This window comes from Paenibacillus sp. FSL R5-0749 (assembly GCF_038595085.1).
Taxonomy (GTDB): Bacteria; Bacillota; Bacilli; order Paenibacillales; family Paenibacillaceae; genus Paenibacillus.
Map to the genome: position 1 here is coordinate 3,803,029 of NZ_CP152005.1, position 57,671 is coordinate 3,860,699.

The window sequence follows — 57,671 nt, forward strand, 5'->3', positions numbered from 1 at the left end:
CTGCATGACCGCATCCTCGGTCAACGTGAATCCCAGCGCCATGACACTGCCGCCTTCAATCTGTCCAATATAGCCCATAGGGTTGATAACTGGACCTGCCGCTACAACATGACGTGTATCGAGCAGCTTGGTTTCTCCAGTCAACGTATTGACTTCCACCTCTGCCGCAACCGCCGCATACGTATACAAATAATGCCCGCCTACCACATTGTCCGGCGTAGTTGGATAATCAAACTTCGTATCAAAAATCCATTCATCGGCTTCGCCCTGTGTCGCGAGTTCAGCATACGAGATCACGAAGTCTGAACGCTCTCCTTCTTTCGCCTTCGCTTCAGTTCTTTCAGCCTTCTCTGCTTTTCCTGCTTCTTCAGACATTTGATTTACGTCTTCCTGTGCCAAGGTTACTTCCTTCTTGCTTTTTCCTGTCCCTTGCACATCTGTTTCTACTTCTGAACTTTCGGCAGGAAGCTGACCTTTGCGCCATATCCCCCCGGGTCCTGTTACCAGTTCATCCGCCGGAATGCCCGACGCCTCAGATGCAACAGCGAGGACATGGGAACGAAATGGAGACTGCAAACGTTGAAGAGCCATCCAGGCCATCGTTGTTGAACGTGAAGCCGTACTTGATCCGCTGTGTGGCACACGATCCGTATCTCCAATGATAATACTGAGATCCGATGTACTGCATTGGAATAGATCACATAACATAATTTCCAGCGTTGCAACGAGCCCCTGACCGAATTCCTCGTAGCTGAATGCCACCTCAATCTTGCCTTCATTATTCAGGGACAAGCGACCGCCCGCAGGATCTGGAATGCCATAACCGAGCCCTGCACCATGCATGGCAATTGCTGCTCCGACACCACGCTTGATCCATGGTGGCAAAATAGGATCTGTCGGGGGATGCTGATGTTTTTGCCACAGTTCGGAGCGATCCAATGCCTCCCATACTTGGGACAGTCCATCCGTGACCAAAATGCGTTGATTCAGCGGTCCGGGATCATTCTTTTCCCTCATATTGCGTCTGCGGAACTCCCAAGGGTCCATGTTCATGATTTCTGCAAGCCGATCCATCTGGCCTTCCATGGCAAAAATCGCCTGGTTCCCGCCAAATCCGCGAAACTCACCCGACAATCCATTATTCGTATACACAGACACACCTTCCACATCCACATGAGGGATGGCGTATGGTCCAAGGCAATGTTCGGTACAGAAGTTCAGCACGGGTGCACCCAGTGTGGCATACGCTCCCGTATCTGCTGTAATACGGACACGATGCGCTTGTATGATACCTTCTCGACTCATACCGGTCTGCATTTCAATCTTCATGGGGTGCCGTTTTAGCCCTGCACGCACGGATTCTTTACGTGAATTATGCATTTTCACAGGACGTCCGCATCTCAAGGCCAGCAGTGCACCATAAGGCTGTACGTTAAGTTCATCTTTTCCGCCAAATGAACCACCAATCGGTGAAGACACCACGCGAATATCTTCTTCAGGACAGCCAATAATGCGTGCAAGCTGCATCCGGTCTTTATAGCCATGTTGCGTTGCCGCGTATACATTCAGCCTTCCCTCTTCATCCGGGACAAACAAGCCACCTTCTGTCTCCATGTACGCATGCATCTGGCGTGGCGTATAATAGGTCTCTGTCACGATATGATCACATGTGGCAAAGGCTTGCTCGGCGTCTCCACGTTTGATCTCCGTCCGATGCAGCACATTACCTGGACCATGCTCATGCAGCTCTGGTGCGCCTGGAGCCAATGCAGCATCTGTACTATTCAACGGCGTGAGTTCCTCATACTCTACACGAATCGCATCCAGCGCAAGTGCCGCACGTTCCGGGGAATCCGCAGCAACCGCTGCAATGGCATCCCCAACATAACGAACGATATCCTCGCAGAATACAGGCTGATCCGGGGTCGCAATGCCAAAACGATTTAGACCAGGTACATCTTTGGAGGTCAGAACCGCATAGATACCTTCCAGCGCCTCAGCTTCCGAAGTATCTATAGACAATATGCGAGCATAAGGATATTCGCTTCGCAATACTCTGCCATGAATCATGTCAGGCAGCGTCATATCCGTCAGATATTGAAGCTGACCTGTTACTTTGGGTGCCCCATCTGGCCGCAGGTGCCAGCGTTTCCCGCTCTGTTTCCGATTCAGCAGCATAATCCTCTCCCCCTTTGCTTGATCCCTTTTATCTATACGTGAAGTGCCTCCCATAGCCCGGCACCAAGCAGGTTGCCTGCGGTCTTTTTACGATAATTTTCCGTTGCAAATGCATCGCCATAAGTCGTAAATTCGTCAACCACAGCAGTTGTAAGAGTCGCCGCTTGCATGACAGAAGCTTCGCTGTTAAGGAGCTGCTGTTCTGACTCCAGCAGTCTCATCGCCATGCCTGAGCCCCCGCCTGCAGCAATCGCAATCTTGGTCCAGCGATGATCCGAATCAATCTCACCGTATAACGCAACCGTCACCAGCGATGCACTGAACGTCTCCCGTCGACCCAGCTTGCGGTAAAAGGAAACCTCTCGTGCAGCAGGCTTGTTCCCACTGTCCACATCAAGCAGAGAGGACGGTCTCATCGGAATATGAATCGAGATTAATACGTCCCCTGGATTACGGCTGCCATCCGGTCCACCCTGAAGCCACGAAGACACACTTCGAATTTCAATTCCGTTGTCCGTTAACCAGTGCAACTTCGCATCATATACGAGCAAAGCAGTCAGGGTATCCCCGACTCCAGACACAATATTCCCGCCAATGGTTGCCACATTTCGAATGGAAGGAGCTGCAATTGCATTTACCGCTTCTTGCAGGATCGGCAGTTGATGCAGCAACACCTGTGAAGCACATTCCTTTAAACGAGTCATTGCGCCAATGACGATCTCATCTTCACGATTCGATATACCGCTCATTTCAGGAATACGAGCCAGGCTAATCATGTGTTCAGGTGCCGGAACCAAGCCGCCCTCCCACTGGGTTCGCAGTAATGTTCCACCTGCTGTGAAACAACATATTCCCTTGAATCTAGTTCTCAACGTTTGCAGTTCTTGCAAGTTCTCAGGCTGCCATACGGATGGCAATGCTCCAGAACCGTATGCCGGTGTCACCATCGCCGCATCCCCTTTCTCTCTCTTCCATGGGCAGGACATTCAACCGTCTGATCCAGATAATTCTTCAAATCATATGAGAGTTAAGCAGCAACGTCAATTACCTTCACATCGTTTTGGATAAATGTATAAAACCTGCGTTCTATTTGTGCTTGATGCATTATGATCTATCAAAATCTAACATAAAGTCTCTTTCGCCACACGTGAAAAGTAAGCAAAAAGGCCAACCAGACTGCCTGGCTGACCTCATCATGTTATAAATTTATACATGGTCATTGATCTTCTCCTGTTATATAGTCTGCCTGCCTCGATTCATATACATGATTCAAAATGCGTTCCAATTCCGGTTCTGTATCCGCGTCCCAGAAACTCGTCTCAGACATCGGTACATGCACACCTGAATAATTAGCGCTGCGCATAATCTTGCGTGCCCCCTCATCTCCATGCAGAGACAACAGAGGACCGAACATATTGGAGCGAAAAGCAACGGGCGGCTTGCCTCCCTTACCGTCGGTAGCTGCGACATAGTCACTCAGCTTGTGGGTAGCCAGAGCTATGGTCACCCGATTAATATCCTGCGCTTTTACTAAAGGCTGATCACCCAGTAACATGAGAATGCCCTCCGGTTGGTACTCCATGGCCGACAATACGCCAGAATGAAGAGAGTTGGCCATACCGCAAGCATAGTCAGCACAGGCTACAATCCGAAGTCGCGCTGTGGGATGATACGCATACGTGGCAGAATCAATCCATTTTACAGGCAACCAAGCCAATGAATCTTCCGGTTTGACCACACAGATCACCTGATCCAGATCTGAATCCAGCGCAGCTTCCAGTGACCATGCAGCCAGTGACCTCCCGTCTGGCATGACAACCGAGAGTTTATCCCGACCAAGGCGTGAACTCCTACCTGCTGCCAGAACGATGCCCGTCATTCGCATGTGCAACGCTTCCCTTCTGCCCTACCTCAGTACTCAAGGCAGAAACCTTATGTTTACATGCGATCAATTCCGCTGCAATGCTGATGGCGATCTGTTCGGGACCGTCTGCTCCGATGCTCAAACCTACGGGAGAATGTACATTTTTCAACGGTGGTAAACCATCCAGCAGACGGGCTGTTCGTGTTTTGGAACCCATAATGCCAAGATACGCATACTCACAGTCCACTAACATCTCCAACAGTTCACGTTCGCGGGGGAAATTGTGACTCATTATAATCAAATAATCCCCTTTATTTACGTTTAACAGAGGCATGATCTCACATGGGAAACCCAATACGAGTTCGGTTCCAGGGAACCGTTCCGAGGTGCATAAGGACTCTCGCCAATCGGCTACCACTACACGGAACCCTGCGGACCGGGCGAGTCTGGCAACAGGAATAACATCATTTCCGGCTCCGATGATAACCAGGCGAGGTTTAGGTGTGTACTGCGAAGTAAGTTGCTGCGGGAGATCCCAGGGATTCGTTGAAATCGCATCGTTAGTCGGTATATCAGCCTCAGAGATATGTTGTGAATCACCGGACGGAGGGGAAGAGTGAGATCCGTTTGACGTAGCAGGTATCATTTCAGGCACAAGCGTTAGGCGAGGTATATCGCGAGAATATTGTGTTAATGCGGTATGTTCATGCTCGATATTCTCTCTGCTGTGTTGTACATCAACCTGCAATGAAGTTAGATTATTGTTCGTCACGCGATCATGAGGAGGGACGAGCGAAGGACGCAAGACCGGATGCCCCTTTGCCGTAGGCTCAACTCGTTTCCAGTCATATTGAACCCTTGTGTAATCATCATGGAATGTTCGGATTAACGTTGTTGCAGCGCCGGATTGCAAACACTCATGCATCTTCTGCAACGTAGATCGGAGTTCACCACACACAGGTTCAAGAAGCACAACAACGAGCCCGCCGCAGCCAATGGTCTCCCCCCAGGACAGATCATCCTCGGGACGCATGTCGTACTCCACGAACTCCATCTGCTTGGTATCTAGCACATGGTTCACCCGGGCCTGAAGATCACTCTCCAGGCATCCCGGACTGATACTGCCATGCATTTGGCCTTCCTCGGTCAACAGCATAGAGACTCCCTGCTTACGGTAAGCATGACCCTCTACCTTAATCGCTGTTGCGAGCACACAGCGCATTTCACGGGCTGCGATTGTACACAGATCATGCATTTCCATATCGGTCTCCATCCTTTCTGAATTGCATACGTTTCCTTCGATCAGATGCGCTTCATCAATCTCGCAATGCTTTTATCCGACTCACGCAGCACAATACCACGATCAATTGTCTGAATCTTGCGATTCTTGAGCACAATGCTGCCATCGATAATTACGGTGTCCACACAACTGCGTGTTGCGGAATAGACCACGCGTGAATAGACATCCGTCTCATAGGAAGGGTACGTGTGGAAATCATCGAGATCCAGCAGCAGCATATCTGCCTTTTTGCCCACTTCGAGACTGCCGATTTCCTTCGACAAGCCGAGCACCTCTGCACCACCCATGGTAGCCATGCGCAATACAGTCCGGGCATCCATCACTGTAGGGCCATGAGGAATCTTCTGCATCAGCGCTGTGAGGCGCATCTCCTGAAACATATCCAGATTGTTGTTGCACGCGGCACCATCGGCCCCGATCCCAACCGCGATCTGACGATTCAGCAGATCCGGAATATCCGCTACTCCAGAGGAAAGCTTCATATTCGATCCAGGACAGTGAGTGACTTTGACTCCGCGCTTGCGGATGATCTCTTTCTCTTCCTCGCTCAACCATACACAGTGGGCCAGCACCAATCTTGGGGTCGCCAGACCAATATGATCGAGGTATACGATATTACGCATTCCACGTTCATGCTCTACCAGTTCAATCTCTCCGCGATTCTCGGAGGCATGGGTGTGGACTTTGACATGATATTTATTGGACAGGTCGCGGACCTCTATCAGCAACTCTTCGGTACACGATACAACAAAGCGTGGACAGAACGCATATTGAATGCGACCTCCGCCAAATCCGTTCCATTTCTCCAGCAGATCCACACTCTGTTGCAGCGAAGTTGCTGTATTCTCACGCAAAGGTTCCGGAACCTCGTCTCCATGATCCATCATCACCTTGCCGGAGATGACCCGGATGCCGCTCTGTGCCATCGCCTGAAACGCCGAGTCCGTGTGATGTACCGTCTCCATATCCAGAATGGTCGTGGTTCCGCTGGAGATCAATTCGCCAAGTCCGAGCATTGCTGAATAATACACGGACTCCTCATCATGCGCTGCTTCCAGCGGCCAGATCCGTTGACGGAGCCAATCCATCAGTTCCAGATCGTCCGCACGTCCACGGAACAAGGTTTGACACAGATGAATATGCGTCTGGATGAAGCCAGGCAGTAACACTTTTCCGCGAGCATCAATGACCTGATCAGCCTGAACATCGATGTGCGTTGCAATCTCCTTGATTTTGTTATCCTCGATCAACAGATCTCCAATGAACACTTCCTCTTCTGCATTCATCGTCACAAGCTGTGCGCCTTTCAGCAGGATCGTTCCCATGCCAATCTCCCCTATCTGTGTCTGTCTATATCGTTCAACTCATACATACTTACACTTGCACTCCGATGACAAATTAACCTTCCGATCGCTGTCTGTTACCATCCAATAGCTATACCATCACCCCTGGGGTCTGCCGCGCCGCTGATCATGCCGTCCTCACGAATGACAATGCCTTGCGACTGTCCCATAATACCGTCCCACGGTGCTCTGGCTTCAACGTTATGTCCCCACTGGGCGAGGGTTGCACATACGTCATCATGATATCGGTTCTCCACACGCATCGTATCGCCGTCTTCGCCCCATGTACGTCCGTACACCCAACGCGGCAAGCTGATTGCTTCCTGAATGTTCAGCCCGTAATCAAGCACGCCGGTAAGCACCGATAATTGGGTCTGCGGCTGGCCTTCTCCCCCCTGTGTACCCACGAGCATATAGGGTTTGCCATCTCGTGTAACAAGGCCCGGCATGAGCGTGTGGAATGAGCGTTTGTTGGGTTCCAGAACGTTAGCATCCCTCGGGTCCAAGGAGAAAAACGACCCCCGGTTCTGCATGATAACCCCCGTATCCCCTGGGACATAGGCTGCACCAAAGTCAAAATACAGGCTTTGAATGAAGGAAACGGCATTACCCTCGCTATCAACAACTGCTGCATACGCCGTGTCCTGACCTATTGTTTTGGACAAAAACGGCTGTGCCACAGGTGGAGCAGACTGAATCTCATTCCACAATTGGTCTCCGTAATCCTTGGATAACAGATGTTCCAGCGGGATGTCCCTGAAATCCGGATCCGTCAGATATTGGTCACGATCACGAAACGCCTTTTTTACCACTTCCGCCATCAGATGATAGAATTCCGGTGAGGTACGTGCAACCGAGGACAGATCAATATGCTCGAGCATATTTAACATCATTAGCATGGAGAAACCCTGCGAATTGGGCGGCATCTGATGAACCTCATACCCACGATACCCCGTACTGACGGGCTTCACCCATTCTCCCTGATGACCCGCAAAGTCCGCTGGTGCAAGCATGCCCCCATCCTCACGAATAGCCGAAGTCAGACGATCCGCGAGTTCTCCTGTATAAAAAGCATCTCGCCCTTCCGTCTGAATCAGACGAATCGAGGCAGCAAGTTCAGGCTGGATCAGCAGCTCACCTTCCTGCAAAAGTGTACCCCTAGGGGCAAATACCGCTCGCAGCGGTGTATGCCCCATAATGAAATCTTCATCCCTTTCCATCCACAGGCGGAGATTCCGGGATACAGGACATCCTTTTTCTGCATACTGCGCAGCAGGTTCAAGCAGTTGCCCCCAGCTTAACTTACCGTACCGGGACCAGACTTCCCACCAGGCATCGACCATTCCTGGAACCGTGATGGCACTGAGCACACCCCGCTGAGGGATCGCACTCATACCCATCGCTTTGAACGTATCCGCATGAATGCCTGCGGCTGAGCGGCCACTTCCGTTATAGGCGGTAATCTCACCGCTGGCTCCATCATGAATCAGGAAGAAGGCATCCCCGCCAAGTCCGGTCATATGCGGATATACCACGCCCAGTGCTGCACTGACCGCAACAGCAGCATCATAAGCATTCCCGCCCTGCTGGAGGATGGAGCTTCCCACTGCACTCGCCAGATAATGAGGAGTGGTAACCATGACCTCTCTGGAGATTGGCATCTGGTTTAACATAAGGCACCCTCCTTCCCTGCATACACATCCAAAGCAGCCTGCACTGCTTCACCGGCAGGTAATACGTGTCGATGACGCAATAGAACAGCTTCCAGCGCTCCGAGCACATGAAGTACGTTTTTGCGTTGGCAGCTGAATCCCATGGTACCGATCCGCCAGATTTGCCCTTTCAACGGTCCGAATGAACTGGCAATTTCAATGCTGAAGTCGTTCAGCAACATGCTGCGCACCGACTCACCATCAATTCCTTCCGGGATCGTAATACAGGTAACCACCGGAAGTTTACTGGACATATCCCCGTACAGTTGCAGTCCCATTCCCTGAATTCCGGCGACCAACGCACGTTCATTCATCAGATGTCTCTGGAACCTGGCTTCCAAGCCTTCTTGCAGTAGAATACGTAATCCTTCGTGAAGACCATAGAGCATGGAGGTGGCTTCTGTATGGTGGTTCAGCCGGGCCGAACTCCAGTAATCCTGCAATTGGCTCAGGTCAAAATAATTACTGGCAATGGTGCGGCCTTCTGCCCGCGCACTGGTTGCGTCTCGGAGTCCACGTTCAACAGTTTTGCGGCTCATCAGCTTCTGTTCCACACGACTGTTGTACGTGAGAGGTGCCATCCCTGAAGGAACGGACAGGCATTTCTGCGTTCCGCCCATCACCGCATCCAGATACCAGGCATCCGTCTCCACCGGTGTCCCGCCAATGGTTGCTACAGCATCGACGACGAATAGAATATCAAGGTCGCGACAGGCTTTGCCAATGTCGGCAAGGGGCTGCATCTGGCCAGTGGAAGTCTCACCATGAACCATCGCAACCAGACTCGGTTTATGGGCATGGATCGCCTTGATCACCTCTTCCGGATCAAATACCGTTCCCCATTCCGTTTCAAAAAAGACGACCTCTGCACCACAGCGTTCCGAGATTTCAACCAGCAGATGTCCGAATCGTCCATAGATCGGGACGAGAACTTTGTCACCGGGCTGGATCAGACTGACCAACACCGCTTCAATGCCTGAACGGGATGTGCCATCCACCGGATAACACCACTCGTTATCTGTCATATATAACTCACGCAGCATCGCCATCGTCTCGTTCATCAAGGCTGTGAACTCCGGGTCAAACTGCCCCAGGATCGGGAAAGATAATGCTCTGAGTACACGTGGATCAACTTCAACCGGTCCCGGGGTCATAATGGTCCGCAAGGACGGAGATAACTCTTTATAGCTGGACATCTGCATTCAACTCCCGTAACCGTATTTATAGAGTAGCCGAACCAGAACCCGAAAACCGTGCATCAGGTCTGCTTCAGCTGTATATTCAAGTGGATTATGACTGATACCGTCCTGACTCGGCACAAAAATCATGGCTGTCGGACAAGCCGGCTGAAAAATCTGCGAATCATGTCCCGCTCCGCTTGGCATTAGCCAATAGGACAACTGCTCCTGCTCACAGGTATCTTGGATGTCTGAGATCATCTCTGCATTCATAGGAATGGGCGTCACCGACAGATGTTCTTCCCAGTCCAGTCCGAGCTGCTGCTCGGCTGCGATCTTACTAAAAACCTGAAGCATATCCTGCCAGCAGCGATCAATGCTCTCCTGCCGGATATGGCGGATATCCAGTGAAAACACTGCTCGTGCTGCAACCACATTCCCCACACCCGGATCGGCTGTGATTCGCCCAACCGTGGCTACCAGCGGTTCTCCTGCTTGCAATGCAATATCCCTTACTGCAGTAATCATCTCAGCTGCTCCGGCTAATGCATCCTTGCGCCAGGACATCGGTGTCGTTCCCGCGTGATTCGCTTCTCCGCTGACGGTGATACTGAACCGCTTCTGACCTACAATATCGGATACAACGCCAATCGAATGTCCAAGACGTTCCAGAACCTGACCTTGCTCAATATGAAGCTCAATAAAGGCACCATATTTTTTTGCGGCCGGTCTATATGCACTATCGGGTCCAAAGCCCGCATCGCGGATCGCTTGTGCAAAGGTGACGCCGTCTTGATCCTTCAAATGCTCTACATCTTGCAGAGACGTTGTTCCTGTTATACTGCGTGAGCCCCAATATGCAAAAGGGAATCGACTCCCCTCTTCCTCACATAGGGATACCACTTGAAGTGTGCGCTTCGGTGCTCCGAAATGCTTCTGCAAATACTCCAAAGCAAGGACACCCGCCACCACACCGTAGGCACCATCATACTTTCCACCATACACCACGGTATCGATATGTGATCCGGTCACGATTGGTAATTCTTCAGTACCAGTCGCTGATCCCTTACCCTCGCCCTCCAGTGTGCCATACAGATTACCGGACTGGTCGAACTCGGGAGACAGCCCTTTTTCCTGCATTTTGGCAGCAAGGGCACCTTGTGCTTCACACCAAGCCGAGTCATACAACAGCCGTGTGACGCCGCCCTGTGCATCCGCACCATATGTCGACAGCCAGTCAAGCATGGCTTGCAGCTCCACCTGTTCCACATTTGGCAAAGGAAGCGGTGCTTTATTGGTACCGGATGACCGGTATACTCCAGACTCCGTCATGGCGTCTCCTCCGTTCCCGCTTCGATGGGACTAGAAGAATAAGCCGCAATGCGTTGCCCGATAGGAACAGGAGATAACCCGGATTCCGAGTTGTAGACGCGCTGCCCACGACAAAATACGTCTGCAATCTGACACTTAAAGGTACGTCCCACATAAGGGCTTTGTTTATGCGTGTAGAGCAGATCTTCCGTGTTCAGGGTCGTGCTCTTACCCCAGTCAATCAGAACCAGATCTGCATCCATGCCAATTGCAATCTCCCCTTTATTCTCCAGACCAAGCCTTCTGGCAGGCTGCAGAGAGAGCACTCTTCCGAGCAACGGAAGGTCGATATTTCGCTGAAGATGTCCTTCCTCCAGCATGATTAGCAGTGTGCTTTGTGCCCCGGATATGCCGCCCCAGATTTCAAAAAAGTTATCCGATTGTTTCATGGATGGTGGGCAAGGAGAATGGTCTGAGGCGATAACATCAATCAATCCTGAAGTCAGTGCATCCCATAACTGCTCCTGTTCGGAAGAGCTGCGAAGAGGTGGAGCGCATTTTGCTACAGCACCCAATCGAACCACATCCTTCTCGGTCAGCGTCAGATAATGAGGGCATGTCTCCGAAGTTACGTCTTGCCCACGCCGTTTGGCTGCTGCAATCAGATCCAGCGCTTCCCGGGTGCTGATATGCACAAAATGCAGCGCACACCCGGTCTGTTCGCCGTATTTCAACGCTCGGGCAACCGCGACGACTTCAGCTTCCACAGGACGAGACCGGATATAATCCATCGGTTCCGTCTTTCCCTCTGCGATGCTTCTCGTAGCAAGTTCGGCAACGATGCCTTCGTCCTCTGCATGAAGTGCCAGCACACGGTTTAATGTTGCAAGTTCTTTCATCCCGTCCAGCAGCGTATGGTCATCAGCTCTGGCAAAGATGTCTTCCCCATCTCCACCCGGCTCGGACATAAATGCCTTGAATCCCGCAGCCCCCAGCCGTGCCAGTGGAGCAAGTTCATCCCGGTTGCCGGGAACCAAACCTCCCCAGAAAGCATAATCAACATACGATTGGTTTGTAGCTGCTTTCATTTTCATGTCCCATGCTTCCGGCCTTGTGGTTGGTGGTACGCCGTTAAGCGGCATATCGACATAAGTCGTGATTCCCCCTGCGGCAAGGGCTGCCGAGCCAGACCGGAACCCCTCCCAACTGGCGAGTCCGGGTTCATTGAAGTGTACATGAATGTCCACGACACCTGGCATCACTGTCAGACCCTCAGCTTCTATGATGCAAGTCGCTTCACCAGCGGTCAGCCGCGTGGATAGTTCCGTAATTTTCTCACCCGTAATGCCAATATCCAGTTGCTCTACCCGATCTCTCAGCACCACCCGGGCCCCCCGGATGATGGTATCAAATGTTGTCATGTGGATGACCCTCCCCCTGAATCAGAACCGGATATGTGCATGTTCAGCTTCCCCGGTATGTACTGTAACCTCCTGGAGCAATCAATAATGGAATATGGTAATGGCTTGAGGCATCAGATACGGCAAACCGTATCGGAACAATCGTCCATAATGCCTGCCCCAGCTCCTCCAATGAACGATGTGCGTAATAACTCTCGACATGGAATTGAAGCTCATATATCGCTGGCTCCAACTTGCCTCCATCCAGCAGCGGTGCATCCAAACGCCCATCCGCATTGGTCACCGACTCAGCTACTTTTGTCTTGTTTTCTTGTTCTCCATCCCTCTTCAGGGTATACAGTTCGATCTGAACACCCGCAGCAGGGACACCTTTGGAGGTATCCAGCACATGTGTTGTAATTCGGCCATCAGACATCGACATTAGACGTCACCTTCTTTCCCGGCGTCACGGCCGCCTGTTCCCAGATCATCCCTTGTCATCGAGAAACCCTGGAATCCATAAGGTGGTCTCGGTTCGGTAAATACTTTGCCTTCTCCCTCTTTCACTTCCTCCAGCACTGTTTCCCAAGTCCGATTGTTGGATTCAAATGAAACCTCACTCAGTTGCTCAAATCGACTTAACAACCTTCGTCCAATCTGGTAGATCAGATGTTGAATGGAAGCAGATCGACACTCATGAAACACCGCAGCAGCCAAATCTCTGACCTGTTCCGCCGCTACATACCGTCCACGCTGATCATCCATGCCATCTCTCGGATCTTCATAACGCCAATTGATGTTCAGGAAAATAAATAACGGTCGATCCCATGTCTCTGGAAGAGTGGTATATTCATCCTGCATAAATCCGGCAAATTCACTGCCTTTGACCTTGATCAGTCTCAGATCGGCTACACCACTGAAATGGTTGCTTAATTCGATCGAGTCTCCTGTTCGTTCTGCTTCCACGGCAGCTGTCGCACGATCATTCTGTGAATAACGAAATACGAGCGTACTCGGTCGATAACTTCCTTCCAATCCAATGGGTATATCTTCAAAAGGAATCTGGTCCGCTGTCATCTGAACCTTGCTCATCTGCGGATACGTCTCCAGGAAACGACGGCTTACCAGCGCAAGAAATCCTTCCACCGTTGCCCCTGTATAATCCGCTGCATGTTTGAGGATAAAATTACTCATTGAATCGGTTGCGACCACCAGCGAATTGTCCCCTTCTGCAAAAGAAGGCAAGAATTCATCACCCTGCACAGCGACCTTAATGTTTAATCCAAACAGAATATTGCTGCGTCCCATAAAAGGAGATTCCGGAATGGACTGTATGCCCGTCAACGGTTTGGCGTAGGAACGGTACATCCACACATCCCCTTTGCCGTAATACATGGTCCGCTGCTGCACTGCGGCTGGCTTGCTCACGAACTCATGTTCATGACCGATCTGTACAAGCCATTGCTCCAAACGTATGCCTGCAATCTTGAATACTTCCTTCAATGCAGTCTCGAATTCCTCTTCCCTTCCTCGGCGATGACGTTGCTTCATGGATTCGAGGATGGAGCTTGCGGTATGGCCTTTTACAGCCAGTATGAATGGAAAGCCGAATTGGCTTGTATATGCTTTGTTTAATTGTTGAAGTTCGTTGTATTGCTCTTGTGAGAGTGAATCAAGGCCTGCACCAGCTTGTTCCTGAACGGAATTGCTGCTCATGCTGATTCGTGCTCCAAGATCCGGGTGATTTCGAAGCAATTGCAACTTCACCTGGTCATCCGATGCCTGAACCACGTTCTTCATCACGTTCATCATCTGTTCAAATGAATCAAAAGGTCGTAAAAGCCCGGAACGCTCAGCCACCCATGGTGATTCTTCAAATAAGCCGCCAAACGTATGCACGAACTGCGTGATAGACCAGTTGTTAACAAGTTTAATTAAGTCGCTCATGTTAGAACCTCCGGTCTGTTATGGATTATTGTTCTTCATTCTAAGTGTCGTTCAATGTCGCGACAACAATATTTACGCAATTTTGTAATATAACATAACATCAGAGTTTCGATTTGTTTGCTGTGCACGGGAAGTTCAGCTTTTATTGTCCTTAAACATGAAAAAACCGCACTCCATCAAGGGAATGCGGTTCATGGGTCTAAGACCCAGTAGCATTGTCATCTTGCACAATGCGCGGTTAGAGTTGCACATTATGCGGTCTTGCAGCTGCTTTGTCCCGCACAAACTTGCGGAAGGTGAATACCAGCTTTAATTTCAGCAGATCATTCGTCTTCTTAAAGTCCATTTGCAGCAAGCTGCCGACTTTCTCCATACGATAGGTGACCGTGTTGCGATGCACAAACAGCTGCTTGGCAGCTTCATTGATCAGTCCATCATTCTCAATAAAGGACTCCAATGTATTCATTAATACCTGATTGGGATCACCGTCTCTGGCAAGTAACGGTTCAAGTACTTTATTGCAGTAATTTTCCATGATGTTATCCGGTACATGTTGGAACACATAGGCAAATTCGAGCATTTCAAATTGCAACGCACGGTCTTTCATGCCGAATCGACGAGCCAGTTGTCGGGTATCCAGACATTCCTGATACGCTTCACGGAGCGATTTGGGTTCGTGTTTCATTTTGCTGATCCAGAAACGTGGAGCCGGTGCCCCTTTTGCTTCTTGTGCTGCCAGCACATCACCGAACCGGTTCAACAGAAAACCTGACAGTTCCTCTCCATAGTCTCTCCCTGTTGGACAGGTGTAGATGGACAGAATGCCATCCTCGATCTGAAAATGCTGTGAGGCCGTGAATTGCATCAGCGGATTGTATTGTAATTCACGATGAATCTGTTTAAGCAGCTTTCCCTCGGCGAAGAGAGTCGGCTCAAGCGTAATCAGTACGCACTGATACGTTCCCTGGAACAGATGTACACCTTTGTTTTCACTCAAGGTGGTCAATTCCTGAATGGTCATTTTGTTATCCAGATACTGTGAAAGTAGTGTACGCATCTCATCTTGAACGGTTGGATTAATATGCTCACGATAAGTCATATCCATATAAAATGCCAGTACATCAGCAGCCTGTTGGAACAGCTCCTCCTCTGCCCGAAGCGATAAGGCTGAATCGGTAAACACCAGCAACGATCCGTATTCTTCATCATTTTGCTTGATCGGTACGCGATGACAACTTCCCTGATTCCATTTCACTCGGTGCATGACGGATTTCCATGGCCAGCCCTGGGTTACAGCATCCCCTGCAATGCCTTCACTGCCATAGAGCACATGCCCACGTGAACCAATGACGGCAAGCGGATAGTTCAACACCGTAGCAAGTTCGGCAAACACATTCCGGTGTGGCTGTTGTTGCAGAGCAAACTGCATTAATTTCTTTTGCTTCTGCACAACCTCATGCAGCAATCGATTACTGCGTTCATGCTCAGCCTTGAACAAGGCATTCATCTGGTCCGAGAAGGTGAATTGAAAAGGAAGCTCCAGCAATGGTAACCGAAGTCGATCCGCTTCCTCGACAATGCCTTGGGGAATGGACTGCCAGAAGCGTCCCAGCTTGATGCCCAGACCTGCGCAGCCACGTTCATTCAAGCGCCGCATCAAACGCAGTGCATCTGTTTCACTGTCTTTCATAATAAAAGCGGTGGTGAACAACATTTCTCCGGATTTGATCCAATCCGCGATATCAGGAGCGTCCATGACATTAACGGATTTCATCATCCGTGAAGTCCCTTCTCCACCCGCAACCAGTTTGGCCTCGGACAACGGGTATACCTGTAAAGCCTCTTTAACCGTAAGTTGCATGGACACTACCTCCCATATATATAACACAAAATCATGTTATTTTCGTTTCCACAGAATTAATTCTGGATTACATTACTAATTACATCTATATTCATCCATTTAACTTTGTTTGTTGTTAAGTATTATAACATCAATTCATTCAATAAAGCTTACACGACAAAAAAATAAAACCTATGACCTAATTACAGCGCACTTTGCTGTAATCGGCATAGGTTTTCAGATCAGATTTCCATGGTTTCGTGATTCATCCATAATTTCATACGGGATAACACATCTTTGACATTCAGCGGTTTGCTGAGATAGTCTGAAGCACCTGCTGCAATACATTTCTCCCGATCCTCTTTCATGGCCTTGGCTGTGAGTGCAATAATCGGAAGCTGAGTCATGCCAAGCCGTTCACGGATCTGGCGAGTCGTCTCATAACCATCCAGTTCCGGCATCATAATGTCCATCATGATAATATCAGGCTTGACGCCTCCACGCTCCAACAATTCCAGACATTCGTAGCCATTCTGAGCTGAAATGACATTCATGCCGTACTGCTCAAGAGCGTTAGCTAGCGCATATACATTTCGAATATCATCATCAACAACAAGCACTTGACGACCGCTGAGCAAAGATTCTTCCAGAGGGGTCAATAAAACATCAGATGGTTCGGAAGTCATTGAAGGGAGCTTATTGATCTCAGGTGTAGTGCTTGCCACCTCATTCAGGAACAACCGCGATGCATTCATGGTCTCCGGTTCATCTCTTCGCAGTGGCAGGAACAACGTGAACACACTGCCATGTCCTTCACGACTTGTTGCCGAGATTGAACCCCCCAGCAAAGTTGCAAGCGATTGAGAGATCGACAGACCAAGTCCTGTCCCGCCATATTTACGTGCCGTAGCTCCATCCGCCTGTTTGAATGCATCAAAGATCTGCAAAAGTTTGTTTTCCGCAATGCCAATCCCTGTATCACTGACGGAGAAAGCAATCACTTCGGTCTCTTGGTCTTTCACTTCAGGATGAGCCAGACTCATTCTGGAGATGGTTAAGGCAACTTCACCCTCACTGGTGAACTTGAATGCGTTTGAGAGCAGATTTCGGAGAATCTGATGCATTCTCATCTCGTCAGTCACGATGGTTTCCGGTAAAGGACTCTGGAGCTGAATTCGGAAATCTATTTTTTTCTGCTCCGCTGTTTTCAGGAAATACTGATTCATGACTTCAGGCAGGCTGCTCAGATAGACATCATCAAAATCCACTTCCATCTGCCCGGCCTCTACCTTGGATAGATCAAGAATATCATTGATCAGATTTAGCAGGTCCTTGCCTGACTTGTGAATGACCGAAGCATAGTTCTGCTCTTCACTATTCAAGTGTTGGTTTTTATTCTCAGACAATATTTCGGACAGGATCAACATGCTGTTAAGCGGTGTCCTTAATTCATGGGACATGTTCGCCAGGAATTCGGATTTGTACCCCGAACTTGTTCGTAACTGATCTGCCACAACTGCAAGTTCATTGGCTGATGTCTCAGCAGCGCTCTTCTGTATTTCCAGACGTTCATTAAGCATATGAAGCTCTTCGGTCTGCATTTGCAGTTCCTCTGTCTGAGACAGCATTTCTTCGGTCTGAGACTGAAGTTTCTCCGATTGTGCCTGTAACTCTTCATTCAGAACTTGTGACTCATCATATAATTGCTGTAATTCCATGCGAGTGACGGTCGAGTGTAAAGAAACACCAAAAATGTCCGTCAGTTCTTGCATCAGCTTCATATTATTCTCTTGCAATGGCTTCATTGAAGCAAGCTCGATGACCGCAATCGTTCTGCCTTCGAAGAGGACCGGTACTACGGTAAGAGAGGTGGCAGATGTATATCCGAGACCCGAAGAGATTCGAATATAGTTCTGGGGCAGATCATTCATGCGCAAGACTCGCTTCTCCACGGCACTTTGACCTACCAGCCCCTCACCGGGGGCAAGCGACACTTTACCGAGCGAACGTTCTTTCTCACCATCCGCAGCATATGCAGCCACACGCAGCAGTCGATTGTCTTTCCAGTAATACAAGACGCTGTAGGGAACTTCAAACAACATGCCAAGCTCGCTCAGGAACAAGCGGGACAATCCCTCCAGATTGGTCGGATTCTGCAAGAGTGTCGCAATGCCTGTAATCTGGTCCTTGACCCGATTCTGTTCCTGTACTTCATCCAGTAATTTGTTGGTTTCGTGGCCCAGATCCCCCACTTCATCATGTGTCCGCACCTGAATTCGCTGCTTCAGGTTCCCACCTTTGGAGATATCACTGATGGTTTGCATAACATCTCGCAACGTTTTGACGATATTTCCGGATATCACAAGAGCCGCTGCAATTGATAACGCCGCGATAATCCCCCACAGCGTATACATAATCGTCAACAATGTGGAGCTCCGTGTGGCTAGATCGGTTACCCTTGCCTCAGTCAATGCGATCTCTGTGTTACGGAAGGTAGTAAGTTGGGAGCGTAGTAGATCCATTTCAGTTTTACCCGGATCAGTTTGAAAGAATGCAACAACTTTGGCTTGATCCTCTTGCTTTTTCAACTTTACCAACGGCTCCCCAGCAATCTCAATCCAGCGCGTAATATGAGTTTTGATGCTTTGCAGACTCTGCTGCTGCGAAGGATTGTCACTAATGAGAGCATTCAACTGATCATAGTTGGAACTCCACTGGGATAGACCTTGAGAATAAGGTTCCAAGTAACTCTCATTGCCTGTAATCATGAATCCACGCTGTCCTGTCTCCATGTTCAAGACATTTTTTTCAATCGCGTTGGTCAGATTATGTACTTCCAGATCATGATGAGAGATAAAATCATTTTCCTTCTGTAGTACATTAATTTGGGCCGTAAGCACTAGCAGAACAGCTCCAAACAAAAGCACAACCACAAGATAGCCCAATAAAATTTTGGAGCGTATCGTAAATCTTCTCGTTTTTGACAACGCGGAAACCTCCAAATATATACGAATCCCATTCTATTAAATGAAAACTGGTGCATATGTAGTTTATATGGATACGTATAGTCTGACAAGCTTTAAGTTCATCGGTAAGCATAAGAAAAACGACCTGCTTGTGCAGGTCGCCCTCTTCATTGATCTATATTGTTCATTTGGTCTGATTTTAGGCCTTTGGAGCGATCATTTTGGCTGGATCGACATATTGATCAAATTGCTCTTCGGTAAGCAGGCCTGTTTGTAACGTCGCCTGTTTCAAAGACAAGCCTTCTTTATGCGCAAGCTTCGCAATTTTGGCTGCATTCTCATATCCAATATGCGGGTTGAGGGCTGTAACCAGCATGAGCGAATTGTTCAGATTATGTTCAATCTGATCCAGGTTAGGCTCAATGCCTACGGCACACTTGTCATTAAACGCAATAATGGAGTCCGCCAGCAGTTGCACGGATTGCAAGAAGTTATAGATGATAACCGGTTTGAATACATTCAGTTCAAAATTACCCTGACTTGCCGCGAAACCAATCGCTGCATCATTACCCATGACCTGCGTAACCACCATAGTGATGGCCTCGCTTTGAGTTGGGTTGACTTTACCCGGCATAATGGAACTGCCTGGCTCATTCTCAGGAATACGGATCTCGCCCAATCCACTGCGGGGGCCACTGGCCAACCAGCGAACATCATTGGCAATTTTCATCAAATCAGCTGCAAGCGCTTTAACGGCACCGTGCGCATATACAACTTCATCATGACTTGTAAGGGCGTGGAATTTGTTTGGTGCAGATACAAAATCTTTCCCCGTATGTTTACCAATCTCCTTGGCAGTGAAGTCCCCAAAGTCCGGATGAGCATTGATGCCCGTTCCGACAGCTGTACCACCGATCGCAAGCTCCTTCAGGTACTGTACACTTTCACGGATCATACGCTCACTCTTGCCCAGCATGGCTTCCCAACCACTGATCTCCTGGCCAAGCGTAATTGGTGTTGCGTCCTGAAGGTGAGTACGTCCAATCTTGATAATATCCTTGAATGCCTCCGACTTGTCTGCAAAAGTCGCTTTTAATACCGCAATGGCCGGCAAGAGTTGATCCTCAACAGCCAGAACACCTGCGACATGCAGAGCCGTTGGGAATGTATCGTTGGAGCTCTGGGACATGTTCACGTCATCGTTTGGATGCAGACGCTCTTCTTTTCCCTTTTGCTCCAGCAGTTGGTTCCCCAGATTGGCAATCACTTCGTTCACGTTCATATTGGATTGCGTTCCGCTACCAGTCTGCCACACGACCAGTGGGAAATGGTCATCGATACGACCTGCAATAATCTCGTCTGCTGCATAAGCGATGGCATCGGACTTAGCGGCAGATAATTTACCTAATTTATGGTTACTGGCCGCAGCACTTTTTTTCAAAATGGCAAGGGCACGGATAACTTCCATCGGCATATGTTCGCTGCCAATCGGGAAATTCTCCTTGCTGCGCTGCGTCTGAGCTCCCCACAGCCTGTCGGCTGGTACTTTCATTTCGCCTAACGTATCTCTCTCAATGCGGTATTCCACTTGCTTGTCCTCCTCCAAAAAGATGGTTTGGGTCTCTACAAAGCGTGTGTATCTCGTCATATTATACATGATTTACGAGCAGGTTTTCACCTTTTCGACAAAATTGTAAGCGTAGCGCAAAACGAATATCAATTATTTTTGTGCCGCAATTGGATACAATCGGCTGCTCTGTTCGAATAGTTCACCTGGTTCCAGACCGACCAATCCGATTTCTTCTGCCGGGATGCCTTCAACATTAGGAGCGTTAACCAGGTTCATCTGTGGTTCAGGACAGAAGAATTCGCCACCCATGTTATTATTCCAGATCATCCAGTGCTTGTAGGAAGTACCTACATCATAGACCAGTTTGTCTCCAGTACGGTGGTCCGTGAGCTCCATATAGTTACGACCATTCTGCGGTTCTGCAGTGTAATGATTATCCATGGCAGCAAAGAACGGACTAACTCCGTCTTTCTTCAATTGTTCTTCCTCAGGTGTAAGCGGTTGAAATTGTCCTGTTGGCAGAGAACGCTCATTCAATTCACGTCGTTGTCCAATCGTAACTTTGGCCGTGTAATCCGAGGATTGACTATCCGGTGCAAAAGGAACAGCAATTGCCGTGTGGAATGCAAACAGATTAGGCATGTATTCTTGCCCGTTATTACGAACAATTAATTGTTGCTGAAGCCCTTGGCTGCTCAAAGAGTAACGAAGCGTCACGGTGAACGTAAACGGCAGGTACTGATAGAATGTATGTCCTTCTTTCACATCTTGGCTAAGCAACACATAGCTCTCCAGCTGATCAGAACCATATCCTTCGACCTTCCACTCCGCATCATGCAAAAATCCATGTAAATGGTTACCTGTAGCCGGTTCGTTCACAGGCAACTGATAGACTTGACCATTCCAAGGGAAACGTCCATCCTCATAACGATTCGGCGGAGATAGAATCGGAATTCCATAGACCGCTGGTGCAGCCATAAACTCATCCATCTGATCCTGATTCGGCTCTCTTAAGTAACGGAAACCCTTTTCTGTATCACGGAAAGCAACGAGGTTGGCACCCACGCTTGGAATAACAGCCGCTTCAAACTGATTAAAACGAAGCCAAATGGCCGGTATCCCTCCAAATTGTTCTTCAAATGCTGCATTTTGTTGTGTCATCGTTATATGTACCTCCTGCATACTAAGGTTATATTATACGGCTCGACTATATCATGCCCGAGCACAAAATACCAATCTATGAAAGAGAACAAATTCATGATAGAAAAACAAAAAAGACAGGAAAAAGACAGCTGCAATCCCCTGCGGCTGTCTCTGCATACTTTCATATGTTCGTTGAATTAATCCACATATTTGCCGTGATCCGGCACAGTGCTTTCTTCAAAGTCCATATCAAGCCTCTTCAGGGATTCTCTCAGCATATCTCCGCTCAAGGCATGCCCATGCCCGGTAATCGCAAGTTTCGGCTCCAGATGCCTTATATGCTGGACCGATTGATGAGCAGCCTGCCAATCGGTTGTAAAATAGGAAGGCGGGCCATGCAACTGTTTGTCCTGAAGCAACACACTCCACAGCGATTCCTGCTTCACTGTAATGATTGCGTCTCCCGCAATTAACAGACGGTCCGATTCACGAAACAGTGACACATGTCCAGGTGTATGACCTGGCGTGTGCACCCACTCCCATCCTGCTAAGCCTGGAACAGTGTGATCTTTGGGTAAACTGAATATCCGATCATCCAGATTGATTGCCTCATTGGGATACGCGAATGACAACCTGGACATTAAACCTCCACCTACAGAAGGGTCCGCTGGCGGGTAATCTTTCAATCCCGTTAAATACGGAATTTCAAGCGGATGAGCATACACGGGCACACCCCAGAATTGTTCCAGCTCAATAACGGTTCCTACATGGTCGAAGTGACCGTGTGTCAAAATGATCGCTGACGGCGGACCTTGAAATCGTTCTGTTGCAATCTGAACAATATGATCTGTGAACCTCGCCATTCCGGTGTCCACGAGGACCCAGTTCCTGCTTCCTGGCTCTCCGATGAACACGACATTAACGAATAGTGTACGTAAACTGAGAATATCGGGCGCGACTTCTTCAAGTCCCGTCAACCCTTCTGTAATCAGATTGTCAGATGCCATTCACGGTTACCTCCCATTTGGCGGATTATTTCTCTGGTTCCATTCATCTCGTAGACTTCCCTTTTATGGATCATCTATTCAACATTTCCAATAAAATAGACGGTATACACCCTGTTTCGGGCATACACCGTCTAGTATAGTCATCGACACGACACAATAGAACAAGAACATCTCGGCCAGTTAAGCCGGATATGCCTCCAAAGCAGCATCGAGCAATTGATTGTACAGATCATCATCATTCTCCAGTAACTCGTCCATACGCAATAGCTCTTCTTCATCACCGGATTGCTCCGTGAAATGCAAACTGTAGTCCCAATCTTTTCCGTTCTTGCTCATGAAGGTAATCTCATATACTGACTTTTCGCCTTCTGTACGGAAAACGGTATTCCCTACGAAACTTTTTTCATCTTCACGGCGCATTTCAGCACTTATAATTTCAATATTCACAATCATTCTCTCCTTTAATCTTTCATCTACAGCCGGTCTCCAACATTTCTGGTAAACCTAGTTTGGTAATTATTATTGGTTAATTGTACAATATATAACGTAGCAACGTATACCTTATTCAATGAAGGAACCATTTGAGTCCTTACATAGTTGTAATGAGGACTATAATACGTGTTTGACCAACATCTATAATCGCCAACAAGCTACGATATTATTATCACATTGGAGGAAAAAATAGCATGAATAATTTCGAAACGAATCTGCAGCAGTATGCTGAACTGGCTGTACAAGTCGGTGTCAATATCCATCCTGGACAGACACTTGTGGTTAACGCACCAATCTCGGCAGCACATTTTGTACGACTGATTGTCAAAGCAGCTTACGGTAAAGGTGCCAAATTGGTTAAAGTAAACTGGAGCGACGAAACGGTTACACGTCTACATTACGATCTTGCACCTGATGAAGCCTTCTCCATTGAACCGAAATGGTTTGCAGCTGAAATGACTGAACTCGTTGAAGAAGGAGCAGCTGTACTGCACGTCATTGCTGAGAACCCGGATCTGCTGAACGGTGTAGCTCAGGAACGCATTATTACGAGTCAAAAAGTGCGCGGTAAAGCGCTCGAAAAATATCGTTCGTATCAGATGGCTGACAAATTCAGCTGGTCTATTGTAGCCGTTCCTTCTCCGGAATGGGCAGCTAAAGTATTCCCGGACCTGCCGGAAGCACAGCAAGTGGACCGCTTGTGGGATGTTATTTTCAAAACCGTACGGATCGGTGAACAGGATGCTGTTGCCGAATGGAAAACCCATTTGCAAAATCTCGATTCCCGCGCTGACCTGCTGAACAACAAAAAATACAAGAAGCTTCACTATACAGCGCCAGGCACAGACTTGACCATTGAACTTCCAGAAGGTCATATCTGGGTATCCGGTGGAAGTGTGAATGAGCAAGGACATGTCTTTATTGCCAATATGCCTACCGAAGAAGTATTCACAGCTCCCCTGAAAACCGGTGTTAACGGTACCGTTCGCAGCACGAAACCACTGAGCTACGGCGGTAATCTGATTGACGGATTCTCCCTGACATTTGAGAATGGTCGAATTGTAGATTATACCGCTGAGCAGGGACTGGATGCACTGAAAAACCTGATCGAGATGGATGAAGGCGCACACTATCTGGGTGAAGTTGCTCTTGTTCCTCATCAGTCACCGATTTCGGATACGAATATTTTGTTCTACAATACTTTGTTTGATGAGAATGCGTCCAACCATTTGGCAATCGGTAATGCCTATGCCTTCTGTCTGGAAGGTGGTAAAACGATGTCCAAAGAAGAGTTGATTGAACGTGGCATGAACTCCAGTCTCACTCATGTGGACTTCATGATTGGATCTGGAGAAATGAACATCCACGGTGTAACCTCCGAAGGTGCGGAAGAGCCGATCTTCCTGCAAGGAAACTGGGCATTTTAATCCCGTTTGATGTGGAGAGAGGAGATTACTCCTCTCTTTTCCTGCGTCAACAGGTCGAAAAATTCAATAACTGGAGGGAATGCATATGTTAAGTTTTGAACAAAAACTGGATCGTTACGCTGAACTGGCTGTAAGAGTGGGCGCAAACGTGCAGCCAGGACAAGTATTTGTCATTAGTGCAATGATTGATACCGCTGAATTCGTACGCTTGCTTGTGCGTAAGGGATACGAGGCCGGTGCCAAGCAGGTTATTGTAAAATACGGAGATGAAACGGTGAATCGATTGCGGTTTGAGATGGCCCCAGAGGAATCCTTCCAAGAGCCGCCGAAGTGGCATGCAGCGGAGCTTGAAGAACTGGCGGCCAATAATGCAGCCTTCCTGACCGTATTGTCATCCAGCCCGGATCTGATGAAAGGTATTGATCCTGCGCGGATCTCGGCCCATCAGCGTACATTTGGTCAGGCGATGGCCAAGTACCGACAGTATCAACAAGCGGATAAAATGAGCTGGACGGGTGTGGCTTGTCCTTCTCCCGCTTGGGCAGCCAAAGTATTCCCGGATCTCCCGGCAACGGAGCAGGTTAACCAGCTGTGGGAAGCCATTTTTGCTGCGGTGAGAGCCGACCTGGAGGACCCTGTAGCGGCCTGGGAAGAGCATATTGAACGACTGGAAACCAAGGCTGTGGCACTCAATAACAAAAAGTATCAAGCACTTCATTTCCTCTCCCCCGGGACGGATCTTACAGTCGAGCTTCCAGAAGGCCATATTTGGGCGCAGGCGGGTAGCGTAAATGAGCAAGGCATCCCTTTTGTTGCCAATATCCCGACAGAGGAAGTATTCACCGCTCCATCCAAACATGGCGTTAATGGTAAGGTGTCCAGCACCAAACCACTCAGCTACGGTGGCAGTATCATTGATCGTTTTTCACTCACATTCGAGAACGGACGCATCGTTGATTTTCATGCTGAAGAAGGTCAGGACACACTGGAAAGACTCATTTCGATGGATGAAGGATCACATTACCTCGGCGAAGTCGCTTTGGTTCCCTTTCATTCACCGATCTCTGAGAGTGGCATCCTGTATTACACGACTTTGTATGATGAGAATGCGTCCTGCCACCTTGCGATTGGCAGTTCCTATGCATTCAATATCGAAGGTGGCAAAACGATGTCTCCTGAAGAGCTTGCAGCCCGTGGCATGAATTCCAGCATTACTCATGTGGACTTCATGATGGGCTCGCCCGAGACGGATATCTACGGTATTACGGCAAACGGTGAACGTGAGCCCATCTTCCTTAAAGGAGATTGGGCATTTTAACTGATTACGGAAAAGTGCTCTAAAGAAACATTCTCACTTTTCGGTCATAAGGCTGTCTTGCAACCATGTATTCATGGTTGCAAGACAGCCTTTTTATTAATTTTCAGCAAACTGTCCGGAGGCTGCACATGCTCTCTTCTTCTGGTTTTTCTCGGACCAACCTCCCATTGTATCGTTTCCATATTATGTTGTAAAATGTAATGATACCAATGTTTGTGGATTGTTCACCAGAAAGGAGAACATCATGGCCAATCGGCTCCAGTTACTACTTGCCTCAGATTTCCATAATTTAGGATCTGCACTTCAGGAAGAAGTGTATTATGAATATTATAATATGGTACATGGTCTTATCGTTTATATTATCAAGGAGCGTGCTGCAGCAGAAGATATTATTCAGGAAGCTTTTATTAAAATTATTAAAAACAAACCCATTTTCGAAGACGAGGTCAAACTGAAAGCCTGGCTCAAGGTCGTCACACGGAACACCGCTATTAATTATCTGAGAAAAAATAAAAATAACCGTAACCAATTGGATACGGATAGTGTTTTTATAGATATGGAGACGATGAATCAGACAGCAGCTTCCGTGGAAAGTATGGTAGAAACGCAGATGATGGAAGAGTCCATTGAATATTATCTCGGACAGCTCAAACCGGAATACCGTGTACTGGTGGAGTTACGATGGAAAAAAGGTCTCTCCTACCGAGAGATGGCCGAACTGCTGGATACCTCCGAAGAGATTGTGAAGCAACGCTTGTTCAGAGCCCGCGGCAGTATCAAGAAGAAATTACATAAGGAATGGGGTGGAAGCATTGAGCAAAGGCAAGTCCGATAAGCATGTGGAGCAATTCGATTCCGAGCTAGAAGACGAATATTTCGACGCTGCGTTTGAAATGGCTTTTGATGAGGCTTTCCATCAAGCTGTCTCTGCCCCTTCCGCCTCCCATACCGAATCCATGCAGCAATCCTGGCAGAAGGTACAACGGGAAATTAACAGAATCGGTTTACGTAAAAAAAGAATACGTACCTTGCGACTTTCAGTTGTCGTAGCTGCATCCGTGACCATCGGGGCAGTTATTTTCAGCCTGCCATCCGGTACGCAAGCGGTATCCCCATTCGTGCAATCCATCAAGGATTGGGGCAACGGCATGAAATCCATTATCATCGAAGATCGCACGACCCATCTGGGGGCTGATCCGTCAACCGCCAAAACGCCTCCACCACCGGAAACATCATTGGAAGATATTCTTAGAGTACAAGAAGAAGAGGCTCTTAATACACCTTCGTATGAGTTATCTCGCCACGTGCTTCGTCCAGTGCTTGTTACGGAAGAGATTGCACGTGAAGGGTTCATGGGTGACTTTCTGTTATCCAAGGCCATTCCGGAGCGATTCAATAAGGTCAAATTCGAACTTGTGCTTGATACAGAAAACCCTGTGAATCCAGACGATTATTATGAGTCCACCCAAATGAGAGTTCAATATACCAGTGAAGGCAAGAGCATAGAAGATGAGATTATCCAGTTTGATTATGTTTATGTCATGCCTGGGGAGAAAATTGAAGGGGCCATGCTTCGTGATATGAGCACCGTTAAGCTGGCAGACGGTACGGAAGCACTAATGTATATCGGCCCACCCTATAACTCCTTTCAGTGGATGATGGGCTCGAACAATATGAGTCTGTTTGGCACCCTTTCAGAAGAAGAAATGACTGCGATTGCCAACGATTTTCAAGAGCAGAAGTTTCCTGGCAGTACCCGCCGATAATATCAAAACAACACGGTGCCAGAGACATGTTTGCTTGTATCCGTAGTACTTCCATCATACGCTGTATGAATACTGGTAACGCGATAATAATATCCTGGCATAACGGTCCAATCCGATGAGGCATTGAGTAAGTTTGTATTCATTTCATTGTTGGAACCAGCTTTGAAAGTCACCCATGCTGTTCCTGTCCAACGCTCAAGCCGATAATCTACGGAAAGTGTCTTCATTGCTGTATAGGTCGTAGTCTTGGTATTCACGATGGCCGACAGTCCTCCACCAGGGATGACTGCACCGACCGCTTGATAGATATGTCCCCGTTCGCGAGTGTTAGCGAGCGAATGGATGGATGGTTCTGGCGGCGGTGGAGCTGTAAGTGCACCAGAGGACACCTTCATAATCGGGCTTGCAACGGCTGGTTCAGACGTAGGAATAACCAGAAGTGTTGGCACCATGAACAAGGCAACAAGGGTTATTTTTAGTATAGATACTGCACTCTTATTATTCATCTTCCGCATATTGATCCATCCTCCGCTTCTATACTTCATTTTGTGTAAGGGTATAAACGGACGAATCAGGTGACAGGTTTCAAAAAAATTAGACGCTCCGATTCTATGTCGGCAGCGTCTTTTGTTTTTTTATACATTTTCAAATATGGTGAAACCTAAATTATTCCATCCCGTATGTATTCAGTAATGTAAGTATTGTTGTTCACACCCCAGGAATCATGAGCATGCAAAGAAGCCGTACGATGACCATTCGTCACCATACAGCTTCATTTGTTCGAATTTCGATCTGGCTAAGCGCCTTCTTCTTCAACCAACAGTTCCAGCTTAATCACATTCACTCGGGAAATCCGCTTATGCTCTGTCTCTTGAATGACAAATACATAACCTCCATACTCAACCGATTGACCGACCTCAGGTGGAATGGCATCCACTCTGGAGTATAGCCAACCTCCGATGGTATCGTAATCGGCACGGTCCATCTCCAGTCCGAATCGTTCACTGACTTCTTCAATCAGCATCATGCCATCAATGGAGTATTCCATCTCATCCACTTGCTCAATGGCAGGACGCTCCTGGTCGAATTCATCCTGAATCTCGCCTACGATCTCTTCCATGATATCTTCAAGTGTGACAAGCCCGGAGGTTCCCCCGTATTCATCAATCAGAATCGCAATCTGCGTTTTGCTACGCTGCATACGCTTAAGCAGATCACTGATCAGGGTGGTATCTGGCACAGCCAGGATAGGCCGGATCACGGAGATGGTATCCGTAAGTTGGGATCGCATCAGATCCTTAATGTGAATAAAGCCGATAATATGATCCTTGTCTCCGTTATATACCGGATACCTTGTTCGCATACTCTCACTGGCAATCTCCAGATTTTCCAGCATGGACTGATTGGCATTCAGACAGATCATTTCCGTCCGCGGAATCATAATTTCACGGGCGGTTGTATCCGTAAAATCAAATATATTATCAACAAGTGCTAATTCAGTATTATCAATTAAACCGCTCTTATTGCTTTCTTTCATGAGAATACGTAATTCATCTTCACTATGCGCGTCGTCCATCTCGGAAGCGGGTGCCATTCGGAAAAGTCTCAACAAGCCATTAGCCATACCGTTCAGTGCCCATATGAATGGATACATTAACTTGTAGAAGAACGTTAGCAAGGCTGCAGACCACAGCGTGATCGTTTCAGACTTTCGAATCGCCATCGTCTTGGGAGCTAGTTCCCCCAGTACAATATGCAGGATTGTAATAATTACAAATGCAATGGCAATAGAGATTCCATGAACGTAGACGGGTCCTAGTCCAAATGCGGTAAACATGGGCTCTAACAAGTGTGCAATTGCGGGTTCTCCCAACCATCCAAGTCCCAGTGAAGCGAGCGTTATACCTAATTGGCAAGCTGATAGATATGCATCCATATTACGTATGATATTGGAAGCATATATTGCATTTTTGTTGCCTGTTTCCACCAAAGTCTCAATCCGGCTTCCACGAACTTTCACCATCGCGAATTCCGCCGACACAAAGAAACCATTCATCAATACAAGTAAACCAATTAATACTAAATTTAAAATACTCGGTAAGGGGTCACTCAAATTTTCATCCTATTCGCCGTCATTCTTCGGCAAATAGGTCCACCTCCTTCGAAAATGTAGGATATTAGCCATTCTGCCGTTCATATGCAATTTCAACTTCCCAATGCTTCCACCTCCACCTTGTTCTGTCGAATAACAAAGATATGCTTCTTTTATTATATAATTCTACACTACACAGTCAATCCGTGTCCTATGACAACGAAATGGCACAATCGCCTTTTTTCTTTAACAAAAGTAATGATTACGCTGTTTTTTTTAACATTTCACATACAATCATCTAACCAAACCAAAGAGAGCACCCTCGCTCATGCTTCCGCATGGCTGGATACTCTCTTTTACAATACTGTTCTTTCCCCAGATTCTATCCACTAATTACGATGTAGACTCAATCTCCACTACAGTCTCAGAGGCAGGATTCCAGCGCCAGCTGGGCTGTTTCCCACTTGCATTATGCAATCCACCGATCCAGAATTCATCCTGTTTCAGCAGTGCCCAATCGACTTCTCCATTCAAAACCTGAATTCCGAGTTCCGTTAGCGACAGGACTCCTTCACGGAATGTTTCATCATGTTGCTTGAAATTAGGGAAAGTTGTTGCTCCAATCATATGAAGCAGAGCATGAGGGCCTTCTGTCATCCGCCTCAGATGTGCCCAGTATTCAAGATCACCCATCCCAAGAATATGCAGCTTGTCCCCTACCTCGCGAAACAAAGGATATGGACGATCTACTCCCGCTCTAACGGTCTCCAGGGTCGTCTGTTCAATGACTCCAAGACCATTGGATACCGACGGTACACGGGACAAATGCGCCTTAAAGGCAGCTTTTGCGAAGGGTAGCGCAGAAGTATCTGCCTGTAAATAATCCAGATGATTCCGTATATCCGTTGACGTATAGGCTTCCCAGAACTGTGCACCTGCTTGTAGCTCCTTTTTCTCAATCAGATGCCAACTCCCGGACAACCGTTCGATCTGCGAGGAAGTAAGCTGACCCAATCCCCTAAAGTGCTCAATCTCTGGATACGAGTCAATACAGAGCAGGTTCAGCTTCGTATTCTGGAGCGCTTGTCCGTTGAAATAATGTAACAGGTAAGATAACATCGTCTGGTCATAGAGATCGTATTCAAACCATAAGACAATCTCCTTATATTGTTGAAACGAATGCAACTTGCGTTCAAGTTCCTCAATCTGCAAGTATTCCGTCTGTGGAATGCCCAATTGCCGTTCCAATACGGATGCCCGATTCTTCCGCTCTTCTGCGTCTCCCATATCTTGGACTACCGGTCCAAACGTATATAATTCTCTCCATACGAGGATATCCCCCTCGATTCCACTCTCTTTTAAACGATTGGCAGCGTGGTCCCCATTCATAATGTGTAACAATCCTTTTCCTCCTTCATATAAATCATTGAACATCGAGGCGAGATCTCTCACAGGCATAGAGCGCTTGAGTTTGGATCGGGCATCGAACAGTCTTTTCTTTAATGCAGGTACGTTGACCCCGAGGAAATCCGATATTTCCTTGAGCGAGTATCCTTCCAAATAAAACAGTTCAACAGCTATCCGCATCGATGATGGAAGTATTGCAATAGAATCACGCAGCGTACGATTCATTTCGTTTTGCACCGCTTGTTTTTCCGGATTATGCGCCTGATCCTCTTCCTGGAAAACATGCTCCAACTCCTGAACGGGAATCATGGTATGCTGCTTGCGTCGTAGCCAGCGATAACATTGCCTCTCTACGATTACCTTGAACCACCCCGGGAAGGCCTCTGGGTCCTCCAGTTTGGACAGATTGCCAAAGGCCTCCGTAAAGGCCTCCTGCACAACATCTTCTGCCCAGAATGGTTCCCCCAGCCGGTGATGGGCTACAGTAAGAGCCATTCCGCGATATTGCGCCATCAGTTGCGCATAAGCTTCGGGTTCGCCCTTCATTGCTCCTTCAATCCATGACTTCAATGCTATGGACTCCCTTCATATAGGCATGTTGCTTGTTCTGTTCATATATAAGTGCCATCTTTTTATCAAAAGGTTACGTCTGACTCAATTATTTTTGTAATGATTTCGCTTAAATGCTTATGTAAAAAGCCGTCCCGTCCGCGGATCATCTCCACATTCGGGACAGCATAATAAATCAGGATGTGTTAGACATATCCAATCAATTGAAACGAAGAACCACCAATTAGAATCTGCTCGGAGCTTGTGGGTAATTGCCTACCACGCCCGGATATTGATACAACAATGGCTCATCAAATGTAGCATAGTCGAAATTGACCATCAACAGCATGATCCGTCTTCCAGTCTTCGGGTCGCTGATAATAATATGGTCACGGCCCGCTGCCTCAATAATACCTTGGAATATGCGAGCATTCCATTCTTTGTTGCCTTCATATGTCATGTAGAACGTGCCGTACTTCCCGAGATTCAGACGCAGAATATTTTCAATGTACGATTGCTCAAATTGAGGAGCCGTTGTCGTAACCACAGCACCCGAGGGAGTCATTGGACTTCCGCTGGATACGAGTGGCGGTACACTTGTTGAGCTAGGGGATACCATTCCTGGCGTTGGTGACATGCTAGGCATGCCGTTACCAATTTTGTAAGATGTACCTTGAACCTGAGAGTTGGCTTGTTGACCCAACACAGAATTCGCTTGCTGGCCTAATACGGAATTCGCTTGCTGACCCATTGTTTGAGTCGTAGGTTGATACGGTTGATTAATCATAGTGATTCCTCCCCAAATTTAATAGACTTCCGGACAGTCGTCGCCTGTCGGACTGAAGAAACAATGTGCTTTGAAACGTCCTGTATTTTGCTGGTTATACCACGTATCCGGACAGTCGCCCACAGGTCGGAAAAACCACAACGAATTACTGGCTGGCCAAAACCGTTCTCCATTAATTACACGTTGTGCCAGACGAATCTCGGATTGTCTCGCCCGTTGGTAGAAGTAACCCTTCTGTGTTGACTCGAAGCCTCCGGGGTTCTGAAATACCATGCGGTTGATGTCACGAATATCTTTGAAGTCCAGACAATCCACCAGCACCCGGTTCACACCTACATTACCTACAAGCAGCATGCCTTGTTCGCCGTCACCTTCAGCCTCCGCCCTCAGCAGCCTAGCCAGCAGCTTGACGTCCTCTGAGTTGGCTTTAATAACAGCCATAGTCTGTTTCCTCCTTCGTTTCAGCTGTTCATCACCGTACATCGTATTGTGCAGGAGCCCATTCGGTGACACGATTCCATCTTTTTTCCATAAAAAAAAGCCCGGAACCCCACCCAAGGTGAAGTCCCGAAGCAATTCGTTTCTTATAATACTCGCCGGTTTAAGGCTTGGCTTCAATCCAATAATCATAGGCATGTACAATGTTGCCTTGGTAAGCCTGATGCTCAGCCAGCAGATCCGGAAGCTTGGCGAGCTGAAGTTCCATTTCCGCCGCCCCTTTCTCATAAAAAGAAATATGCTGACCTTCATGGTTCTGCTTCATTTCTACCGAAATCATTAACCTTTTGCCCAGACGATCTGCAATCTCCATCTCCTGACTCACAACAGCAGCAATGCCATTGGACCCTTCTGCCTGATTACGGAATGCCATCATCGACACATGATCAAGTGTATCAATCATAAACTCTGTCACAGACATGTCTTTTCCCGGCAACGGGAAGGTATCCAGCCATACAGCAAGGTCTGCACTTGTTTCGAGATCACTGTCCTTCTTCGTTTCTTCCTGGAAAAATGTAATGTTGGCTGCCCATTCGGTCAACAGGGTGTCCCGATTATTCTCCCATTCCGGCAAAGTGTAAGGTTCAATATCCAGATGGATACCTTCAAATCGTTCATCCGGCTCGGATTCCGCATTATAGTTTTTCACATAATCAATCAGGCGCTGAATGCGTGGACGGTTTTCCTTTTTGCCCCAGATCGGATGTCCGCCCATGGCATGGATTTCAATGCCCTGTGCATTGGCCCGTTTTACAAAACTGCGGTAACTCGAATACGGTTGATCCAGATCTAAACGAACATACAACCAGTTAATATTTTGCGCTCTGGCAAACTCTAGTATGTGCTCTCCCCCGTCATTCGTCACCTGAGAGGCCTCCCAGATATACGTCCCCCGAATCTCGGGCTGATTGGCTGGAATCTCCGGTAATGGCAGTTCTGAAGGCTCCAGTTGTCCCCAGTATACGATGTCATGTACAGCAGAACCGGCGTATGAAGTATGTTCACTGAATGCGGAGGCAACTTCTTCAATAACGCTTTCCAGCTGCGCTGCACCTTTACCGGCAAAAGTCGTGAATTCCTCGCCAGGCATTGGTTTGGTGTTCAACCCAACCGTGACACTCACATTGCTGGCGTCGGCCCAGTTCATTTCCTGTTCAATTAAACGTATGATACCGTTGTTTCCTTGTGCGTTATCACGGTAAGCGAGTAAAGTGACATGATCCACTTGTTCGATGAACCAACGTGACAATGGTTCGTTATCTGCATCCTCCGAAACTCTATTCCCTGTGATAGTATAGGAATCCAGCCAAAATGGGAGGTCCATATTCACGGCAACCGCGCCATTCTGTCTCACTTGCTCAAATAACAGATTCATATTGGCCACCCAGGATTGTACCAGTGGCTTGGCATCTTCTTGCCAAGCTGATAACACATAGGGCTTGATATCCAGATGTATGGCATCAAATTGCTCGTTGGGCTCAGCAGCCTGATTGTAGTCACTTACCCAGGACGCTAATCTGAGCATGGGGCCTTCACGGCCACTGACTGCCCAGGATGGATCGCCTCCTAGCGCTTCAACCGCGATACCTGCACGGCTGGCTTTGGCTATAAACGTCTGGTATACCTCCTTGGACAGCGTAATGTCTACATTTACGTATAGCCTGTTTATCTTATGTCTAGCTGCATTGGCCAACAGCTCATCTCCGTTGCTAACAGACTGTGCCTGCCATACCCAGGCTGCCCGTATATCCGCGCCGTCAGCTTCAGCAGGTGACTCATTCCCTATCATTATCATCCCTCCGATCAGCAGTAACAGCCAAAATACCTTCCGGGATTGTTTCCCGAACATATACTCCCTCCATTCCTCTACGGTTGTAAAATCACATTTATTATAGCAACCGAGTTATTAAAAACAAATAAGCCCAAGTGCTTAACTTGGGCTTATTACTCTTAAGTTGGTATAGTGGCGGGCTCGCCCGGATCGATCCCGGTTCTAGTCCTCATATATCATTTTTCGGGTCATGCCTCCATCAATAACGAGGTTGGTCCCTGTGACAAAGGTATTGCTTGGATCAGATAAATATAGACAAGCACGGGAGATATCCGAAGGAACACCCACTCGACCGGATGGATGCTGTTCATGATCCTCCTTCTTCAATTTCTCCACGTCACCCGTCTCAATCCATCCCGGACTGATACAATTGACCCGAATTTGGTCTTTACCCAGTGAGACCGCCAGCGCATGCGTGAGAGCTACTATTGCTCCTTTGGATGCGGCATAAGCTTCGGTATCCGGCTCAGACATCAGTGCACGTGTAGAAGCCATGTTGATAATGGCACCCCCGTGCTCATTGCTTTTCATATGTTTGGCTGCTTCCCGACTTGCCAAAAAGCAACTTCTCACATTCGTATTGAGTACATCGTCCCATTCTTCCAGCGTTAGCTCATAGGGGGACTTCCATTTGGCGAGTCCTGCATTATTCACCAACACATCAATTTGATTGAACTCTTCCACGGTTGTGCGAAAAAGGTTCGTAATGTCCCGCTCACTCCGAACATCACATTGGACAAAAATGGCTTCTCCACCTTCATTACGAATGGAAGCCGCAGCTGCCGCACCCTCCGCTTCCTGGTAGTCAGCAAGTACAACTTTGGCACCGGCGACCGCGTAAGCCTCAGCCACACTCCGTCCAATTCCCTGTGCCGCACCGGTTACAACAACAACCTGGTCTGTAAATGACATGTTCATTGCCTCCTCTATGGTAATGATCCTTTGATCATAATCTCAGTATGCCTCTTCTTATATAAATACACGTTAAAGCCATTAAGAAACGCTTGTCCAGCAAATAATCAAAAAAAGCTCACGCCATCCTGGCGCAAGCTGCTTAGTTTAACCCCGTAGGCGTTCGGAATACACACGATTATATCGCTCGAAGCCTACATAACGCGTTCCTTTGAACGAGAGCCGTCCTTCGTCTCCCTCAGCACACAAACCATACTCTTCGCCATTAACTTTGAATTCGAGTCGATCTCCACTCTCCACTTCAAAGGTGACGTAGTATAACGTTCGTGCTGTACTGCCTGGTTCAGATTGCGTCTGGCTCAACTTCATCCGTCTGCTGGTGATTCGTGAAGGCACGGTCAACAGCGGCTCCGAGTTGTTGCGTCCCCACCTCCATACCTCTTTTCCCATCGACAGAAGGACTATACCTATAATCAGAACAAATACAACCGGAAAGACGGTTCCAAACAAATCAAACATCCAGGATGATTCAATGCCCATGTCTCTCCCTCCGTTCATACAACTTAGGACAGCCGGAGTCTTGACCCGTCTCCTGTAATGTATATGCGGACGGACACGGAACTTGTTAACCCGATTAAATATTTGAACAATTAAATCAAAGAAGGAGTAAATGAATAGGTATGCTTCATTGAATAACTCTTGTCCTCTACCTGCTACCGAAACAGGGCTAATATTATTTTTTGGTCTTCAAATCTAATTAATATGTACAACATCAGCCCCAACGGAGATAACAGCCTGAGTAAAGCACTGAGATCTCCGTTCAAGCACACCAATGTTACATTGGGGATGCCTATTTAATAAAGCAAAGTACACTTAGCCAGGGCTGATAACGGACTCATGCTAATTGTGTGATCACAAGATGTGCCGATACAGGTCTTGTTCCGCCCGCAAGTGGCGTAATTGTTAACGCAGTAGAATTACCAGCCGGGTTTCGAACGGTCAGAATAGAATTAATCACGGTTGTCTGTACCAAGGCCATACCCACAATCTGAGACGTACCCGTAGCTCGCCCAACTACTGTAGGGGCCAAATCTGCCCCATTGAGGGTCAAGATTAATTGACCCGCTTCATTGATGCTCACTTGGAACAAAATCTGATACGTACCAATGGCTGCCAGATTGAATGAACTAGGCCCCGTGCGGGCGATAGTTGTTCCACTTGTTGGCCCATCCTGAGGAAAGCTTACATCCGTACCGGGAGCAACCGTTGCAGCATTATCAGGTGGCATCAGTGCGAAAAAGTCAGCGAATCCCAGCACGCTTCCGGCTGCTCCGGTCGCTCCTGTAGATCCTGTTGCCCCAGCGGGACCAGCTACTCCTGTCGCTCCTGTCGCGCCCACTGCTCCAGCAGGGCCTACCGCTCCTGTTGCACCAGCTGTGCCTGCAGCTCCAGCAGGGCCTGTTGCTCCTGTTGCACCGGCTGGTCCTGCCGGGCCTACTGCTCCAGCAGGGCCTGCCACTCCTGCTGCACCGGCTGTGCCTGCCGGGCCCGCTGCTCCTGTCGCACCCGTCGGCCCAACAGCTCCAGGGGGACCAGGAAAACCTTGAGCTCCAATTGCACCGGCAGGCCCAGGATTACCTTGCGGACCCTGTGGCCCTACAGCCCCTGCTTCTCCCGGAATGCCCTGGGCTCCCATGGGGCCAGCAGGTCCGACCGGACCTTGAGAGCCTACGGCTCCAGCAGGACCAGGCTGTCCCTGAGGTCCTTGTGGTCCAGGCGGCCCTCCCGCTGGTCCTTGAGCTCCAGGTGGCCCTTCTACCCCTTGTTTACCTGGAATACCCTGTACACCCTGCACGCCTTGTATCCCTTGCGGTCCTGTTGGACCAACGACAGTAGGGGTAGATATATTCACTTCTGGAGGCGGACATTTTACGTGAACGAACTTCTTAACCACTTTCAATCGGCGTTCTTTTCTTTTAAGTTTACACGGATGTAATGTTGCCTTTTTTCTCTTCATTCGTTTCTTCACTTCTGAATGACTCACCGTGTGGACACCTCCCTATGGACATAGTTTAACGTACGTATGTAGATAAATAGATGCGTGGACGAACAACCAATTAATTAAAAAGCTTAGCCTGATTTATAAGAAAAACTATAAATTCGGTAGCAACTGCCTATACGTTTTATCTATATTTCATAACCAGCGATTAAAGCGAACTTGTTTACGTGAGTAGATTTGTTCACAGAAAAACTCATGCCAATTGGGCATGAGTTTCATGTCTTAACCCTGCAGATTTTTCGAATAATGCCAATTCGTTCGTTCAAAGTAAATTCCTTTCCCTCGAGTGGGCCTTCTTAAGTCTTCTTCGGATGTACGACGATATATGAGTTCTGACAAAAGGGCAACCATGACCTCCATACCGTGTTGAGTTCATTGATGCTGATTTTTCGGTTGTAATACTCTTCATCACAATTAACCTTGTGATCTAACGATTCTGCCAAATAAAAATGCGTTTCATCATAACCAACAACGGGAACAAAATGCAAGTAACGTTGTTTGGCATGGACTTTAATAAATAAAATAACAGGCACCCCTTGGCTGATCTGTTGCTTCAACGTATTCACATTACCACGTAAGTACATTGCCTGGTATCCTAGCTTTCTGAAAAAAACAACAACCGCTTTCGGATATACGGTGCCATCCAGTAATTTGCGAGGATAGGATTCATAAAGCTTAGTTCCGTTGGACTCCAAACCGAAATGTCTCAAGACGAACGCACTGGAAAATGCAGCACATTCATTATTCTTTTGCATATCCAGTTGATTGGAAGATTGAATGTAATATGTACTTGGAACGTTGACGCTGTTCATGCGATCTTTCTTGGGAAAACTGAAATAGATAGATATCACCCAGAGGATGATCAACCAAAGTAATCCATTGAGAAACAATCCGTGCCCTCCTTCGCTTAGCAGACGATATACTCTACCGTTTAAGTATCCCATTCACCAGATAACAGACTATAAGTCAATATATTCTCGTAATGATCGTAAACCCATTGAGCTTCTCGCGATATACCCTCATTAGTAAATCCGATTTTCTCAGGTATGGCTCTGCTTTTAAAATTGTTTTCTGCACATTGAATGATTACACGATTTAACTTCAACTCGTTGAAGAGATATTGAAGCAATTGTTCTATCGATTTGGTAATAATTCCTTTACCTTGTGCTGACTCAGCTAAAAAATATCCAATGCTCGTTGCTCTATTGTTCCAATCAATATAGTGCAACCCTATCATCCCGACCAATTGTCCATTAAACCATATTCCGGAATCAAAACCGTTTCGCTCTTCATAATTACGTGTCCATAACTCTATTACAGAATCTAAATCTTGGGGCGATTGCCGTTTATCAACCCAGAGTAACCACGTTCTCAAGTGCTTTCTATTCTCATCTATTAATGCATACAACACATCTCGATCTTGAGATTCGATCAGCTTTAATACAATAGATTCATTTACTTGAAAAGGTAACATCTGTTCCTCCCACTCAATCTAACTATAAGGTTATTTTAGGTGTTCATTCCTCGCACCAGTTTTTTAGAACCCATTCTTTAATCTGTTCAGCTACTTCCTCTGCTGTAAGTTCTGCCGTTTCGATTTTTTGCATGGGCGGGTCAAATGCAGTTTCCGAATTCTGGAGTAGCCAATTTGCAAAATCCTTGTGATCTTCGATCGAGTTCTCATCCCACCCACGAGCTCTTAAACGCGTCTCGCGAGTAACGTCGTCACAATGCAAATTCATATATAGAATCTGATCGAATCGATCGATGTAGTCGGACGATGCAATGTTTTCCGGCACCATCGTTCCGCATAAAACGGTTCCTCGTCCACTTAGGGATATGCTATACGCAATCCTCAACCAATTCTCTTTGGCAATCTGCCAATCCACATTATTGATGATATCCATATCAAAGACGTCAATTTCGGGAAGCAGCTTGCGAACAAGCGAAGAGATCGTTGTTTTTCCTGTTCCACTTGCGCCTGTCACTATAAATAAAGGTATTTTGTTCATATAAGTTCCCCCGATAACTAAGTCCGCTTCTAAAGTTTCCTCGCTTTGATCACAAAAGTTACAGGTAACACCTTCACTCTTTTAAGGAGATTATCGCTATTATCATGTAATTGCATGATATCCTCATCGGATTCCTCGATCATGTGTTCAATGACAAATCCCGCTTTTGCCAACGAATTGATATAGGTTGATATTTGCCGATCCGCTAAAGTTAGTTCACCCTGAACAAAGTCAGGAGATACCGCATACCACGATTCATCAGAATATGGCTTATTGAAGACAAATCTATCGTTTTCTTCAACGACACATCTATGAATTGGATGAGACCAACTGAAAATAAAAATGCCATCTTTCTTTAAATAAGAAGCGATTCTGCTGAAAGTACCTTGAAGATCAGTAGTCCAACCGATGGCATAAATTGAATACACAGCGTCAAAATAATTCGTAGGAATTCCACATTCCTCTTCCATGGGTGAACATATCAATGTTGCCGAAATACCGTGTATCCTCAAGTGTTGTTGTGTCTTTTCTATCTGTTTCTGTGATATATCCATACCCCACAGTTCACCAGCATTGTGATCCCCATGATACTGCAAGGATTGGCCATCTCCACAGCCCACCTCTAACATTTTTAATCCTGAGACATCCCCAAATAGTTGGTATTTTTCTTCTGATATGAATGCTCCATAATGCGGAAGCACGATTGCTCTCAAATAGTCATTCCCTCTTGTATCCCAATAGAAGCTGTTTGTTTCATAAACACGGTTCTTGTTCATCTGTCAGCCTCCCATTTATACACTACATCCAGAACATCACTTGTTACCTTCGTTGAAATATGTAATCTCATGGCCATTAAGTAAGCTTTTAAAGCCGCTCTTGTAGTACGGCATGAGCTCATCTGCCTGTGTAATATCCAACCATGCCATCTCAGAGATTTCATCTGGTCTTGATATCCCTTCTCCCCCTCCGACAATTTCTGCTCTGAATGTGATAAAAATCGCATGTTCCTGTATTTCTTCAAATTTACACTCGTTGATTGCTACAATACCGTGCACGCTAACATCAAGTCCCGTTTCTTCTTGGGCTTCCCGGATTGCTGCTTGTTCCCATGATTCACCAGCTTCAACAGCTCCGCCAGGCAGCGACCAGCTTGAACGCCCTACATTCTTTACTGCAAGCACTTTAGACTTGGATGGATTGGTCAGTAGTGAGTAAACTACATCGACTCGTTTCATTGATTGACTTCCTTTCCGGAAACATTAAATATTACTCTTATCACTGAACTCAATGCAAAAAGGTTGCATCTCAGGGTTTAAACAAAACTCTATTCTTTCTCTGAAGTTTTTCCATTCGACTTTTAAAATGGCTTCTTCCATTGGAAAGAAACCAGAGTCTAAACTCTCCGATGATGTCGTTAATTCCCCACCTATTGGTTTGGCTAAAAATAATGTGTTACATATTGAATTTTCGATATTCTGAAAGATGCCGCAGAATTTGATGATTTCAATGTCGATGCCAGATTCTTCTTTCGTCTCTCTAATTGCAGCTTGACTAAGAGATTCTCCTTCCTCCACTTGACCACCCGGCATTTCCCATCCTCTTCGTGGGCCTCTAATAAGTAATAATTCATTTTTGTCGTTGATCACGATTGCAGCGGCAGATACGATATGTTTTGGAGGGCTCATTTGTTTTACTCCTTCTATAGAGATTGATATACGTTGGAATATAATAATATAAAACCAAACTAAAAGAAGTTATATATCCCGTCTTCAAAATAATTGTATTCTTCATCCGTTATTCTTAACTTTCCATACCCGTTATAAAATATTTCTTTATCTCTTTCATTATCAAACGCATTAGGTTTCGGTCTAATGGCTAATGCTACATCATATCTTGGATCGCCATATGCCGCTCCTGCCCAGTCAATAACTCCAACAATATTGCAATCATTAACTAGCACATTATCTATAGTAAAATCTCCATGAATAAAAGTATTATCTATTGGTCTTGGCCGTGCTTCTTTCAACTGTTGAAGTCGTTCTGCTGAGCCGTCTACCGCAAAATGAGTTAGATTATATTCTGCTTTGCTAAGCATTGTATCTAACCAAGGACTGTCATTACTCAATAATTCAACAGGACAAGAACATTCATGTATTTTCTTTAAACAACGCCCAAAGTTAAAAATCGCTTTTTCTTTACTTTCAAGGTCAGGCATTGTAGAGAGAAATTCTCTTAAACTTATTCCGTCAATATAATCCATCAGAAGCCATCTCGATGTCTCCTCCATATGAAACGAATATACCTTTGGAACAGGGAGTCCCGAATGATGAAGGTATTGAAGCACCTGATATTCATCGGATAACCATTCATTATAGAGATCGTTTTCTGTCTTCTTGATGATGTACTTCTGGTCGAACGTATGTAGAATAGCCACAGTAGAAGTATGACCTTGCTTAGGAAAAGTGATTTTCTGAACTTTCCCTATATGTTCTTTTATTTCAATGGGGAGATCCTGAATATTCATGGTTTCGTCCTTTCTGTTATTTCGTACCCTTTCTGATTGAGTGCACGTTGCATATCGCTCTAAAAGTACAAATCCCATCCCATAATAAAAGTAGCAAACAGGAAAGCAGATATGCCAGACATGATGTATACCGCCTTTTGCTTTTTGCTGTAACTTCTCTTCAGGAGTTTGTAGAACATCAGGACAAGGTACGCCGCTGCTAGAATCACATAAACCAGGTTTAAGATGAGATGTACGCGTAATGAAGAATAGGGGGCAAAGCCTAAGGCTCGCATGAACAATAGGGTCGTATTTAAAATCAATGCTAAACTGGAAATATTAATAGCAATATGATACTTATCAAAGCCTGTACCGGGTCTTTCCCAGTTTTTTAATTTGTATTTGGATAACCTAATAAAATAGCCAATTATCGCTCTCAAACTGAGCAGGATGGCTACTGCAAGCGCAATAAAAGATGCTTTGATCAAGTTTATCGTCAAGTTGGATACGGGCAAAAAGTCATTATAAGGAATGGAGACCTTCTCAATAGTCCCGTTACGCTCAACAACATTTGCAAAGTTACTAAGGTCAAATGTTGTATACTTCTGCAGACTTAACATTGAATATGCCTTCGTAAAACCGGAAACGACCCGTCGCGCAGGCAGATAATATCCTCCACTCTCAGATGTAACCGAATTTGTACTGAAGCTACTTCCAAACACTTTTTGGACAAGACCAACGCTATAAGCCATTTCATTGGACTGGTTTGTCATGACCACTAACCCAAATTTAGACTCCGGGTCAATAACAAATTTACTTGTAAATCCCGCCGTACTTCCAGCGTGTTCAAGTGCAGGCACCCAGTACTCCACTTCAAAGAAGCCATGTGCAATTCGAGGATTAGAAGTTCCATCATAATATAGACTTGGTGACAGCATCTCGTCTAACGTTTCCTTATTCGTGAATAATAAATTGCTATGATCCACCGGCATTAAAGCTGCGAGAAATTTAGCTGCATCCTCTGCTGTGCCAATGGCGGCCCCCGCAGGGTATAAGCTTATGTATGCTCTGTTCTTAGGGATGAGTTTCAGACTCGTAGTGTACCCTTGAATCTCATTTCTCTTTTTCAAGACGTTTAGATTATCATGCTGTGACGGGTGCATCGAAGTTTCTTTCATATTCAGCGGTTTAAATATATGTTCATTTACATATTTATAAAAGGGTTGTCCGCTTTGCACTTCAACGATGTAAGCAGCCATAGCCGTACCATAGTTCGAATAAGCAACGACACTCCCAGGTTGATCAATCTGCCTTGGCTCAAATTTTTGTAAAGCTTCACCTAACTCCACAATATCACTCTCGGATGAATACCATAAATCGATCAATCTATCCTCCCACCCTGCGTTATGATGCATTAGGTTCCTTAGGGTGATGGGAGCATCGTATTCAAGCTTCTTAAGAAACCCTTCTGGTAAATATTCCTGAATATCGGTATCCAAATCAAGCTTCCCCTGCTCTACATGTTGCATAACACTCGTCCAGACCAACAGTTTAGAGGTTGAACCCCATTCAAATACAGTAGAGGTGTCTGCCTGTCTCTTTTGCTCAAAATCTGCGTAACCATAGGCCTTATTCACAATCGTCTCACCGTTCTTGATAGCTACAACCGATACGGCAGCGGTTTTCTTTTGATTCGTGGCCACATATGAATCAATCGTTTCCTCTAGTGAAGACAACGCAATTCTGGAGGGTGTTGTCTCCACCTGCTCTACCTCAGCGCGCACAGATCCCGGACATGTCATTATGATGAATACAAGTACAAGAACAGAAGTGATTGCTTTATTAACATAGGAATATTTTTGATTAATCTTCATTCGCTACACCCTTATTATCTACTATAGTTTTCATGTCTTTATTTTGTAGTTGCATTAATTCATCATCAGATTCCTCAATCAATTGCTCAATGGCAAATCCAGCTTTGGCCAAAGTATTCACTTAGGTTGATAATTTACGGTCCGATAGTGGTGGCTTAAATCAATTCCACATTTTGAGAAAATTACCTTAATTATTTCTATAATAACCCATGCTGCAATATTTGCGAAGTACATTTAAAAGCGCATACATTTCACTCCAAATCAAAAAGAACCTCAGGAGCGTTCTCCGTGAATATAGCTAAGCGTTATATCAGACCCATCTTACTATCTTTTCGCTGACATAAGTTTGTAGTTATACAAGTTGATTTATTACTTCCCATCTGAGTTTTAGTTATTAAAAGTATCACTTATATATTGAATCATATTACGCATCCTCCCTGCTTTGGGCAGCGGAAAGAAAGCATCGAGCAGTTAGAGAGAGGTGTCCTATGGAATAATATATGGTTACATATCAATCCAGCAACATAATTTATTTTAAAATATAAAAATCCCTGCTAACTTTTAATGTCAGCAGGGATCCTTTTTCATTTTTAAACTTCCACAGCTTCCGGTCTTTTCACTTGAAGAGGCGGAGGAATAAGCCACCCTTTTTCTTTACTCATTTGGAGAATACGAAGGCCTAACGCGGTTTTGGTAACGTGATATTTCGCAAATAAGGCTCCGATATCTTCTCTAATGGATTGGCCCATAACTTGACTACAAGCAACCAATCCCATTGAAGTATCAGAAGCAATACTTGCTGCTATCTCAGGATCTGTAATCCTTGCACCAACAGGAATGTCTTCCAGTTTTACTGGAGGTCTTTCTGGTAAAACTGGTGTTGTAGCAATTCCGTTATCAATGAGGAGAGTATCACACTCCTTGATCTCAAGTTTAGCTTGATCAATTAGTGCCTCCAATATTTTTTTCAAATCTTTATCTCCTGCATGATTAGAAAATGCTTGGTAAAAGGAAAGTGCCCCCTTCGCAACCGTTGAACATTGCCATACGCTGAAGATTTCACCGTAATGCATAGGTTCATTTTTGGGATTACCACTTAATATTCCCATCAAAACAGCTCCTTCAAATTTTAATGACCACCAGAAGTATAGTTCCATGTTCATGAGATACATATTCGTAAGTAAAAAAATACCAATGGTATAATGGATTCATTTTTTGCACAGCGACATGCATGTAAAATGCGCTAGTTTTGTCCATTAATTGTTTGCTAATCCGCCTGCGGAAGGGTACGGAAATCGGATAATTCTAAACTTCTGGGTATACTACAGCAAGTCAATTTAACATCGATAAGGAGGATGAGCTAATGAAAGAAGAATTGAATTACGGTACAGATTACAAGTTTATTCCTGTAACTTCAGTGGGAAGTGGTGTGGGGACTGAAATACGACCTGATTTATTTTGCTACACGATTCAAATTGTAAATATCTGTTTAGTAGGTAACCCGAAATCTGACGATTTCGTTTTAGTAGATGCCGGAATGCCAAAGTCAGCAAATGAAATAATTTCTGTCATTGAGGAACGTTTCGGTGCAAACAGCCGGCCCAAAGCAGTAATTTTGACCCATGGACACTTTGATCATGTCGGAGGGGTGATCGAACTCGTAGAACACTGGGGAGTTCCGGTTTATGCACATCCATTGGAGATCCCCTTCCTCACAGGGGTTAAAAGCTACCCGGAACCAGACCCTACGGTTGAAGGTGGTTTGGTAGCAAAGATGTCCCCAGCTTTTCCTAACGAACCAATAAACCTTGGAAGTCATGTACAAACGTTACCTCCGAACGGAACTGTACCCCATATGCCAGGATTTAGGTGGATTCATACCCCAGGACATTCTCCCGGTCATGTTTCGTTGTTTAGGGAAAGTGACGGAGCATTAATCGCAGGTGACGCCTTTGCTACTGTAAAACAAGAGTATATGTATAAAGTATTAAATCAGGAATTGGAGATAAGTGGACCCCCTCGCTATTTAACAACAGATTGGGAAGCTGCAAAGCAATCTGTTGTTAAACTTGAGAGTTTAAAGCCATTGGTTGCTGTAACTGGCCATGGACTACCGATGTCTGGTGAATTACTAACAACAAGTCTGAGAAAACTGGTTAATGAATTTGACCGTATTGCCATACCGGATTATGGAAAGTACGTAAACTAATTTTTCCCTTCGAGCATAGTACTGTGAAGTGATATGAGTGCGCCTGTGGAAATGTGATTTTTTCAGTTGTTTTCAAAAAAAGAAAGCCCCCAGCAGGGGGCAAAACGTTGATATATCAGCTTTTTTTTGATCAGTTTTGATGACTAAGCGTACATCATATCCATAAACCCGCGAGTTACTTCTCCACCTTCGGCTGGTTCGGGCTGGTCTGCCTTTGCGTGTTCTGCCATGCAAGCCTTCACTGCTTCTTCTGTCGTACAACGATTGGCATCATCACATGTGTAGCATAATTGAAGCATATATCTGGTTAAATCATCCGCCTGCGTGAATTGAGTCTGACCGTTGGTTCTCATCTTCATCACTCCTTCTCTTGTTGAGTTAAATATATCACTTTCTAACAGCTTTATTTGTGATTTATTTCACAAACTAAACAAAAAAAGAAAAGGAACCTTTCGGCTCCTCACTTTCCCTATATTTAATCACATCGATAACACTCTACTTTTAAAGCACTTTCCAATGTACACCGCCGTCCATCGTTTGCAATAACAACGATCTTTTGGCATCTGTATTCTCAACCAATATCCAGCCAAGTTTGGAGGTAATCATCTGAATCTTCACGATCTCCGGATAGTCTTCAAGAATTTTCTCCAGTACACTGCTCGCAGGAAGAGCGCTCCATGTTTTGCCCGCATCCTTGGTGTGGTAGGTTATGCCCTTTTGCATCGCCCAACCTTCTAGAGCGTTCAGAAATACCGGTGAAAGGTTACGATTCGGACCCGTTTGTTTATTCAAAGTAAAATTGGATAGCTTCCAGCTCTTTCCACCATCTGTAGTGAAAAAACCATTAAATGTCGTGCTCTCCCCTTGAGAACAGGACATTGACATCCAGGCTGACTGTGCTTCACGTCCGAAAAATTGGGGTGAACTGACACTAAAATTACCACACCCGTTGAATTTGTTTCGATCAAAGAAAGATGGTCCTTTATCCCAGTTCTCTCCACCGTCTGACGTTACGTACAACTTCGGTGTGCCGAACTCAATCGCCGTCAGGAAACCATGCTTCGGATCGGAGAAGGTCATACCTGTTGTGTATCCACGTTGAGAAATCTCTTCTGCTTCCTTTTTGCCATCTTCATCACTGGAAGACATCCGATTCCAGGTGATTCCACCATCTTCGGTAAAGTACAGTTTCTTGTCCTGCTTACCAATAGCGGTATCCACCGTGGTGAGAATCCATCCTTTTTCAGGAGATACAAAGGAGATCGCAGTCACTTTATCCGTCTTGGAAAGCGATGATAGACTCCAACTTACCCCTCCATTATTGGTACGAAGCACCATGGTGTCTGTTCCACCCATGCCTTCGCGAACAATCCAACCGTGCGTACGATCTACAAAATAAATGCTTTGTCCATATTGAGGGTTAGCCGGAAACTGTACATTTTCCGAAGGTGAAATATTGGTCCAGGTCTTTCCTTGATCCTGTGTATAGTACAGACGCAGCGCATTACGCGTCACCCCCCATGCCAACCCTCCATTGTCATTAAGCAACTGGAAATCGGTCAAACGGGTCTGTATTTGATACTTGGCCATATCCGCAGATTCTGTACTGTTGACAGGGGGAACGACAGTTAATGTCTGCCCTGTATTCCCAGCATCCTCCTGCTGCTGCGGAGGTTCTGCTTCCGGAGGTTGATCTGAGTCGGTGCATGCAGCCAGTAAGGCTGCTATACCTATAGACAGAAATGCTGTCTGCGCGATTTTGATCCATTGCGAACGCAAGTGGGTTCCACCTCTCTCATCCAATATACAGGCGCGCATGCCTGTCCTATGGCGTTATATTTACGATTCATCAGAATCCACTGCTCCTATTCTACCACAAACCTTGCGTAAAAGGCTCATTGCCCCCTCTAGGGCTGCCCACTCCCTTTTTCCAACTGAAGATCTGGGCTAAGTGTTGCACATTAATTACCATTCATTTCATCCTAAACTGTTTTTCGACGGAATAATTGGTAAAAAGACATGTAATGTGAACTATTTTATAGACAACACTCGCTTTCTATTCTGTAATCCCTTAATATGGATGGGAGTATAACCCAAAAGGAGTGGATGTGAACATGACAAATAGTGCAGCATTGAAACCAAGTCGTGTCGTGATTGTAGGCATGGGTGCGGTGGGAACAACAACGGGATACACGCTAATGTTGAGACAGCGTTCGTCCGAGTTGGTATTTGTGGATGTGAATCATGATAAGGCAACCGGCGAAATGCTGGATATGAACCACGGTCTTCCGTTTACGGGAGGCGTGAAAGTATGGGCTGGCGATTATTCCGACTGCAAAGATGCAGATATCATTATTATTACAGCAGGTGCCTCCCAGAAACCAGGCGAAACCCGGATTGATCTGCTGAAGAAAAATGCAAGCATTTTCAAAGAAATTATTGAGCGTATTACTGAAGTGAATTCTCATGGTATTTTGTTGATTGCAACGAATCCTGTAGATATTTTGTCCTATACTTCATGGAAACAAAGCGGATGGCCTGCTTCCCGTGTCATCGGTTCAGGCACATTGCTCGATAGCGCACGTTTCCGTTACCTCATTGGTAAGAATAAAGGGATCGACCCACGTAGTATTCACGCCCACATTATTGGTGAGCATGGTGATTCCGAAGTACCGGTATGGAGCCTGGCTAACGTTGCAGGAACAGATCTGGAATTGGATGAAGAAACACAGCAGGATATCTTCGACCGTACCAAAAATGCAGCGTATGAGATTATTAATGCCAAAGGGGCCACTTCCTATGCGATCGCCCTTGCTCTGGACCGCATTGTAGCTGCAATTCTCGGCAACGAAGGCTCCGTTCTGAACGTGTCCACGTTGCTTGAAGATTACAATGGCGTATCGGATGTATATCTGGGCGTCCCATGTGTTGTTGATCGCAACGGTGTGCGCGAGATCCTTCCTCTTCCGTTGAATGAAACCGAGAAAGTGGCTTTCCAGGCTTCTGCTAACAAATTAAAAGAACAGATCGCTGGCTTGGAATAATCCGACTGCTTATCATTCATGTCGTGAACGATTAAGCACGTTAACCGTTGTGATTTAACATATCTGTCATACCCAAAGGGACCATTGGAGTCTTCCAGTGAGAAGCTTCAGATGGTCCCCTTTGGTTTGATTTTGATTATAACTATGATTGTGAATGTGATTATGATTATGATTATGATTATGATTATTTAAATTATAAGTTAACATAATATATATTATGTTATTATTTCTCCCCTTCACATGAAAACAAATAAAAGCCTGTCCCTAGGACAGACTTCTCTTCAGATTAAATAAGCGTTATTTATTTCTTAATATGTCGGAAGTTTAACGTCAAGCAGAGCCATAGCCTCTTCTTTTTCCCTACTGGTGACATGTGTATAGACAGTTGTCGTTTGAATCGATGCGTGACCGAGCAGCTCCTGCACCGTTCGCAAGTCGGCTCCGCGCCGTAACATCATGGTCGCGAAGGAGTGACGCAGCTTATGACTGGAGTAGTTTTGACGCTGATTGGCTGGTGATTCGTGCTGGAAGCGTTCAAAGGTTTCCGTAGATATGAGCTGAATGCTGCGAATCGACAGTCTCTTTCCTTTTTGCGAGACAAACAATGCTTCCTCTTTCGGTCGCCAAGGTTCCAAACGCTCTGCCATAGCTTGAGACAAGACGTTTGCCACGGTCTCCGGTACAGGTAGCGAGCGCCATTTACGACCTTTACCAAATACATCCAATGTACGCCGCTCCGCATTATAGTCTTTGCAATCCAAAGCATGCACTTCTCCAACCCGTAATCCCATATACCCCATCAGCAGAAAAACAGCCAGATTGCGTGTGCGATACTTGCCTTCTACCGACTCCAGAAAACGTGTCAGCCCACTTTCATCCAGGAAAACGGGCGCACGGTTTTTCTCGGTTTTGGATTTTTTAATCCCAAAAGCCGGATTATTCGTTAACAATTCGAGTTCAATGAGGGACTTGTAAAAGCAGTTCACCGCCGCATGTTTGCGATTTCTCGTGGCATCACTAACCCCACGCTCCCGCGCACGGGACAGAAAAGACAACACATGCAGCTTTTTGACCTGCTCCAGTGACTTTCCTTGAATGGAGACCAGGAATTCCACCACGTCACCCGTGTATGATTTTACCGTATGGCCTGTATAACCGGCGTCCTTCATCCATATGTGAAAAGCTTCTAGCTCGTCCGCATATTGCTCCTGGATCTCCTCAGTCATCATCTGTCTACGTCACCTCGATTCGGTTAAAATTGGCTCTGCTGAACACAAACCCTATGTTTCTTCCACTATAACAATGTCAATCAGCGGAAGGATCGCTTCGGGTTTGCCTTGACTGCGCGTAAGTACAAACGATGGCAATGGATTCTCATGCAGCCCATTCACGGATTCACAGATCTGAGTATACATATCCATATGCAAAGTCTCACCTTCACCTACCACATCGATAACAGGCCAATCGTTCTGAACACATGCAGGCCAGTAAGCCAGTTCATTCGCCGGCACGATACTTAATTGCTGAATGGACGGGTCCATACAGTAGATCCCTTGCCGTTCAGGTTCATCCCCCAGCTTGTCTACAGCTATCATTCGAGCGGACTGCTTGTCTGGTGCAGAATAGAGTGAATAACACCAGGGAGTCACGCCCCAAGCCATCGCCATCAGACCTTCTTCTAATAAAGTATCTGACAGATCCCCTTCCGCAAATTGTTCAATCAGATTATGGTTACCCGGTCCAATCAGTTCTTCTACACGCTTAGCGAGCCGAGGCAGGTCAGCAAGAATGAATCCTCCTCTACCGTAGGAGTCAAAAACATGATGGTTTCTGCTCCATACAGCTTGAGATGGTGAATTCAACGACGCTGCTTCTGCCGGGAAAAGCGATATATATACGGTAATCACCTGCGCGTACTTAACCATGGCAATCTGCTCAGGTTCGAGCGTGCCTTCAGCAATACGGGGTGTTTTCATATGCAGGGAGATTCGAAGTTCGTATTCCCCTTCTGTAAATGCTGACCAACCCAGATGAACAGGCTGTTCAACACCTTCAATTGAAGCAATCGAGATCGTGCTATCTGGTTTCAGGTTAACTGCATATTGTACGTATGCCAGCTCCTGACCATAGATGATATGGGCGTCTTGTCGATTGACGGGTGATTCCAACGGTTGTGCAATGACAGATACTTTACGTCCATCCTTCAAAAGGCGCTGTGGATCTATATCCAACTGTAAGGTTTGTGAAGCCTCTGAATCTGTAACAAGCAACTGAGCCTCCGCCAGTACGGTTGAGTCAGCCAAAGCAAATCCAAAGGCTGCATTTTGATGCTCTGAATTCGTATGTAATGGTGTGTTCATGATACATCCCCTCTCTTCTGTCTGATGGCATGTCACAACCCCAAATATATTTCATATTTGGCTTAGCCGCAACCCCGGCTCCCTAATTATGTTAATCATGCCCCTTAATACTTACCCATATATGAAGGAAATACCAACCTTCTCCGGCTGTTATCTCCCTTTGTCCTTCTATATAAAAAATCCCCATCCCGTTTCGCCTAAGCGATACAAAATGAGGAAACTAGAAGATATTTCTCGATTTAATCTGTTCTCGACTTTACTTTACTTATCCTTCGTTCTCATAGCACTGGAGATTCGGCGTGCCGGATTCAGATGACTATAATGACGTCCATACGCAAAGTAGATGATCAATCCGATGATTAACCAAGCAAAGAACGTAATCCATGTCAGAGCCGCAAGGCGTGTCATCAAATATACACAACCCAAGGCACTCAGAATTGGAATCAGCGGCACCAGCGGAACGCGGAAGCCTCGTTTGAGATTCGGGTTATTTTTACGCAACACGATAATACCCAGACTTACGACTGCAAAAGCAAACAACGTTCCGATGTTCGTAAGTTCTGCCAAGTGTCCCAGCGAGATGAACCCGGAGAACAGAGCCACGATAATGCCCGCAACCCATGTCCCAACAGCTGGTGTCTGACTCTTGCCACTAACTTTGGAGAAAACGGGAGACAGCAGTCCATCACGAGACATGGAATAGAGCAGTCGTGTCTGGCCATACATCATGACCAGCAATACCGTCGTAATGCCCGCAATCGCTCCAAGTGATACAATCCAGGACAATCCCTTCAGTTGAACAAATTCAAATGCAAACGCCACTGGATCACTTACATTCAACATGTTATACGGCACGATCCCTGTGAGAATCAATGATACAACGATGTAGAGCACGGTACAGATCGCCAGTGACGCAATAATTCCAATCGGCAAATCCCGTTGTGGCCGCTTAACCTCTTCTGCAGCTGTGGAGACCGCATCAAATCCGATATAAGCAAAGAATACGGTTGCTGCTCCCGCAGTTACGCCTGAGATACCAAAGGGCAAGAATGGCTGCCAGTTGGTTGGCTCTACATAGAAGACACCCACACCAATAAAGATTAACACCACGATAATTTTAATCGCAACCATGATGCCGTTCGCACGAGCCGCCTCCTTCACCCCTCGGGTTAGCAGGAAGGTAATAATTAACGTAATGACCGCAGCCGTAATGTCAAAATAAGTTCCCTTCTCCGGGCTGAACGCACTCGTCAGTGCATGTGGTAACTCCAATCCAAATCCGGACAATAACGTTTGGAAATATCCCGACCATCCGCTGGCTACCGCCGCACTCGCGAATCCATACTCCAATATCAGATCCCATCCCAGAATCCAGGCAATCACTTCACCAAAAGCCGTATAACTATACGTGTACGCACTACCCGATGCCGGTATGCTTGAGGCAAACTCCGAGTAACACAATGCAGCGAAGGCACATATGATACCTGCCAGCAAGAAGGACAGTACAAGACCCGGGCCAGCATACGTTGCGGCAGCTACACCGGTCAGCACAAAAATCCCGGTACCAATAATTGCACCCACCCCAAGTGTGGTTAAGTCCAAGGGGCCAAGTGCCCGTTTTAATGCACTGCTGTTATCGCCCTCCGAGGCAATAGGTTTTTTACGAAATAATGAAGATCGATGTTCGTTCTCACGCATAGTCATGTTCCTCTCGTCATGAATCTTGAATGTGCTATGGATGCAGCAGAGATTAAATGGTTTCCCATCTGTTCTATGAAAAAGTCATTTGTTCTATCTTATCGATCACCTATAAAAACCTATCGAATTCTACACGTTATCGCGTTGCTTGGTTAAATTTATTTTTAAGGATCTCTTATTTTGTTCTTTTTTCGCGAAAATTATCATGAACTGTTGCACGGGATTGAATATGAAAATTGATTTAAAACAAAACTGCGTATAATTTATATTATGCGCAGTTTTTATGAGTCTTATTTTCTAAGTAAATCATCTATAACCCTCTGTTATATGAAGCCGAGAGAATAAGAGCTTTTTTCGTCTTTTTCCGCTGTCCCTTCCTCCGTTATCCTGTCTAATTCGACGATATGCAAGCATGTAAAAGAGCCACATCGCATGATATGGCTCTTCCTTTCCTCTTTATACAGCTAGAGGTGTATATGAAAATACGAAGTAACTATTTCTTGGCTTTTATGAAAAAGCGAATCAGGAAAAAGCAATTCTCTCTGCGTCCGACATCCGGTATTGGGATAACAAATATTCTTGGCTCTGCATTGCGGTATGACGAATGGTGTCCAAATCAACATGGAGCAGCTTACCCTCTCGCTTCACGAGTTTACCTGCTACAAAGACCGTATCCACATTGGATGGATTAGCGAACTGAACGACAGCGCCGATTGGATCATGAACGGGGAACAGATTCAGATCCGTAGTACGAATCATGATCAGATCTGCTTCCTTTCCTGGGGTCAACGTACCGACCTTCTGCTCCAATCCCAATGCTTGTGCACCAGCCGAAGTTGCAAATCTCAGTACTTGGCTGGACTGCAAGTTCAATTCACCTGGCATCTCACCCTGCTGCAGAAGTTGTTCGTTGGCTCTGGATCGTTCTGCCTGAAGTGCAAACTTCATCTGCGAGAACATATCTCCGCCTGTGGACGTGACAACATCTACACCTAGTGTAGGGGTTCCCCCATGTTCAAGAAAATAGCCGGTGGCCGGGTATCCATGACCCATCATCATTTCAACCTCAGGTGTGACCGACAGGGAAGCACCGCTATCCGCCAACATTTTATATTCATCCATCCCCATGGTGTTACCATGAACAATATTTACTCGAGGACTTAACAACCCCGCTTCATACATGTGACTAACCGAGCGATCTACCGATCCCCAGCTGCCAAATCCAGCGTGCATGGAACAGATGGCATCCAGTTCTTGGGCCAGCTCGATCTCTTTTACCGTTGTATCCCAATGACTGAACTCTGGACCACGAATAGCAAGCCCATAAGTAAGCAATTGATCCCGTGATGAAAAATAACGTTCTTTGACTCTTCGCACATCGTTTGAATATGTCAGTTGACTATCCCGGTTCCAGTAGTTCGTCTCACCAGGAACTCCGTGAGCAAACACTGCCCGAATCCCCGCATCCTGAAGACCACGAATCAGTTCATCCGTATGGTCTGAGGAATACGGCATGCTCCAATCCAACACTGTCGTAACACCTGCATTAAGCGCTTCCAAGGAACCGAGCAGGTTAGCAATATAACTATCCTGTGGGCGGAGCTTGCTTCCCATCGCACCATAATAGAGATTCTGCAAATAAACAGGCAATGACCAATTGGTTCCCGCTGTTTTGACCAATGATTCCCACATATGCCGATGTGTATCCACCAGCCCAGGCATAATAATCATGGATGAAGCATCGATGACCTCCACATCCGGAATCTCCAGATCGGGTTGAATCGCCATAATTAATGAATCCTGAATCAGAACGTCCGCCCTTTTATACTGTCCAATCCGTGCATCCATCGACAACACGCAGCCATTTTTCAACAGATAACTAGTCTTCACAAGACACATCTCCCATCTATTTTGGTTTGAAAGACGATTACATCCTGCATACGAACCCGTACTGCTTCTGACTATTATTTCGCTAGTATATATACATTATATAGCTGTTGTTAATATTTTTCAATTTTGGGTTTTGCGTTTGGCTCGAAATCTTCTGACCTTCATCAGGTTGCCGCACATCTTATCATCACAGTACTTCTGAGTTCTGCTTCGGGTATCATCATAGAACATCCAGCGGCAATCCGAATTATCGCAGATCCGAATCCTGCCCCCTTCTCCCTCCACCAACGTTGTTGCAAAGTCAGCAGCTACCTCAGCCATAACCTGTTGCCAATGAGCTTCTACAGCTATTAGTTGGAGTTTCAGTCCCTGATCAATTGTAGTCAATGTTCTTTTTACATGCCCTGCTTCCATAACATCATTCAGCCATTGTTGTTCTTCATCCGTTAATGATGCTCCAGAAGACAAGCGGGCTCCAAGAGCCATCAATTCATTCCTGAAGTCTCTCATCAATAACTCATCTTCTGGAGAAGCAGGAACAGAAGCCTGAAGTTGCCATCGATCCAGAAATTCTTGCTGCCAGTTCGCCTTCCCGAGCCTGTCCTCCGATCGATCTCCCCCACGCCAATCGTGATAATCGCTGTTTACAAAATCAGTCCAAAGTCTGTCCATGTCTACCTCCGTTTAGTGTAACCATCTTAATTTAATAAAGGTGGTTACACTCTGTCTTTGATGTGTTATATTAAGTGTAACCTCATTAATCAGTTTTAGCTAGTTACGTCACACATCACAATAATACTCAAGGAGGAACGGCAATGACGAAAACAACAGCATTAGATGTGTTACTGATTCAAAAGGATGATACATGGGATCAATGCAATTGGATTGTACCTTTGTCGAAGTCTTTGGAAGGTCTTACAGCAGAGCAAGCAGCCTGGATTCCACCCTCAGGAGGATTAAGCATCTGGCAGTTGGTTAACCATATGTATTATTACAATCATCGCTTATTATGTCGCATGCAAGGTAAAGAACCTACCCTTCCTGCTGTAGACTCCAATGAATACACGTTTGGCAATCCTGGGGATGCAACGGATGAAGCCGGATGGAATACACTGATGAAGAGTACAACTCGATTAGCCCAACAGTTGCGAGATCAATTGGCTGCACTTGAAGAGTCAGACCTTGAAGCTGCTTATATGGACTCTGAAGAGAAATGGGCACACGAACTTGCCCGCTGGATACTTCACGATGCCTATCACGCAGGACAGATTGTGCTCGTTCGCAGACAGCAAGGAAGCTGGAAAATCGTTTTCTAAAAAAATGCTTGAACTGCTAGCGCTTACAGGAATAAGATGAACTTATTAATGTTACAGCTTGTTCAATACACTATATAATTGAATAGGATCTTCGGGGTAGGGTGCAATTCCCAACCGGCGGTGATGTTCTTCGGAACCAGCCCGCGACTCGCTATTTGTTCTTAACAAAGGACATTTAGCGACTGACTTGGTGTGAATCCAAGGCCGACGGTACAGTCCGGATGAGAGAAGATCAACACATTGACATGCCGTTCACGGGAAGGCCTCTTTCCTGACGCATGTCCTTGGATGAGCCCCCGTTTATTTGGTATATACCAAAACGAGGGCTTTTGTCGATTTTGCCAACTGAAGATTCCGTGTTCTGACGAAGGAGTCCTGAATATGGAAAAGACATCAGCAGCATCACCTGTTTACCGCAAGGAACGAAGTAATACCGGATTCTGGCTTGTAGTTCTCGGCGCCGCTTTATGGGGTGTCGACCCACTCTTCCGCATTATTTTGCTAAATACGATGACATCCACGCAGATTGTACTGGTGGAACATATCATCGTCAGTCTGATCGCCATTCCTGTGCTGTGGAAATTCCGGGCTGATCTGAAAAACCTGCGTGCTCGCCACTGGATTGCCGTGATCTTTATCTCATGGGGAGGTTCAGCTCTCGCAACGGTGTTGTTCACCATGGCACTTACGCATAATGATCCAAACACGGTTCTTTTATTGCAAAAAATGCAACCACTCTTCGCTATCGTGCTGGCTAAGCTGTTATTGAAAGAGACGTTACCACGTCGCTTCGGTGGATTGTTCTTCATCGCATTAGCAGGAACGTATCTGCTCACATTCGGCTTCACATTGCCATTAGGTAACTGGG

At 46.4% G+C, this 57,671-nt stretch carries 51 protein-coding genes and 1 riboswitch (2 of these 52 only partly in view); of the genes, 8 read left to right on the top strand and 43 right to left on the bottom strand.

Annotated elements, in window-relative coordinates; all coding sequences use genetic code 11:
* The 17 genes from MKY85_RS16730 to MKY85_RS16810 form a co-directional block, all read right to left on the bottom strand.
* Positions 1 to 2,178, bottom strand: the 5' portion of a protein-coding gene (locus MKY85_RS16730) for a molybdopterin cofactor-binding domain-containing protein (protein ID WP_342570222.1). Its footprint begins 279 nt before the window's first position; 2,178 of the gene's 2,457 nt are visible here — the first part of the coding sequence; its start codon is at positions 2,176 to 2,178; its stop codon lies off the left edge, out of view.
* 32 nt (positions 2,179 to 2,210) lie between these two features.
* Positions 2,211 to 3,125 (bottom strand): FAD binding domain-containing protein, encoded by a 915-nt coding sequence (locus tag MKY85_RS16735; protein ID WP_342570224.1) that lies wholly within the window; start codon positions 3,123 to 3,125, stop codon positions 2,211 to 2,213.
* A gap of 269 nt (positions 3,126 to 3,394) precedes the next feature.
* Positions 3,395 to 4,063 (bottom strand): nucleotidyltransferase family protein, encoded by a 669-nt coding sequence (locus MKY85_RS16740; protein ID WP_342570225.1) that lies wholly within the window; start codon positions 4,061 to 4,063, stop codon positions 3,395 to 3,397.
* The gene (locus tag MKY85_RS16745; protein WP_342570226.1) at positions 4,029 to 5,303 is read right to left on the bottom strand and encodes an XdhC family protein; all 1,275 of its coding nucleotides are present in this window, start codon (positions 5,301 to 5,303) and stop codon (positions 4,029 to 4,031) included. The genes MKY85_RS16740 and MKY85_RS16745 overlap by 35 nt, the downstream gene beginning before the upstream one ends.
* 41 nt (positions 5,304 to 5,344) lie before the next feature.
* Positions 5,345 to 6,667, bottom strand: a complete 1,323-nt coding sequence (locus MKY85_RS16750) for a 5'-deoxyadenosine deaminase (protein WP_091019519.1) — start codon at positions 6,665 to 6,667, stop codon at positions 5,345 to 5,347.
* A 95-nt stretch (positions 6,668 to 6,762) separates the two neighbouring features.
* On the bottom strand, positions 6,763 to 8,358 hold the full coding sequence (gene ggt / locus MKY85_RS16755) for a gamma-glutamyltransferase (RefSeq protein ID WP_342570227.1): 1,596 nt from the start codon (positions 8,356 to 8,358) through the stop codon (positions 6,763 to 6,765).
* On the bottom strand, positions 8,352 to 9,593 hold the full coding sequence (locus MKY85_RS16760) for an alanine--glyoxylate aminotransferase family protein (protein ID WP_342570228.1): 1,242 nt from the start codon (positions 9,591 to 9,593) through the stop codon (positions 8,352 to 8,354). Before MKY85_RS16760 ends, ggt begins: the two co-directional genes overlap by 7 nt.
* A gap of 6 nt (positions 9,594 to 9,599) precedes the next feature.
* Complete coding sequence (locus MKY85_RS16765; RefSeq protein ID WP_342570229.1) at positions 9,600 to 10,907, bottom strand: M20 family metallo-hydrolase; 1,308 nt, start codon at positions 10,905 to 10,907, stop codon at positions 9,600 to 9,602.
* Complete coding sequence (allB, locus tag MKY85_RS16770) at positions 10,904 to 12,307, bottom strand: allantoinase AllB (RefSeq protein ID WP_342570230.1); 1,404 nt, start codon at positions 12,305 to 12,307, stop codon at positions 10,904 to 10,906. The genes MKY85_RS16765 and allB overlap by 4 nt, the downstream gene beginning before the upstream one ends.
* 43 nt (positions 12,308 to 12,350) lie before the next feature.
* The gene (uraH, locus tag MKY85_RS16775) at positions 12,351 to 12,728 is read right to left on the bottom strand and encodes a hydroxyisourate hydrolase (RefSeq protein ID WP_342570231.1); all 378 of its coding nucleotides are present in this window, start codon (positions 12,726 to 12,728) and stop codon (positions 12,351 to 12,353) included.
* A complete protein-coding gene (pucL, locus tag MKY85_RS16780; protein WP_342570232.1) occupies positions 12,728 to 14,233 on the bottom strand; it encodes a factor-independent urate hydroxylase in 1,506 nt (501 codons plus the stop codon). Before pucL ends, uraH begins: the two co-directional genes overlap by 1 nt.
* A gap of 238 nt (positions 14,234 to 14,471) precedes the next feature.
* Positions 14,472 to 16,094 carry a PucR family transcriptional regulator gene (locus tag MKY85_RS16785; RefSeq protein ID WP_091019529.1) on the bottom strand — a complete coding sequence of 541 codons (1,623 nt, stop codon included), beginning with the start codon at positions 16,092 to 16,094 and terminating at the stop codon, positions 14,472 to 14,474.
* A 221-nt stretch (positions 16,095 to 16,315) separates the two neighbouring features.
* Positions 16,316 to 19,060 (bottom strand): CHASE3 domain-containing protein, encoded by a 2,745-nt coding sequence (locus tag MKY85_RS16790; RefSeq protein ID WP_342570233.1) that lies wholly within the window; start codon positions 19,058 to 19,060, stop codon positions 16,316 to 16,318.
* Between the two features lie 178 nt (positions 19,061 to 19,238).
* The gene (gene fumC, locus MKY85_RS16795) at positions 19,239 to 20,627 is read right to left on the bottom strand and encodes a class II fumarate hydratase (RefSeq protein ID WP_074095411.1); all 1,389 of its coding nucleotides are present in this window, start codon (positions 20,625 to 20,627) and stop codon (positions 19,239 to 19,241) included.
* 132 nt (positions 20,628 to 20,759) lie between these two features.
* Complete coding sequence (locus MKY85_RS16800; protein WP_339255748.1) at positions 20,760 to 21,770, bottom strand: aldose 1-epimerase; 1,011 nt, start codon at positions 21,768 to 21,770, stop codon at positions 20,760 to 20,762.
* A 179-nt stretch (positions 21,771 to 21,949) separates the two neighbouring features.
* Entirely contained in the window at positions 21,950 to 22,759 is an 810-nt protein-coding gene (locus MKY85_RS16805; protein ID WP_342570234.1) for an MBL fold metallo-hydrolase, read from the bottom strand.
* A 180-nt stretch (positions 22,760 to 22,939) separates the two neighbouring features.
* Positions 22,940 to 23,206, bottom strand: a complete 267-nt coding sequence (locus tag MKY85_RS16810; RefSeq protein WP_339234326.1) for a hypothetical protein — start codon at positions 23,204 to 23,206, stop codon at positions 22,940 to 22,942.
* Between the two features lie 239 nt (positions 23,207 to 23,445).
* On the opposite strand from MKY85_RS16810, the gene MKY85_RS16815 reads away from it, so the two are divergent.
* The 4 genes from MKY85_RS16815 to MKY85_RS16830 all read left to right on the top strand — a co-directional run bounded on the left by MKY85_RS16815 (position 23,446) and on the right by MKY85_RS16830 (position 27,762).
* On the top strand, positions 23,446 to 24,678 hold the full coding sequence (locus MKY85_RS16815; RefSeq protein ID WP_342570235.1) for an aminopeptidase: 1,233 nt from the start codon (positions 23,446 to 23,448) through the stop codon (positions 24,676 to 24,678).
* An 85-nt stretch (positions 24,679 to 24,763) separates the two neighbouring features.
* Positions 24,764 to 25,996 (top strand): aminopeptidase, encoded by a 1,233-nt coding sequence (locus MKY85_RS16820; RefSeq protein ID WP_342570236.1) that lies wholly within the window; start codon positions 24,764 to 24,766, stop codon positions 25,994 to 25,996.
* A 244-nt stretch (positions 25,997 to 26,240) separates the two neighbouring features.
* On the top strand, positions 26,241 to 26,831 hold the full coding sequence (locus MKY85_RS16825) for a sigma-70 family RNA polymerase sigma factor (protein WP_339234332.1): 591 nt from the start codon (positions 26,241 to 26,243) through the stop codon (positions 26,829 to 26,831).
* Positions 26,809 to 27,762, top strand: coding sequence for a hypothetical protein (locus MKY85_RS16830; RefSeq protein ID WP_339255760.1), 954 nt, complete (start codon positions 26,809 to 26,811; stop codon positions 27,760 to 27,762). The genes MKY85_RS16825 and MKY85_RS16830 overlap by 23 nt, the downstream gene beginning before the upstream one ends.
* 2 nt (positions 27,763 to 27,764) lie before the next feature.
* Here the strand turns inward: MKY85_RS16830 and MKY85_RS16835 are convergent, their stop codons facing one another.
* The 19 genes from MKY85_RS16835 to MKY85_RS16925 all read right to left on the bottom strand — a co-directional run bounded on the left by MKY85_RS16835 (position 27,765) and on the right by MKY85_RS16925 (position 45,395).
* Positions 27,765 to 28,277 carry a hypothetical protein gene (locus MKY85_RS16835; RefSeq protein WP_339234334.1) on the bottom strand — a complete coding sequence of 171 codons (513 nt, stop codon included), beginning with the start codon at positions 28,275 to 28,277 and terminating at the stop codon, positions 27,765 to 27,767.
* Between the two features lie 281 nt (positions 28,278 to 28,558).
* Positions 28,559 to 29,875 (bottom strand): hemolysin family protein, encoded by a 1,317-nt coding sequence (locus tag MKY85_RS16840; protein WP_339234336.1) that lies wholly within the window; start codon positions 29,873 to 29,875, stop codon positions 28,559 to 28,561.
* A 372-nt stretch (positions 29,876 to 30,247) separates the two neighbouring features.
* Positions 30,248 to 31,831: a sigma-70 family RNA polymerase sigma factor gene (locus tag MKY85_RS16845; RefSeq protein WP_342570237.1), complete on the bottom strand. Its 1,584-nt coding sequence runs from the start codon at positions 31,829 to 31,831 to the stop codon at positions 30,248 to 30,250.
* 223 nt (positions 31,832 to 32,054) lie between these two features.
* The gene (gerQ, locus tag MKY85_RS16850) at positions 32,055 to 32,456 is read right to left on the bottom strand and encodes a spore coat protein GerQ (protein WP_339243111.1); all 402 of its coding nucleotides are present in this window, start codon (positions 32,454 to 32,456) and stop codon (positions 32,055 to 32,057) included.
* Between the two features lie 159 nt (positions 32,457 to 32,615).
* Positions 32,616 to 33,038, bottom strand: a complete 423-nt coding sequence (locus MKY85_RS16855) for a cell wall hydrolase (protein WP_278294688.1) — start codon at positions 33,036 to 33,038, stop codon at positions 32,616 to 32,618.
* 160 nt (positions 33,039 to 33,198) lie between these two features.
* The gene (locus MKY85_RS16860; protein WP_342570238.1) at positions 33,199 to 34,884 is read right to left on the bottom strand and encodes a hypothetical protein; all 1,686 of its coding nucleotides are present in this window, start codon (positions 34,882 to 34,884) and stop codon (positions 33,199 to 33,201) included.
* Between the two features lie 204 nt (positions 34,885 to 35,088).
* A complete protein-coding gene (locus tag MKY85_RS16865; protein WP_342570239.1) occupies positions 35,089 to 35,838 on the bottom strand; it encodes a glucose 1-dehydrogenase in 750 nt (249 codons plus the stop codon).
* 147 nt (positions 35,839 to 35,985) lie between these two features.
* The gene (locus MKY85_RS16870; protein WP_339234346.1) at positions 35,986 to 36,378 is read right to left on the bottom strand and encodes a DUF2500 domain-containing protein; all 393 of its coding nucleotides are present in this window, start codon (positions 36,376 to 36,378) and stop codon (positions 35,986 to 35,988) included.
* Between the two features lie 355 nt (positions 36,379 to 36,733).
* Positions 36,734 to 37,882, bottom strand: a complete 1,149-nt coding sequence (locus MKY85_RS16875; RefSeq protein ID WP_342570240.1) for a collagen-like protein — start codon at positions 37,880 to 37,882, stop codon at positions 36,734 to 36,736.
* Positions 37,883 to 38,193: 311 nt separating this feature from the next.
* Positions 38,194 to 38,787: a C39 family peptidase gene (locus MKY85_RS16880; RefSeq protein WP_342570241.1), complete on the bottom strand. Its 594-nt coding sequence runs from the start codon at positions 38,785 to 38,787 to the stop codon at positions 38,194 to 38,196.
* 41 nt (positions 38,788 to 38,828) lie between these two features.
* Positions 38,829 to 39,371, bottom strand: a complete 543-nt coding sequence (locus tag MKY85_RS16885) for a GNAT family protein (protein WP_339255775.1) — start codon at positions 39,369 to 39,371, stop codon at positions 38,829 to 38,831.
* 43 nt (positions 39,372 to 39,414) lie between these two features.
* Entirely contained in the window at positions 39,415 to 39,909 is a 495-nt protein-coding gene (locus tag MKY85_RS16890) for an AAA family ATPase (protein WP_339255776.1), read from the bottom strand.
* Positions 39,910 to 39,938: 29 nt separating this feature from the next.
* The gene (locus MKY85_RS16895) at positions 39,939 to 40,685 is read right to left on the bottom strand and encodes a class I SAM-dependent methyltransferase (RefSeq protein ID WP_342570242.1); all 747 of its coding nucleotides are present in this window, start codon (positions 40,683 to 40,685) and stop codon (positions 39,939 to 39,941) included.
* 36 nt (positions 40,686 to 40,721) lie between these two features.
* Positions 40,722 to 41,144 (bottom strand): NUDIX hydrolase, encoded by a 423-nt coding sequence (locus tag MKY85_RS16900; protein WP_339255779.1) that lies wholly within the window; start codon positions 41,142 to 41,144, stop codon positions 40,722 to 40,724.
* A 24-nt stretch (positions 41,145 to 41,168) separates the two neighbouring features.
* On the bottom strand, positions 41,169 to 41,594 hold the full coding sequence (locus tag MKY85_RS16905) for an NUDIX hydrolase (protein WP_342570243.1): 426 nt from the start codon (positions 41,592 to 41,594) through the stop codon (positions 41,169 to 41,171).
* Between the two features lie 59 nt (positions 41,595 to 41,653).
* The gene (locus tag MKY85_RS16910) at positions 41,654 to 42,433 is read right to left on the bottom strand and encodes a phosphotransferase (RefSeq protein ID WP_342570244.1); all 780 of its coding nucleotides are present in this window, start codon (positions 42,431 to 42,433) and stop codon (positions 41,654 to 41,656) included.
* 59 nt (positions 42,434 to 42,492) lie between these two features.
* Entirely contained in the window at positions 42,493 to 44,286 is a 1,794-nt protein-coding gene (locus MKY85_RS16915; protein ID WP_342570245.1) for a serine hydrolase domain-containing protein, read from the bottom strand.
* Complete coding sequence (locus MKY85_RS16920) at positions 44,276 to 44,398, bottom strand: hypothetical protein (protein WP_342570246.1); 123 nt, start codon at positions 44,396 to 44,398, stop codon at positions 44,276 to 44,278. Before MKY85_RS16920 ends, MKY85_RS16915 begins: the two co-directional genes overlap by 11 nt.
* Before the next feature lie 478 nt (positions 44,399 to 44,876).
* On the bottom strand, positions 44,877 to 45,395 hold the full coding sequence (locus tag MKY85_RS16925; protein WP_342570247.1) for a DUF3231 family protein: 519 nt from the start codon (positions 45,393 to 45,395) through the stop codon (positions 44,877 to 44,879).
* A 254-nt stretch (positions 45,396 to 45,649) separates the two neighbouring features.
* Between MKY85_RS16925 and MKY85_RS16930 the strand changes: the two genes are divergently transcribed.
* Complete coding sequence (locus MKY85_RS16930) at positions 45,650 to 46,495, top strand: MBL fold metallo-hydrolase (RefSeq protein ID WP_339255787.1); 846 nt, start codon at positions 45,650 to 45,652, stop codon at positions 46,493 to 46,495.
* 143 nt (positions 46,496 to 46,638) lie between these two features.
* On the opposite strand, the gene MKY85_RS16935 is transcribed toward MKY85_RS16930, so the two are convergent.
* Complete coding sequence (locus MKY85_RS16935) at positions 46,639 to 46,848, bottom strand: hypothetical protein (RefSeq protein ID WP_339234377.1); 210 nt, start codon at positions 46,846 to 46,848, stop codon at positions 46,639 to 46,641.
* 148 nt (positions 46,849 to 46,996) lie between these two features.
* Positions 46,997 to 48,274, bottom strand: coding sequence for a YCF48-related protein (locus MKY85_RS16940; protein ID WP_342570248.1), 1,278 nt, complete (start codon positions 48,272 to 48,274; stop codon positions 46,997 to 46,999).
* Positions 48,275 to 48,609: 335 nt separating this feature from the next.
* Here MKY85_RS16940 and MKY85_RS16945 point away from each other — a divergent pair, with 335 nt between their 5' ends.
* Positions 48,610 to 49,539 (top strand): L-lactate dehydrogenase, encoded by a 930-nt coding sequence (locus MKY85_RS16945; RefSeq protein ID WP_253437053.1) that lies wholly within the window; start codon positions 48,610 to 48,612, stop codon positions 49,537 to 49,539.
* A 308-nt stretch (positions 49,540 to 49,847) separates the two neighbouring features.
* Here the strand turns inward: MKY85_RS16945 and MKY85_RS16950 are convergent, their stop codons facing one another.
* The 5 genes from MKY85_RS16950 to MKY85_RS16970 all read right to left on the bottom strand — a co-directional run bounded on the left by MKY85_RS16950 (position 49,848) and on the right by MKY85_RS16970 (position 56,159).
* A complete protein-coding gene (locus MKY85_RS16950) occupies positions 49,848 to 50,768 on the bottom strand; it encodes a tyrosine-type recombinase/integrase (RefSeq protein ID WP_342570249.1) in 921 nt (306 codons plus the stop codon).
* 51 nt (positions 50,769 to 50,819) lie between these two features.
* Positions 50,820 to 51,899, bottom strand: coding sequence for a hypothetical protein (locus tag MKY85_RS16955; RefSeq protein ID WP_342570250.1), 1,080 nt, complete (start codon positions 51,897 to 51,899; stop codon positions 50,820 to 50,822).
* 261 nt (positions 51,900 to 52,160) lie between these two features.
* Positions 52,161 to 53,597: an amino acid permease gene (locus MKY85_RS16960; protein ID WP_342570251.1), complete on the bottom strand. Its 1,437-nt coding sequence runs from the start codon at positions 53,595 to 53,597 to the stop codon at positions 52,161 to 52,163.
* A 522-nt stretch (positions 53,598 to 54,119) separates the two neighbouring features.
* Positions 54,120 to 55,496: an amidohydrolase family protein gene (locus MKY85_RS16965; protein ID WP_342570252.1), complete on the bottom strand. Its 1,377-nt coding sequence runs from the start codon at positions 55,494 to 55,496 to the stop codon at positions 54,120 to 54,122.
* A 111-nt stretch (positions 55,497 to 55,607) separates the two neighbouring features.
* Positions 55,608 to 56,159 carry a CGNR zinc finger domain-containing protein gene (locus MKY85_RS16970; protein WP_342570253.1) on the bottom strand — a complete coding sequence of 184 codons (552 nt, stop codon included), beginning with the start codon at positions 56,157 to 56,159 and terminating at the stop codon, positions 55,608 to 55,610.
* A gap of 143 nt (positions 56,160 to 56,302) precedes the next feature.
* Between MKY85_RS16970 and MKY85_RS16975 the strand changes: the two genes are divergently transcribed.
* Positions 56,303 to 56,803: a DinB family protein gene (locus MKY85_RS16975; protein WP_342570254.1), complete on the top strand. Its 501-nt coding sequence runs from the start codon at positions 56,303 to 56,305 to the stop codon at positions 56,801 to 56,803.
* Between the two features lie 83 nt (positions 56,804 to 56,886).
* Positions 56,887 to 57,040, top strand: a riboswitch (FMN riboswitch).
* 144 nt (positions 57,041 to 57,184) lie between these two features.
* Positions 57,185 to 57,671, top strand: the 5' end (the start) of a protein-coding gene (locus MKY85_RS16980) for a DMT family transporter (RefSeq protein ID WP_339307844.1). 494 nt of this gene lie beyond the right edge of the window; the window shows 487 of its 981 coding nt (coding positions 1-487); the start codon lies at positions 57,185 to 57,187; its stop codon lies beyond the right edge, outside the window.

What these genes read in the sequence shown, in the direction of transcription:
- MKY85_RS16745 (WP_342570226.1), bottom strand. Translation starts at nt 5,303, where the DNA reads ATGGAAATGCATGATCTGTGTACAATCGCAGCCCGTGAAATGCGCTGT.
- MKY85_RS16915 (WP_342570245.1), bottom strand. Translation starts at nt 44,286, where the DNA reads ATGAAGATTAATCAAAAATATTCCTATGTTAATAAAGCAATCACTTCT.
- MKY85_RS16885 (WP_339255775.1), bottom strand. Translation starts at nt 39,371, where the DNA reads ATGTTACCTTTTCAAGTAAATGAATCTATTGTATTAAAGCTGATCGAA.
- uraH (WP_342570231.1), bottom strand. Translation starts at nt 12,728, where the DNA reads ATGTCGATGTCTGATGGCCGAATTACAACACATGTGCTGGATACCTCC.
- MKY85_RS16750 (WP_091019519.1), bottom strand. Translation starts at nt 6,667, where the DNA reads ATGGGAACGATCCTGCTGAAAGGCGCACAGCTTGTGACGATGAATGCA.
- MKY85_RS16895 (WP_342570242.1), bottom strand. Translation starts at nt 40,685, where the DNA reads ATGAACAAGAACCGTGTTTATGAAACAAACAGCTTCTATTGGGATACA.
- MKY85_RS16800 (WP_339255748.1), bottom strand. Translation starts at nt 21,770, where the DNA reads ATGACACAACAAAATGCAGCATTTGAAGAACAATTTGGAGGGATACCG.
- MKY85_RS16735 (WP_342570224.1), bottom strand. Translation starts at nt 3,125, where the DNA reads ATGGTGACACCGGCATACGGTTCTGGAGCATTGCCATCCGTATGGCAG.
- MKY85_RS16740 (WP_342570225.1), bottom strand. Translation starts at nt 4,063, where the DNA reads ATGCGAATGACGGGCATCGTTCTGGCAGCAGGTAGGAGTTCACGCCTT.
- MKY85_RS16950 (WP_342570249.1), bottom strand. Translation starts at nt 50,768, where the DNA reads ATGATGACTGAGGAGATCCAGGAGCAATATGCGGACGAGCTAGAAGCT.
- MKY85_RS16945 (WP_253437053.1), top strand. Translation starts at nt 48,610, where the DNA reads ATGACAAATAGTGCAGCATTGAAACCAAGTCGTGTCGTGATTGTAGGC.
- MKY85_RS16785 (WP_091019529.1), bottom strand. Translation starts at nt 16,094, where the DNA reads ATGCAACTTACGGTTAAAGAGGCTTTACAGGTATACCCGTTGTCCGAG.
- pucL (WP_342570232.1), bottom strand. Translation starts at nt 14,233, where the DNA reads ATGAGCGACTTAATTAAACTTGTTAACAACTGGTCTATCACGCAGTTC.
- MKY85_RS16825 (WP_339234332.1), top strand. Translation starts at nt 26,241, where the DNA reads ATGGCCAATCGGCTCCAGTTACTACTTGCCTCAGATTTCCATAATTTA.
- MKY85_RS16955 (WP_342570250.1), bottom strand. Translation starts at nt 51,899, where the DNA reads ATGAACACACCATTACATACGAATTCAGAGCATCAAAATGCAGCCTTT.
- MKY85_RS16890 (WP_339255776.1), bottom strand. Translation starts at nt 39,909, where the DNA reads ATGAACAAAATACCTTTATTTATAGTGACAGGCGCAAGTGGAACAGGA.
- gerQ (WP_339243111.1), bottom strand. Translation starts at nt 32,456, where the DNA reads ATGCCTAGCATGTCACCAACGCCAGGAATGGTATCCCCTAGCTCAACA.
- MKY85_RS16835 (WP_339234334.1), bottom strand. Translation starts at nt 28,277, where the DNA reads ATGCGGAAGATGAATAATAAGAGTGCAGTATCTATACTAAAAATAACC.
- MKY85_RS16820 (WP_342570236.1), top strand. Translation starts at nt 24,764, where the DNA reads ATGTTAAGTTTTGAACAAAAACTGGATCGTTACGCTGAACTGGCTGTA.
- MKY85_RS16805 (WP_342570234.1), bottom strand. Translation starts at nt 22,759, where the DNA reads ATGGCATCTGACAATCTGATTACAGAAGGGTTGACGGGACTTGAAGAA.
- MKY85_RS16975 (WP_342570254.1), top strand. Translation starts at nt 56,303, where the DNA reads ATGACGAAAACAACAGCATTAGATGTGTTACTGATTCAAAAGGATGAT.
- MKY85_RS16970 (WP_342570253.1), bottom strand. Translation starts at nt 56,159, where the DNA reads ATGGACAGACTTTGGACTGATTTTGTAAACAGCGATTATCACGATTGG.
- MKY85_RS16910 (WP_342570244.1), bottom strand. Translation starts at nt 42,433, where the DNA reads ATGAATATTCAGGATCTCCCCATTGAAATAAAAGAACATATAGGGAAA.
- MKY85_RS16815 (WP_342570235.1), top strand. Translation starts at nt 23,446, where the DNA reads ATGAATAATTTCGAAACGAATCTGCAGCAGTATGCTGAACTGGCTGTA.
- MKY85_RS16925 (WP_342570247.1), bottom strand. Translation starts at nt 45,395, where the DNA reads ATGGGAATATTAAGTGGTAATCCCAAAAATGAACCTATGCATTACGGT.
- MKY85_RS16965 (WP_342570252.1), bottom strand. Translation starts at nt 55,496, where the DNA reads ATGTGTCTTGTGAAGACTAGTTATCTGTTGAAAAATGGCTGCGTGTTG.
- MKY85_RS16765 (WP_342570229.1), bottom strand. Translation starts at nt 10,907, where the DNA reads ATGACGGAGTCTGGAGTATACCGGTCATCCGGTACCAATAAAGCACCG.
- MKY85_RS16760 (WP_342570228.1), bottom strand. Translation starts at nt 9,593, where the DNA reads ATGTCCAGCTATAAAGAGTTATCTCCGTCCTTGCGGACCATTATGACC.
- MKY85_RS16930 (WP_339255787.1), top strand. Translation starts at nt 45,650, where the DNA reads ATGAAAGAAGAATTGAATTACGGTACAGATTACAAGTTTATTCCTGTA.
- MKY85_RS16935 (WP_339234377.1), bottom strand. Translation starts at nt 46,848, where the DNA reads ATGAGAACCAACGGTCAGACTCAATTCACGCAGGCGGATGATTTAACC.
- MKY85_RS16900 (WP_339255779.1), bottom strand. Translation starts at nt 41,144, where the DNA reads ATGAAACGAGTCGATGTAGTTTACTCACTACTGACCAATCCATCCAAG.
- ggt (WP_342570227.1), bottom strand. Translation starts at nt 8,358, where the DNA reads ATGTTAAACCAGATGCCAATCTCCAGAGAGGTCATGGTTACCACTCCT.
- MKY85_RS16870 (WP_339234346.1), bottom strand. Translation starts at nt 36,378, where the DNA reads ATGGGCATTGAATCATCCTGGATGTTTGATTTGTTTGGAACCGTCTTT.
- MKY85_RS16860 (WP_342570238.1), bottom strand. Translation starts at nt 34,884, where the DNA reads ATGATAGGGAATGAGTCACCTGCTGAAGCTGACGGCGCGGATATACGG.
- MKY85_RS16960 (WP_342570251.1), bottom strand. Translation starts at nt 53,597, where the DNA reads ATGCGTGAGAACGAACATCGATCTTCATTATTTCGTAAAAAACCTATT.
- allB (WP_342570230.1), bottom strand. Translation starts at nt 12,307, where the DNA reads ATGACAACATTTGATACCATCATCCGGGGGGCCCGGGTGGTGCTGAGA.
- MKY85_RS16905 (WP_342570243.1), bottom strand. Translation starts at nt 41,594, where the DNA reads ATGAGCCCTCCAAAACATATCGTATCTGCCGCTGCAATCGTGATCAAC.
- MKY85_RS16865 (WP_342570239.1), bottom strand. Translation starts at nt 35,838, where the DNA reads ATGTCATTTACAGACCAGGTTGTTGTTGTAACCGGTGCGGCACAGGGA.
- MKY85_RS16855 (WP_278294688.1), bottom strand. Translation starts at nt 33,038, where the DNA reads ATGGCTGTTATTAAAGCCAACTCAGAGGACGTCAAGCTGCTGGCTAGG.